General features: G+C 71.3%; 50 protein-coding genes (2 of these 50 only partly in view). 34 read left to right on the forward strand and 16 right to left on the reverse strand.

The genetic code is table 11. The annotated features are described in order from the left end of the window. Positions 1–710 carry the 3' portion of an SCO1664 family protein gene (locus ACZ4VK_RS20630; RefSeq protein WP_468353894.1) on the forward strand. Its footprint begins 97 nt before the window's first position, so 710 of the gene's 807 nt are visible here — the last part of the coding sequence; the start codon falls outside the window, past its left edge; the stop codon is at positions 708–710. A 150-nt stretch (positions 711–860) separates the two neighbouring features. Continuing rightward, positions 861–2,090, forward strand: a complete 1,230-nt coding sequence (gene mshC / locus ACZ4VK_RS20635) for a cysteine--1-D-myo-inosityl 2-amino-2-deoxy-alpha-D-glucopyranoside ligase (RefSeq protein ID WP_468353896.1) — start codon at positions 861–863, stop codon at positions 2,088–2,090. Positions 2,091–2,236: 146 nt separating this feature from the next. Here mshC and ACZ4VK_RS20640 read toward each other — a convergent pair whose 3' ends face one another. From ACZ4VK_RS20640 to ACZ4VK_RS20660, 5 genes are all read right to left on the reverse strand, one after another. After that, positions 2,237–3,424 (reverse strand): PAC2 family protein, encoded by a 1,188-nt coding sequence (locus ACZ4VK_RS20640; RefSeq protein ID WP_468353898.1) that lies wholly within the window; start codon positions 3,422–3,424, stop codon positions 2,237–2,239. Between the two features lie 264 nt (positions 3,425–3,688). After that, entirely contained in the window at positions 3,689–5,293 is a 1,605-nt protein-coding gene (locus ACZ4VK_RS20645) for a glycerol-3-phosphate dehydrogenase/oxidase (protein ID WP_468353900.1), read from the reverse strand. A 3-nt stretch (positions 5,294–5,296) separates the two neighbouring features. Beyond that, positions 5,297–6,829, reverse strand: coding sequence for a glycerol kinase GlpK (glpK, locus tag ACZ4VK_RS20650; RefSeq protein ID WP_468353902.1), 1,533 nt, complete (start codon positions 6,827–6,829; stop codon positions 5,297–5,299). Positions 6,830–6,864: 35 nt separating this feature from the next. Continuing rightward, complete coding sequence (locus ACZ4VK_RS20655) at positions 6,865–7,623, reverse strand: MIP/aquaporin family protein (RefSeq protein ID WP_468353904.1); 759 nt, start codon at positions 7,621–7,623, stop codon at positions 6,865–6,867. Positions 7,624–7,875: 252 nt separating this feature from the next. Next, complete coding sequence (locus tag ACZ4VK_RS20660) at positions 7,876–8,640, reverse strand: IclR family transcriptional regulator (protein ID WP_468353906.1); 765 nt, start codon at positions 8,638–8,640, stop codon at positions 7,876–7,878. A gap of 240 nt (positions 8,641–8,880) precedes the next feature. Between ACZ4VK_RS20660 and metH the strand changes: the two genes are divergently transcribed. From metH to ACZ4VK_RS20680, 4 genes are all read left to right on the forward strand, one after another. Further along, the gene (gene metH / locus ACZ4VK_RS20665; RefSeq protein WP_468353908.1) at positions 8,881–12,390 is read left to right on the forward strand and encodes a methionine synthase; all 3,510 of its coding nucleotides are present in this window, start codon (positions 8,881–8,883) and stop codon (positions 12,388–12,390) included. 128 nt (positions 12,391–12,518) lie between these two features. Next, positions 12,519–13,217: an HAD family hydrolase gene (locus tag ACZ4VK_RS20670; protein ID WP_468353910.1), complete on the forward strand. Its 699-nt coding sequence runs from the start codon at positions 12,519–12,521 to the stop codon at positions 13,215–13,217. 474 nt (positions 13,218–13,691) lie between these two features. Then, on the forward strand, positions 13,692–15,281 hold the full coding sequence (locus ACZ4VK_RS20675; RefSeq protein ID WP_468353912.1) for an ABC transporter substrate-binding protein: 1,590 nt from the start codon (positions 13,692–13,694) through the stop codon (positions 15,279–15,281). A gap of 98 nt (positions 15,282–15,379) precedes the next feature. Continuing rightward, positions 15,380–16,960: an ABC transporter substrate-binding protein gene (locus ACZ4VK_RS20680; RefSeq protein WP_468353914.1), complete on the forward strand. Its 1,581-nt coding sequence runs from the start codon at positions 15,380–15,382 to the stop codon at positions 16,958–16,960. A gap of 64 nt (positions 16,961–17,024) precedes the next feature. Here ACZ4VK_RS20680 and ACZ4VK_RS20685 read toward each other — a convergent pair whose 3' ends face one another. Beyond that, positions 17,025–17,702 carry a response regulator gene (locus tag ACZ4VK_RS20685; protein ID WP_468353916.1) on the reverse strand — a complete coding sequence of 226 codons (678 nt, stop codon included), beginning with the start codon at positions 17,700–17,702 and terminating at the stop codon, positions 17,025–17,027. 42 nt (positions 17,703–17,744) lie between these two features. After that, positions 17,745–18,647, reverse strand: a complete 903-nt coding sequence (locus ACZ4VK_RS20690) for a RecB family exonuclease (protein ID WP_468353918.1) — start codon at positions 18,645–18,647, stop codon at positions 17,745–17,747. Positions 18,648–18,827: 180 nt separating this feature from the next. Here ACZ4VK_RS20690 and ACZ4VK_RS20695 point away from each other — a divergent pair, with 180 nt between their 5' ends. From ACZ4VK_RS20695 to ACZ4VK_RS20705, 3 genes are all read left to right on the forward strand, one after another. Then, positions 18,828–19,961, forward strand: coding sequence for a site-2 protease family protein (locus ACZ4VK_RS20695; RefSeq protein ID WP_468354335.1), 1,134 nt, complete (start codon positions 18,828–18,830; stop codon positions 19,959–19,961). Between the two features lie 88 nt (positions 19,962–20,049). Then, positions 20,050–20,937: a tRNA (adenine-N1)-methyltransferase gene (locus ACZ4VK_RS20700; RefSeq protein WP_015032448.1), complete on the forward strand. Its 888-nt coding sequence runs from the start codon at positions 20,050–20,052 to the stop codon at positions 20,935–20,937. A gap of 183 nt (positions 20,938–21,120) precedes the next feature. Beyond that, entirely contained in the window at positions 21,121–21,696 is a 576-nt protein-coding gene (locus tag ACZ4VK_RS20705; protein WP_468353920.1) for a hypothetical protein, read from the forward strand. A 4-nt stretch (positions 21,697–21,700) separates the two neighbouring features. On the opposite strand, the gene ACZ4VK_RS20710 is transcribed toward ACZ4VK_RS20705, so the two are convergent. Further along, on the reverse strand, positions 21,701–22,012 hold the full coding sequence (locus ACZ4VK_RS20710; protein WP_468353922.1) for a ferredoxin: 312 nt from the start codon (positions 22,010–22,012) through the stop codon (positions 21,701–21,703). Between the two features lie 254 nt (positions 22,013–22,266). Here ACZ4VK_RS20710 and arc point away from each other — a divergent pair, with 254 nt between their 5' ends. The 5 genes from arc (at position 22,267) to prcA (ending at position 27,898) form a co-directional block, all read left to right on the forward strand. Then, on the forward strand, positions 22,267–24,033 hold the full coding sequence (arc, locus tag ACZ4VK_RS20715) for a proteasome ATPase (protein ID WP_468353924.1): 1,767 nt from the start codon (positions 22,267–22,269) through the stop codon (positions 24,031–24,033). A gap of 181 nt (positions 24,034–24,214) precedes the next feature. Beyond that, positions 24,215–25,726 carry a depupylase/deamidase Dop gene (gene dop / locus ACZ4VK_RS20720; RefSeq protein ID WP_468353926.1) on the forward strand — a complete coding sequence of 504 codons (1,512 nt, stop codon included), beginning with the start codon at positions 24,215–24,217 and terminating at the stop codon, positions 25,724–25,726. A 159-nt stretch (positions 25,727–25,885) separates the two neighbouring features. Further along, positions 25,886–26,098 (forward strand): ubiquitin-like protein Pup, encoded by a 213-nt coding sequence (locus ACZ4VK_RS20725; protein ID WP_030213091.1) that lies wholly within the window; start codon positions 25,886–25,888, stop codon positions 26,096–26,098. Between the two features lie 161 nt (positions 26,099–26,259). After that, positions 26,260–27,099, forward strand: a complete 840-nt coding sequence (prcB, locus tag ACZ4VK_RS20730) for a proteasome subunit beta (RefSeq protein ID WP_468353928.1) — start codon at positions 26,260–26,262, stop codon at positions 27,097–27,099. A 46-nt stretch (positions 27,100–27,145) separates the two neighbouring features. Further along, positions 27,146–27,898, forward strand: a complete 753-nt coding sequence (gene prcA / locus ACZ4VK_RS20735; RefSeq protein ID WP_468353930.1) for a proteasome subunit alpha — start codon at positions 27,146–27,148, stop codon at positions 27,896–27,898. Positions 27,899–27,993: 95 nt separating this feature from the next. Here prcA and ACZ4VK_RS20740 read toward each other — a convergent pair whose 3' ends face one another. Beyond that, the gene (locus tag ACZ4VK_RS20740) at positions 27,994–29,013 is read right to left on the reverse strand and encodes a LacI family DNA-binding transcriptional regulator (protein WP_468353932.1); all 1,020 of its coding nucleotides are present in this window, start codon (positions 29,011–29,013) and stop codon (positions 27,994–27,996) included. 148 nt (positions 29,014–29,161) lie between these two features. Between ACZ4VK_RS20740 and ACZ4VK_RS20745 the strand changes: the two genes are divergently transcribed. The 13 genes from ACZ4VK_RS20745 to ACZ4VK_RS20805 all read left to right on the forward strand — a co-directional run bounded on the left by ACZ4VK_RS20745 (position 29,162) and on the right by ACZ4VK_RS20805 (position 43,168). Beyond that, the gene (locus ACZ4VK_RS20745; protein WP_468353934.1) at positions 29,162–30,442 is read left to right on the forward strand and encodes an MFS transporter; all 1,281 of its coding nucleotides are present in this window, start codon (positions 29,162–29,164) and stop codon (positions 30,440–30,442) included. 69 nt (positions 30,443–30,511) lie between these two features. Next, positions 30,512–31,873 (forward strand): Pup--protein ligase, encoded by a 1,362-nt coding sequence (gene pafA, locus ACZ4VK_RS20750; RefSeq protein WP_362223596.1) that lies wholly within the window; start codon positions 30,512–30,514, stop codon positions 31,871–31,873. Between the two features lie 116 nt (positions 31,874–31,989). Continuing rightward, positions 31,990–32,928 carry an FKBP-type peptidyl-prolyl cis-trans isomerase gene (locus ACZ4VK_RS20755; RefSeq protein WP_468353937.1) on the forward strand — a complete coding sequence of 313 codons (939 nt, stop codon included), beginning with the start codon at positions 31,990–31,992 and terminating at the stop codon, positions 32,926–32,928. A gap of 43 nt (positions 32,929–32,971) precedes the next feature. Next, positions 32,972–33,352 (forward strand): FKBP-type peptidyl-prolyl cis-trans isomerase, encoded by a 381-nt coding sequence (locus ACZ4VK_RS20760; protein ID WP_468353939.1) that lies wholly within the window; start codon positions 32,972–32,974, stop codon positions 33,350–33,352. A gap of 142 nt (positions 33,353–33,494) precedes the next feature. Then, on the forward strand, positions 33,495–34,451 hold the full coding sequence (locus ACZ4VK_RS20765; protein ID WP_468353941.1) for a helix-turn-helix transcriptional regulator: 957 nt from the start codon (positions 33,495–33,497) through the stop codon (positions 34,449–34,451). Positions 34,452–34,467: 16 nt separating this feature from the next. Then, complete coding sequence (locus ACZ4VK_RS20770; RefSeq protein WP_468353943.1) at positions 34,468–35,433, forward strand: helix-turn-helix transcriptional regulator; 966 nt, start codon at positions 34,468–34,470, stop codon at positions 35,431–35,433. A gap of 217 nt (positions 35,434–35,650) precedes the next feature. Beyond that, complete coding sequence (locus tag ACZ4VK_RS20775) at positions 35,651–35,896, forward strand: hypothetical protein (protein WP_468354337.1); 246 nt, start codon at positions 35,651–35,653, stop codon at positions 35,894–35,896. A gap of 60 nt (positions 35,897–35,956) precedes the next feature. Further along, the gene (locus ACZ4VK_RS20780; RefSeq protein ID WP_468353945.1) at positions 35,957–36,154 is read left to right on the forward strand and encodes a hypothetical protein; all 198 of its coding nucleotides are present in this window, start codon (positions 35,957–35,959) and stop codon (positions 36,152–36,154) included. Between the two features lie 188 nt (positions 36,155–36,342). Further along, positions 36,343–36,630: a Sec-independent protein translocase subunit TatA gene (tatA, locus tag ACZ4VK_RS20785; protein ID WP_468353947.1), complete on the forward strand. Its 288-nt coding sequence runs from the start codon at positions 36,343–36,345 to the stop codon at positions 36,628–36,630. A 68-nt stretch (positions 36,631–36,698) separates the two neighbouring features. Beyond that, a complete protein-coding gene (gene tatC / locus ACZ4VK_RS20790; protein ID WP_468353949.1) occupies positions 36,699–37,658 on the forward strand; it encodes a twin-arginine translocase subunit TatC in 960 nt (319 codons plus the stop codon). A 41-nt stretch (positions 37,659–37,699) separates the two neighbouring features. After that, a complete protein-coding gene (locus tag ACZ4VK_RS20795) occupies positions 37,700–38,713 on the forward strand; it encodes a diacylglycerol kinase family protein (protein ID WP_468353951.1) in 1,014 nt (337 codons plus the stop codon). A gap of 44 nt (positions 38,714–38,757) precedes the next feature. After that, the gene (locus ACZ4VK_RS20800) at positions 38,758–41,586 is read left to right on the forward strand and encodes a DEAD/DEAH box helicase (RefSeq protein ID WP_468353953.1); all 2,829 of its coding nucleotides are present in this window, start codon (positions 38,758–38,760) and stop codon (positions 41,584–41,586) included. Between the two features lie 184 nt (positions 41,587–41,770). After that, on the forward strand, positions 41,771–43,168 hold the full coding sequence (locus ACZ4VK_RS20805; RefSeq protein WP_468353955.1) for a cytochrome P450: 1,398 nt from the start codon (positions 41,771–41,773) through the stop codon (positions 43,166–43,168). 87 nt (positions 43,169–43,255) lie between these two features. Here ACZ4VK_RS20805 and ACZ4VK_RS20810 read toward each other — a convergent pair whose 3' ends face one another. Further along, positions 43,256–44,194: an ADP-ribosylglycohydrolase family protein gene (locus ACZ4VK_RS20810; protein ID WP_468353957.1), complete on the reverse strand. Its 939-nt coding sequence runs from the start codon at positions 44,192–44,194 to the stop codon at positions 43,256–43,258. A gap of 4 nt (positions 44,195–44,198) precedes the next feature. Further along, positions 44,199–45,098 (reverse strand): hypothetical protein, encoded by a 900-nt coding sequence (locus tag ACZ4VK_RS20815; protein ID WP_468354339.1) that lies wholly within the window; start codon positions 45,096–45,098, stop codon positions 44,199–44,201. A 185-nt stretch (positions 45,099–45,283) separates the two neighbouring features. Between ACZ4VK_RS20815 and ACZ4VK_RS20820 the strand changes: the two genes are divergently transcribed. Beyond that, on the forward strand, positions 45,284–45,916 hold the full coding sequence (locus ACZ4VK_RS20820; protein ID WP_468353959.1) for a MerR family transcriptional regulator: 633 nt from the start codon (positions 45,284–45,286) through the stop codon (positions 45,914–45,916). A gap of 104 nt (positions 45,917–46,020) precedes the next feature. Here ACZ4VK_RS20820 and ACZ4VK_RS20825 read toward each other — a convergent pair whose 3' ends face one another. After that, positions 46,021–46,857 (reverse strand): siderophore-interacting protein, encoded by an 837-nt coding sequence (locus ACZ4VK_RS20825; protein WP_468353961.1) that lies wholly within the window; start codon positions 46,855–46,857, stop codon positions 46,021–46,023. A gap of 149 nt (positions 46,858–47,006) precedes the next feature. Continuing rightward, the gene (locus tag ACZ4VK_RS20830; RefSeq protein ID WP_468354341.1) at positions 47,007–47,912 is read right to left on the reverse strand and encodes a 5'-3' exonuclease; all 906 of its coding nucleotides are present in this window, start codon (positions 47,910–47,912) and stop codon (positions 47,007–47,009) included. Positions 47,913–48,186: 274 nt separating this feature from the next. Here ACZ4VK_RS20830 and ACZ4VK_RS20835 point away from each other — a divergent pair, with 274 nt between their 5' ends. The 4 genes from ACZ4VK_RS20835 (at position 48,187) to ACZ4VK_RS20850 (ending at position 52,614) form a co-directional block, all read left to right on the forward strand. After that, positions 48,187–49,239, forward strand: a complete 1,053-nt coding sequence (locus ACZ4VK_RS20835) for a quaternary amine ABC transporter ATP-binding protein (RefSeq protein ID WP_468353963.1) — start codon at positions 48,187–48,189, stop codon at positions 49,237–49,239. Further along, positions 49,232–51,043 carry an ABC transporter permease/substrate binding protein gene (locus ACZ4VK_RS20840; RefSeq protein WP_468353965.1) on the forward strand — a complete coding sequence of 604 codons (1,812 nt, stop codon included), beginning with the start codon at positions 49,232–49,234 and terminating at the stop codon, positions 51,041–51,043. The genes ACZ4VK_RS20835 and ACZ4VK_RS20840 overlap by 8 nt, the downstream gene beginning before the upstream one ends. A 163-nt stretch (positions 51,044–51,206) precedes the next feature. Further along, positions 51,207–51,758: a helix-turn-helix domain-containing protein gene (locus ACZ4VK_RS20845; RefSeq protein WP_468353967.1), complete on the forward strand. Its 552-nt coding sequence runs from the start codon at positions 51,207–51,209 to the stop codon at positions 51,756–51,758. 127 nt (positions 51,759–51,885) lie between these two features. Beyond that, a complete protein-coding gene (locus ACZ4VK_RS20850; protein WP_468353969.1) occupies positions 51,886–52,614 on the forward strand; it encodes a helical backbone metal receptor in 729 nt (242 codons plus the stop codon). On the opposite strand, the gene ACZ4VK_RS20855 is transcribed toward ACZ4VK_RS20850, so the two are convergent. Then, positions 52,541–53,713 (reverse strand): TDT family transporter, encoded by a 1,173-nt coding sequence (locus ACZ4VK_RS20855; RefSeq protein WP_468353971.1) that lies wholly within the window; start codon positions 53,711–53,713, stop codon positions 52,541–52,543. The genes ACZ4VK_RS20850 and ACZ4VK_RS20855 overlap by 74 nt on opposite strands. 70 nt (positions 53,714–53,783) lie before the next feature. On the opposite strand from ACZ4VK_RS20855, the gene ACZ4VK_RS20860 reads away from it, so the two are divergent. Continuing rightward, positions 53,784–54,761: a LysR family transcriptional regulator gene (locus ACZ4VK_RS20860; protein WP_468353973.1), complete on the forward strand. Its 978-nt coding sequence runs from the start codon at positions 53,784–53,786 to the stop codon at positions 54,759–54,761. Between the two features lie 99 nt (positions 54,762–54,860). Here ACZ4VK_RS20860 and ACZ4VK_RS20865 read toward each other — a convergent pair whose 3' ends face one another. Beyond that, positions 54,861–56,489, reverse strand: a complete 1,629-nt coding sequence (locus ACZ4VK_RS20865) for an amidohydrolase (RefSeq protein WP_468353975.1) — start codon at positions 56,487–56,489, stop codon at positions 54,861–54,863. 43 nt (positions 56,490–56,532) lie between these two features. Further along, the gene (locus ACZ4VK_RS20870; protein ID WP_468353977.1) at positions 56,533–57,279 is read right to left on the reverse strand and encodes a TetR/AcrR family transcriptional regulator; all 747 of its coding nucleotides are present in this window, start codon (positions 57,277–57,279) and stop codon (positions 56,533–56,535) included. Positions 57,280–57,348: 69 nt separating this feature from the next. Here ACZ4VK_RS20870 and ACZ4VK_RS20875 point away from each other — a divergent pair, with 69 nt between their 5' ends. Then, positions 57,349–57,671, forward strand: the 5' portion of a protein-coding gene (locus ACZ4VK_RS20875; protein ID WP_468353979.1) for a purine-cytosine permease family protein. It continues 1,132 nt past the right edge of the window; only the first 323 of its 1,455 coding nucleotides appear in the window; its start codon is at positions 57,349–57,351; its stop codon lies off the right edge, out of view.

The following is a 57,671-nucleotide window of genomic DNA, read 5'->3' on the forward strand; positions in this document are numbered from 1 at the left end:
TGTACTGCTCCGTCGCCTACGGCGGCCGTGAGGCCTTCTGCGTCTACAAGCCGGTCGCGGGTGAGCGGCCGCTGTGGGACTTCCCCGACGGCACCCTCGCCCAGCGCGAGGTCGCCGCCTACGAGATCTCCGAGGCCACCGGCTGGGGCCTGGTCCCGCCGACCGTGCTCCGCGACGGGCCGTACGGGGAGGGCATGGTCCAGCTGTGGATCGAGGCCGACCCGGAGGCCCGGCTCCTCGCCCTCACCGAGGACGAGGAGGCGGGCGAGGGCTGGAAGGCCGTCGGGCCCGCCCAGCTCGACGAGGAACGCACCGCGCTCCTCGTCCACGCCGACACCCCCGAGCTGCGGCGGCTCGCGGTCCTGGACGCCGTCATCAACAACGGCGACCGCAAGGGAGGCCATCTCCTGCCGGCGCCCGACGGACGCCTCTACGGCATCGACCACGGCGTCACCTTCCACGTCGAGGACAAGCTGCGCACCCTGCTGTGGGGCTGGGCGGGCGAGCGGCTGCCCGCGGAGGCGGCCGGGGTGCTCGACGCGCTCGACGGCTCCCTGGCGCCGGGAGGGCCCCTCGCCGCCCGTCTGGCGGAACTGCTCACTACCGCCGAGGTCGCGGCGGTACGCGCCCGCGTGGGGGCGCTGCGCACCACCGGACGGCACCCGGAGCCCTCCGGGCAGTGGCCCGCGATCCCCTGGCCGCCGGTCTGACCTTGGCCGAAAGGTTTCGGCCAAGGTCGCGGGCCGGCTCGCCACCCCTGGGGGGTATGCACGCAGGCCTCCGACCCGCAAGAGCGCCTAATCGGTCAAGATCCCGGATCCGGTTCGTATCCGGAACACCTGTCCGGTTACGCTCGGGGCATGCATGCCTGGCCCGCTTCTGAGGTCCCCGCCCTTCCTGGCAAGGGCCGCGACCTCCGGATCCACGACACCGCGACCGGTGGACGACTGACCCTCGCCCCCGGCCCCGTCGCCCGTCTCTACGTCTGCGGCATCACGCCGTACGACGCGACCCATATGGGTCACGCGGCGACCTACAACGCGTTCGACCTCGTTCAGCGCGTGTGGCTCGACACCAAGCGGCAGGTGCACTACGTCCAGAACGTCACGGACGTGGACGACCCGCTCCTGGAGCGCGCGATCCGCGACGGCATCGACTGGGTCGGCCTCGCCGAGCGCGAGACCGCCCTCTTCCGCGAGGACATGACCGCCCTGCGGATGCTGCCCCCGCAGCACTACATCGGCGCCGTCGAGGCCATACCCGGCATCGTCCCGCTCGTCGAACGCCTCCGGGACTCCGGCGCGGCCTACGAGCTCGACGGTGACATCTACTTCTCCGTCGACGCCGACCCGCACTTCGGGCAGGTGTCGAACTACAGCACCGAGCTGATGCGCCACCTCTCCGCCGAGCGCGGCGGCGACCCGGACCGCCCCGGCAAGAAGAACCCGCTCGACCCGATGCTCTGGATGGCCGCCCGCGAGGGCGAGCCGAGCTGGGACGGCGCCAGCCTCGGCGCCGGCCGCCCCGGCTGGCACATCGAGTGCGTCGCCATCGCCCTCGACCACCTCGGCATGGGCTTCGACGTGCAGGGCGGCGGCTCCGACCTGATCTTCCCGCACCACGAGATGGGCGCCTCCCACGCCCAGGCGCTCACCGGCGAGTTCCCCATGGCCAAGGCGTACGTCCACGCCGGCATGGTCGCCCTCGACGGCGAGAAGATGTCCAAGTCCCGCGGCAACCTGGTCTTCGTCTCCAAGCTCCGCCGCGACGGCGTCGACCCGGCCGCCATCCGGCTCGCGCTCCTCTCCCACCGCTACCGCGACGACTGGGAGTGGACCGACCAGGTCCTCGAGGACGCCCTTGAGCGGCTCGGCCGCTGGCGCGCCGCCGTGTCCCGTCCCGACGGCCCGTCCGCCGACGCGCTCGTCGAGGAGCTCCGCGAGGCCCTCTCCGACGACCTCGACACCCCCACCGCGCTCGCCGCGGTCGACCGCTGGGCCGCGCTCCAGACGGCCGGGGGCGGCACCGACGACTCCGCACCCGGTCTCGTCTCCCGCGCCGTCGACGCGCTCCTCGGCGTCGCCCTGTAACGAGGGGCCCTGCCGGCACGCGACCGCCCCCGGACTTCTCAGGAAGTCCGGGGGCGGTCCCGTTCCCGTCCCGCCGCGCGCCGCGGTGGACCACGCCGTACGAACGCCGTACGGGAGGGGCGGCCGCGCCACCCCTCCCGTACCGGTCACTTCTCGGCGTCGTCGCCGGGCGGCTCGGGCCCTTCACGGCCCTCAGGCCCGTCGGCCTCGCCCGAGGCGCCCTCCGCCGGCCCCGAGGCCTCGGCCTCCGGACCCGACGCCTCCGGACCCGACGCCTCCGGACCCGACACCTCCGGGCCCGACACCTCAGGACCCGACACCTCCGGGCCCGCTGTCTCCGGGCCCGCCGCCTCCGGTGACGCGGGCGTCTCGCCCGGTACCGCCTCCGGGCCCGGCTGCTCCGGCTTCGGCGGCCTCGTACGGCCGCTTCCGGCGTCCCGCAGGAACGGGGAGTCGCCGCCCTCCGTCGCCACGCCAGGACCGGGCCCCGTGCCCGGCTCACGCCGCCGCAGATACCGCTCGAACTCGCGGGCGATCGCCTCGCCCGAGGCCTCCGGCAGCTCCGCCGTGTCCCGGGCCTCCTCGAGCGTCTGCACGTACTCGGCCACCTCGCTGTCCTCGGCGGCCAGCTGGTCCACGCCCAGCTGCCAGGCCCGCGCGTCCTCGGGCAGCTCGCCCAGCGGGATGCGCAGGCCGATCAGGTCCTCCAGACGGTTGAGGAGCGCGAGCGTCGCCTTCGGGTTCGGCGGCTGCGACACGTAGTGCGGCACCGCCGCCCACAGGCTCACCGCCGGCACGCCCGCGTGCGTGCACGCCTCCTGGAGGATGCCCACGATGCCCGTCGGGCCCTCGTACCGCGTCTCCTCCAGGTCCATCGTGCGCGCCAGATCCGGATCGGACGTCACCCCGCTGACGGGGACCGGCCGGGTGTGCGGGGTGTCCCCGAGCAGCGCGCCCAGGATCACGACCATCTCCACGCCCAGCTCGTGCGCGAAGGCGAGGATCTCGTTGCAGAAGGAGCGCCAGCGCATCGACGGCTCGATCCCGCGCACGAGCACCAGGTCGCGGGGCTTCTCGCCGCCGACCCGGACCACGGAGAGCCGGGTCGTCGGCCAGGTGATCTTCCGTACGCCGTTGTCCAGGAAGACCGTGGGCCTGTTGACCTGGAAGTCGTAGTAGTCCTCGGCGTCGAGCGCCGCGAACACCTCGCCCTTCCATTCCCGGTCCAGGTGGGCGACCGCGGTGGAGGCGGCGTCGCCGGCGTCGTTCCAGCCCTCGAACGCGGCCACCATGACCGGGTCGATCAGCTCGGGTACCCCCTCGAGCTCGATCACCCAGCGCCTCCTTTTCGAAGTTCCTGTCGTACGGACCAACCTTACGGCTTTCTCCAGGCCCGTCCGCAGCCCCCGGACGTCCCCGAAAACCCGTGCGGCCTTGATCGACTACCCAGGAACGCGCCTCCGCACACGGTCGTCACGCCGAGCGTGACGTCCTGTTCCAACCGGTCGGCCGCGGACAGGAGTTCACCGGCGAGAGGCCGCGCGGGGCACACGTCAGGGGCGGCCCTCGACGAGGACCGCCCCCTGCGCGTACGGGAGTTACCTGCTCAGCATGGACTCGACCCCGGCGCGGATCTCGTCCGTCGCCAGACCGCGGATGGTCAGCGTCGTGCGGCGGCGCAGCACGTCGTCCGCCGTCTCGGCCCACTCGTGGTCACGGGCGTAGGCGACCTGGGCCCAGATCTCCGGCGCGTCCGGGTGGATGCGGCGGGCGAGCTCGGGGTTCTCGTTCGCCATGCGGGCGATGTCGAAGGAGAGCGAGCCGTAGTGCGTCGCCAGGTGCTTGGCGGTGTCGGCGGCCATCCGGGGGCCGGGCGCCGGACCGTCGACGAGCAGCCGGTGCGCGACCGCGTTCGGGTTGGCGATGCCGGGCAGCGGCAGCCGCTTGGGCAGCGTCGAAACCGACGCGTAGTCCTCGCCCAGCGGGTGGCCGGGAAGCTGCTCCAGCTTCCTCATCACCGTACGGCCGATGTGGCGGAAGGTCGTCCACTTGCCGCCGGCCACCGACAGCATGCCGCCGCGGCCCTCGGTGACGACCGTCTCGCGCTTGGCCTTGGAGGTGTCTCCGGGGCCGCCGGGGAGCACCCGGAGGCCGGCGAAGGAGTAGGTGATGAGGTCGCGTGACAACTGCTGGTCGCGGATGGAGAAAGCGGCCTCGTCCAGGATCTGGGCGGTGTCCTTCTCCGTGACCTCGACCTGGCCGGGGTCGCCCTCGTACTCCTCGTCGGTGGTGCCGAGCAGCAGCATGTCCTCCCAGGGGAGGGCGAAGGTGATGCGGTACTTGTCGATCGGGGTGGCCAGGGCGGCCTTCCACGGCGAGGTCCGCTTGAGGACCAGGTGCGCGCCCTTGGAGAGGCGGATGGAGGGGGCCGCGTTCGGGTCCTCCATCTTCCGCAGGTGGTCGACCCACGGGCCGGTCGCGTTGAGCACGAGACGGGCGCTGACCCCGAACTCGTCGCCGCTGGTGCGGTCCTTGAGCTCGGCGCCGGTGACCCGGCCGTGGGTGAAGCGAAGCCCGGTGACCTCGGCGTGGTTGAGGACGGTGGCACCGGCGTCGACCGCCGCGCGGACCGTCATCAGGGCCATGCGGGCGTCGTTCATCTGGTCGTCGCCGTAGACGGCCACGGCCTTCAGGTTGTCCGTACGGAGCTCCGGCACGTCCTGCGCCGCCTTGGCGGGGGAGAGCAGGTGTCCGACGCCGTCGCCGAACGCCGACAGGGCGCTGTAGGCGAAGACACCGGCGCCGAGCTTGGCCGCGCCATGCGGGCCGCCCTTGTAGACGGGCAGGTAGAAGGTGAGGGGGTTGGCGAGGTGCGGTGCCACCTGACGGGAGACCGCACGCCGCTCGAAGTGGTTCTCCGCCACCAGCTTCACCGCGCCGGTCTGCAGGTAGCGCAGACCGCCGTGGAGCAGCTTCGAGGAGGCGGAGGAGGTGGCGCCGGCGAAGTCGCCGGCGTCCACCAGGGCCACCCGCAGGCCCGACTGCGCGGCGTGCCAGGCGGTGGAGATGCCCAGGATGCCGCCGCCGATCACCAGGAGGTCGTACGTCGCCTTGGAAAGCTGGTCCCGGGTCTCGGCGCGGCTCGGGAGGGAGCCGGACGCCGGATGCGTCCCAAGGGCGGGGACGCTCTGCAGGGTGGTCATGTCTTACTCCTCGGATGCGTCATCGAGCCAGCCCATGGAGCGTTCCACGGCCTTGAGCCAGCTCTTGTACTCGCGGTCCCGCCTGTCGGCGTCCATGCGAGGGGTCCATTCCGCCGCGCGGCGCCAGTTGGCGCGCAGCGCGTCGGTGTCCGGCCAGAAGCCGACGGCCAGACCGGCGGCGTAGGCGGCGCCGAGGCAGGTGGTCTCGGCGACCATCGGACGCACGACGGGTGCGTCCAGGAAGTCCGAGAGGGTCTGCATCAGCAGGTTGTTGGAGGTCATGCCGCCGTCGACCTTGAGCGCGGTCAGCTCGACGCCGGAGTCCTTGGTCATGGCGTCGGTGATCTCGCGGGTCTGCCAGGCGGTGGCCTCGAGGACGGCGCGGGCGATGTGCGCCTTGGTGACGTACCGGGTGAGACCGGCGATGACACCGCGGGCGTCGGAGCGCCAGTAGGGGGCGAAGAGGCCGGAGAAGGCCGGCACGAAGTAGGCGCCGCCGTTGTCCTCGACCGAGGACGCGAGGGTCTCGATCTCGGCGGCGGACTTGATCAGGCCCATCTGGTCGCGCATCCACTGCACCAGCGAACCGGTGACGGCGATCGAGCCCTCCAGGGCGTAGACCGGCTTCTGCTCGCCGATCTGGTAGCCGACCGTGGTCAGCAGGCCGCTGTAGGAGTTGATGATCTTGTCACCGGTGTTCATCAGCATGAAGGTGCCGGTGCCGTACGTGGACTTCGCCTCGCCCTCGGCGAAACAGGTCTGGCCGAAGAGGGCTGCCTGCTGGTCGCCGAGCGCCGAGGCGACCGGGACGCCGGCGAGGGCGCCGTCCTTGACGTGGCCGTAGACCTCGGCGGAGGACCGGATCTCGGGGAGGACGTTGAGGGGGACCCCCATCGACTCCGCGATCTTCTCGTCCCAGGCCAGCGTGTGCAGGTTCATCAGCATGGTGCGGGAGGCGTTGGTGACGTCGGTGACGTGCACGCCGCCGTCGGTGCCGCCCGTGAGGTTCCAGATGACCCACGAGTCCATCGTGCCGAAGAGGATGTCGCCGGCCTCGGCGCGCTCACGCAGGCCCTCGACGTTGTCGAGCATCCAGCGGATCTTCGGGCCGGCGAAGTAGCTCGCGAGCGGCAGGCCGGTCTCGCGGCGGAAGCGGTCCTGGCCGACGTTGCGGCCGAGCTCCTTGCAGAGCGCGTCGGTGCGGGTGTCCTGCCAGACGAGGGCGTTGTGGACGGGCTCGCCGGTGTTCTTGTCCCAGAGGAGCGTGGTCTCGCGCTGGTTGGTGATGCCGATGGCCTTGACGTCGGCCGCGGCGATGCCGCCCTTCGTCAGGGCGCCGGCGACGACCTCCTGGACGTTGGTCCAGATCTCGGCGGCGTCGTGCTCGACCCAGCCCGGCTTCGGGAAGATCTGCTCGTGCTCCTTCTGGTCGACCGAGACGATCCGGCCGTCCTTGTCGAAGACGATGCAGCGGGAGGAGGTGGTGCCCTGGTCGATGGCCGCGATGAACGGGCCGGAGGTGTGTGCGTCGGTCACGGTGTGCTCCAAGGGAGGTCTGGGAGAAGGACGGCTCAGGCGAACGCGATGGTGTAGATACCCGCGGCGATGGCGCCACCGAACAGCGGTCCCACGACCGGGATCCAGGCGTAGCTCCAGTCGGAGCCGCCCTTGTTCGGCAGCGGCAGCAGGGCGTGCACGATGCGCGGGCCGAGGTCACGGGCCGGGTTGATCGCGTAGCCGGTCGGGCCGCCGAGCGAGAGGCCGATGGACACCACGACGAACGCGGTGATCAGGGCGCCTATGACGCCGAGGCCCTTGCCGCTGTCGTTGAGGCCCTGGGTGAGCACGGCCAGGACGAGCACGACGGTGCCGATGATCTCCGTGGCCAGGTTCTGCCAGGTGTTCCGGATCTCGGGGCCGGTGGAGAAGATGCCGAGCACCGGGCCGGGGCCCTCGATCGGCTCCTTCGCCGCGGCCTCCGGGTCGGTGAGGTGGGCCTGGAACTGGCCGTAGTAGGCCACCCAGACCAGTGCCGCACCGATCATCGCGCCGAGCATCTGACCCGCGATGTAGACGGGGACGTCACCCCACGCGCCGTCCTTGATCGCGATTCCGACCGTGACGGCGGGGTTCAGATGGGCGCCCGAGAGGGAAGCCGTCATGTAGACGGCCGTCATGACGGCGAAGCCCCACCCGAAGGTGATCGCGAGCCAGCCCGCGTTGCGGGCCTTGGAGCCCTTGAGCGTGACGGCGGCACACACACCGCCGCCGAGCAGAATGAGAACGGCGGTACCGATGGTCTCGCCGAGGAAGATGTCGGAGCTGGACACCCGCGACTCCTTTGTCCTTCGTCCAGGGGAAGGCGAACCCCGGGTCCCTCCGGTGGTCCGCGCCCTCGTGTGAGGGCGTCACCGGCCCTTGGCACTGCCACACTCTAACGTGTATTGCCGTTAAGTGTTCGGCAATGCCGACCGGTGAACGGAAGTTTTGCCCCCTGGTTAACAGCGCGTCAAGGGTCCGGGATGCGAAAAACCCGCCGATAACGGGATCGTTACCGGCGGGTCAGGTGGGACGGGGGAGGCTCAGAAGCGCCTGGCCCCGAGATCCCTCGACACGGCACGGGCGCAGTCCCGCACCGCCGCCACCAGTTCGGGCCGCAGCTCCCCCTCGGGGCAGAGCCGCTCCACGGCGCCCGTGACCGCCACCGCGCCCACCGGCATCCGGCGCCGGTCGTGGATCGGCGCCCCCACCGATGCCACGCCCTCCCAGGTCTCCTCCACGTCCGCCGCCCAGCCGCGCGCCCGGGTCATGTCGAGCAGGGACTCGAACGCGCTCAGCTCCGTGGTCGTACGGGGCGTGAACGCCTCCCGTTCGACCTCGAGGACCTCGCTGTGCGCCACCGGGTCGTACGCCGAGAGGACCTTGCCGAGCGCCGTGGAGTGCAGCGGCTGCATGGCGCCCACCTCGAGGACCTGGCGGCTGTCGTCCGGCCTGAAGACGTGGTGGACGATCAGCACCCCCTGCTGGTGCAGCACCCCCAGGTGCACGCTCTCGCCGCTGGACCGCGCCAGGTCGTCCGTCCAGACCAGGGCCCGGGCCCGCAGCTCGTGCACGTCCAGATAGCTGTTGCCGAGCCGCAGCAGCTCCGCGCCGAGCTGGTAGCGGCCCGAGGCGGCGTCCTGCTCCACGAAGCCCTCCGCCTGGAGGGTGCGCAGGATGCCGTGGGCGGTGCCCTTCGCGAGCCCGAGCGAGGACGCGATGTCCGACAGGCCGAGCCGGCGCTCGCCGCCCGCGAGCAGTCGCAGCATGGCCGCCGCCCGTTCAAGCGACTGGATGTTCTTCGCCATCGCCCGGCCTTCTCCTCTCACGTTGTTCGACAATGCTGAACAATATCGGTCGATGCCGACCTTGTGTCACACAAGACAGTGTCGGACAAGAACGGGCCGGACCGGGAGTCCCCGCACACAGGATGCCGTCCGGCCCGTGGGACGCCGTGTCCACCCCGGCCCCCTCGCGGTTACGCTGGCCCCGTGCACCCTCCACCGAGGTGCAAAGCCGACAGCCGTCGCATTCCAGGGAGCTCATCCATGGCCTCGTTGCCGACCCCTTCCGCAGACAGCCGGAACCGTGCCGCATCCCTCCGCGAGGCGCTCGCGAGCCGCGTCGTCGTCGCCGACGGAGCCATGGGCACCATGCTCCAGGCCCAGGACCCCACCCTCGAGGACTTCCAGAACCTCGAAGGCTGCAACGAGATCCTCAACATCACCCGGCCCGACATCGTGCGTTCCGTGCACCGGGAGTACTTCGAGGCCGGCGTCGACTGCGTCGAGACGAACACCTTCGGCTCCAACCACTCCGCCGCGGGCGAGTACGACATCGCGGACCGGATCTTCGAGCTCTCCGAGGCCGGCGCCCGGATCGCCCGCGAGGTCGCCGACGAGTTCGGCGCCCAGGACGGCCGCCAGCGCTGGGTGCTCGGCTCCATCGGCCCCGGCACCAAGCTGCCCTCGCTCGGCCACATCGCGTACGGCGTCCTGCGGGACGGCTACCAGCAGAACGCCGAGGGCCTGCTCGCCGGCGGCGCGGACGCCCTGATCGTGGAGACGACCCAGGACCTCCTCCAGACCAAGTCGAGCCTCATCGGCGCCCGCCGCGCCATGGACGCCCTGGGCGTCGACGTCCCGCTGATCTGTTCGCTCGCCTTCGAGACCACCGGCGTCATGCTGCTCGGCTCCGAGATCGGCGCCGCGCTGACCGCCCTCGAACCCCTCGGCATCGACATGATCGGCCTGAACTGCTCGACGGGCCCGGCCGAGATGAGCGAGCACCTGCGCTACCTCGCCCGCCACTCGCGGACGCCGCTCATGTGCATGCCCAACGCCGGCCTGCCCATCCTCACCAAGGACGGCGCGTACTTCCCCCTGACGCCGCCCGAGATGGCCGACGCGCAGGAGAACTTCGTCCGCGACTACGGCCTGTCCCTGGTCGGCGGCTGCTGCGGCTCCACGCCCGAGCACCTGCGCCAGGTCGTCGAGCGGGTCCAGGGCCTCACGCCCCCCGAGCGCACGCCCCAGCCCGAGCCCGGCGCCGCCTCGCTCTACCAGACCGTGCCGTTCCGGCAGGACACCGCGTACATGGCGATCGGCGAGCGCACGAACGCCAACGGTTCGAAGAAGTTCCGCGAGGCGATGCTGGAGGCCCGCTGGGACGACTGCGTCGAGATGGCCCGCGACCAGATCCGTGAGGGCGCGCACATGCTCGACCTCTGCGTGGACTACGTGGGCCGCGACGGTGTCGCCGACATGGAGGAGCTGGCCGGCCGCTTCGCGACCGCCTCCACCCTCCCCATCGTCCTCGACTCGACCGAGGTGGACGTCCTGCGGGCGGGTCTGGAGAAGCTCGGCGGCCGGGCTGTCATCAACTCGGTGAACTACGAGGACGGTGACGGGCCCGAGTCCCGTTTCGCGAAGGTCACCCGGCTGGCGCAGGAGCATGGTGCGGCGCTCATCGCGCTGACCATCGACGAGGAGGGTCAGGCGCGGACCGCCGGGCACAAGGTGGCGATCGCCGAGCGGCTGATCGACGACCTGACGGGCAACTGGGGCATTCACGAGTCGGACATCCTCATCGACACGCTGACCTTCACGATCTGCACGGGTCAGGAGGAGTCGCGGAAGGACGGCATCGCGACGATCGAGGCGATCCGTGAGCTGAAGCGCCGCCGCCCGGCCGTGCAGACGACGCTGGGTCTGTCCAACATCTCGTTCGGTCTGAACCCGGCCGCCCGTATCCTCCTCAACTCCGTCTTCCTCGACGAGTGCGTGAAGGCGGGTCTGGACTCGGCGATCGTCCACGCCTCGAAGATCCTGCCGATCGCCCGTTTCGACGACGAGCAGGTCACCACCGCCCTCGACCTGATCTACGACCGGCGCGCGGAGGGTTACGACCCGCTGCAGAAGCTGATGGCCCTCTTCGAGGGTGTCAACACCAAGTCGATGAAGGCCGGCAAGACCGAGGAGCTGCTCGCGCTTCCGCTCGACGAGCGGCTGAAGGCCCGGATCGTCGACGGCGAGAAGAACGGTCTGGAGGCCGACCTCGACGAGGCGCTGTCGATCCGGCCCGCCCTGGAGATCGTCAACGAGATCCTCCTGGACGGCATGAAGACGGTGGGCGAGCTGTTCGGCTCGGGCCAGATGCAGCTGCCGTTCGTGCTCCAGTCCGCCGAGGTCATGAAGACGGCCGTGGCGTACCTGGAACCGCACATGGAGAAGTCGGACGCGGACGGGAAGGGCACGATCGTGCTTGCCACCGTTCGCGGCGACGTGCATGACATCGGCAAGAACCTCGTCGACATCATCCTCTCCAACAACGGCTACAACGTCGTCAACATCGGCATCAAGCAGCCGGTCTCCGCGATCCTGGAGGCCGCCGAGGAACACCGGGCCGACGTCATCGGCATGTCGGGTCTCCTCGTGAAGTCGACCGTGATCATGAAGGAGAACCTTCAGGAGCTGAACCAGCGCGAGCTGGCGGCCAAGTACCCGGTGATCCTCGGTGGCGCGGCCCTGACCAGGGCGTACGTCGAGCAGGACCTGTACGAGATCTACCAGGGCGAGGTGCGGTACGCCCGCGACGCCTTCGAGGGCCTGCGGCTCATGGACGCCCTCATCTCCGTCAAGCGCGGCGTCCCCGGAGCCGTACTCCCGGAGCTGAAGCAGCGGCGGGTCGCCAAGGCGGCCGCGCCCCTTCAGGTCGACGAGCCGGAGCCCGGCGGCCGTTCCGACGTGGCCGTCGACAACCCGGTGCCGACCCCGCCGTTCTGGGGCACCCGTGTCGTCAAGGGCATCCCGCTGAAGGACTACGCCTCCTGGCTCGACGAGGGCGCCCTGTTCAAGGGCCAGTGGGGCCTCAAGCAGAACCGGGCCGGCGACGGACCCTCGTACGAGGAGCTCGTCGAGACCGAGGGCCGGCCCCGGCTGCGCGGCTGGCTGGACAAGCTGCACACCGGCAACCTCCTGGAGGCGGCCGTCGTCCACGGCTACTTCCCCTGCGTCTCCAAGGGCGACGACCTGATCATCCTGGACGAGGCCGGCAACGAGCGGACCCGCTTCACCTTCCCCCGCCAGCGCCGGGGCCGCCGCCTGTGCCTCGCGGACTTCTTCCGCCCGGAGGAGTCCGGCGAGACCGACGTCGTCGGCCTCCAGGTCGTCACCGTCGGCTCGAAGATCGGCGAGGCCACCGCCGAGCTCTTCGCCTCCGACTCCTACCGCGACTACCTCGAACTCCACGGCCTCTCCGTCCAGCTCGCCGAGGCACTCGCCGAGTACTGGCACGCCCGCGTCCGCGCCGAGCTCGGCTTCGCGGGCGAGGACCCCGCCCACGTCCAGGACATGTTCGACCTCAAGTACCGCGGCGCGCGCTTCTCGCTCGGCTACGGCGCCTGCCCCGACCTCGAGGACCGCGCCAAGATCGCGGAGCTGCTCGAGCCGGAGCGGATCGGCGTCCACCTGTCGGAGGAGTTCCAGCTCCACCCCGAGCAGTCCACCGACGCCATCGTGATCCATCACCCGGAGGCGAAGTACTTCAACGCCAGGTGACCGCCCAGGGGTAAATCCGCACGTTTCCGATGATCGGGACGTACACTTGTCGGTCCAGTGCAGGCCGGCCGCCCTCCCCGTACCGGGGAGGGGGCCGGCCTTCTCGTCCCTCCATGGAGGTGTGCCGGATGACCAGTACGGTCCCCGCGTCCCTGATCCGTACGAACGGAAGCTCCGCCCTCCAGGCGGTCTTCCTCGACATGGACGGGACCCTCGTCGACACGGAGGGCTTCTGGTGGGACGCGGAGGTGGAGGTCTTCGCCGACCTCGGTCACCGGCTCGACGAGGCCTGGCGGGACGTCGTCGTCGGCGGCCCGATGACCCGCAGCGCGGGCTACCTCATCGAGTCGACCGGCGCGGACATCACCCTCGCCGAGCTGACCGTCCTGCTCAACGAGAAGTTCGAGCGGCGCATCGACCGGGGCGTGCCGCTCATGCCGGGCGCCGAACGGCTCCTCGCCGAGCTGGCCCGGCACTCCATCCCGACCGCCCTGGTCTCCGCCTCGCACCGGCGGATCATCGACCGGGTCCTCGACTCGCTCGGCCGTGACCGCTTCGCCCTCACCGTCGCCGGGGACGAGGTCACCAGGACCAAGCCGCACCCCGAGCCGTATCTGACGGCCGCCCACGGCGTCGGGGCGGACCCCTCGCTGTGCGCCGTCGTCGAGGACACGGCGACCGGTGTCGCGGCCGCGGAGGCGGCGGGCTGCCGGGTCGTCGCGGTGCCCTCCGTCGCGCCGATCGCCCCTTCTCCCGGCCGGGTCGTCGTACGGTCCCTCGAAGAGGTCGACGTGCCCTTTCTCCGCACGCTGATCACCGGGATCTGAGCTTTCCCTGAGCTTTCCGCGGGCCGCGCCGGCGGAATGCCCTTTCGCCACGCGAAAACGATCAGGCCATTCACCGAAAGGGCCGCTGCGTGACCTTGGTCACCCAGCGTGCCTGACGGTGGGTGGCCTTCGTCGTGCCCACGCCCGAAAAGAGGATGTTTCGACGTCCCCATGTGTCCCGATTCGCTCGCCCCCGTCCGCATCATCCGCCGCATGACTATCGAGCGCCACGCATTCATGATCACTGTGCGATTACCCCCGCGCGGACCCGTGGTCGGGCAATAGGTGCGCCGCCCACTAATCTTTCGCGAGTACTTCGCCGCATAACCGCGTGCAACCGGCACACACCCAAGTCGCCGTGAACACAGGACCGATCGCAACACCCGGCCCGATCGCTCCCGCCCCGACCGGGCGGCCGGCGGCGGAGTTCCACTGACCGCTGTATCCCAGTGCCGGATGAGGAGATCGTCCCTGATGAACCGCAAGACCCTGGTGCTGCCGGCCGTGGCCGGACTGCTCGCCCCTCTGCTCGCCGCCTGCGGTGGCGCCGAGGACGGCGCAGCGATCGTCGTCGGCACCACGGACCAGTTCATCGCCACCGCGGACGCCCCCGCCCCGCTCGACCCGGCCTTCGCCTACGACACCGGCGCCTGGAACATCCTGCGGCAGACCGTCCAGACCCTGATGCACGTGCCCCGCGGCGGCGGCGAGCCCGTCCCCGAGGCCGCCCAGAGCTGCGGATTCTCCGACAAGGCCAGCGAGAGCTACCGCTGCAAGCTCCGCCCCGGCCTCACCTTCGCGGACGGCACCCCGATCACCGCCGAGGACGTCAAGTACTCCGTCGACCGCGTCCTGAAGATCAAGTCGGACAACGGCACGGCCGCCCTCCTCTCGAACGTCGACACCGTCGAGACCAAGGGCACCGACGAGGTCGTCTTCCACCTGAAGACCCCCGACGCCACCTTCCCGTACAAGCTCTCCACCCCGGTCGCCGGCATCCTCAGCAAGGACAAGTACGCCGCCGACAAGCTCCGTGACGGCTTCGACGTCGACGGCTCCGGCCCGTACACCATGAAGGTCGAGCGCTCGGGCGACAAGGCCACCCGCTTCGTCTTCACCAAGAACCCCGCCTACAAGGGCGACATCACCCTGCGCAACGACAAGGTCGAACTGCGCCCCTACGGCGACCCCGTCGCCATGGGCCGCGCCCTGGAGAGCGACGACATCGACATGATGGCCCGCTCCCTGTCGCAGCAGCAGGTCAAGGACCTCACCGAGACGCCCAAGGACGGCATCGAGATCATCGAGGTCCCCGGCCTCGAGATCCGCTACCTCGGCTTCAACACCAAGGCCCCCGCGGTCCAGGAGAAGGCCGTACGCCAGGCCATGGCCGCCGTCGTCGACCGCGGCGCCCTCGTCAACCGGGTCTACGGCCCCACCGCCGAGCCGCTGTACTCGCTCATCCCCTCCAGCATCACCGGCCACGCCACCCCCTTCTTCGACGAGTACGGCGAGCCCGACCGCGACCGCGCCGCCAAGCTCCTCAAGGACGCCGGCGTCGAGACCCCGGTCAAGGTCACCCTGAACTACACCACCGACCACTACGGCGCCGAGACCGCCGAGGAGTTCGAGGCGCTGAAGAAGCAGCTCACCGCCACCGAGCTCTTCGACGCCACCGTCCAGGGCACCGAGTGGTCGAAGTTCCGCACGGCCCAGAAGCGCGGCGACTACGCCGTCTACGGCCTCGGCTGGTTCCCGGACTTCCCGGACCCGGACAACTACATCGCGCCGTTCCTGGACAGCGACAACTTCCTCAACACCCCGTACGTGAACAAGGTCGTCCGCGACCAGCTCATCCCGCGCTCGCGCCGCCAGGCCGACCGCACCGCCGCAAGCCCCGTCTTCAACCAGATCCAGAAGATCGTCGCCCGCGACGTGCCCGTCCTGCCCCTCTGGCAGGGCAAGCAGTACGTCGCCGCCCGGGACGACCTCAACGGAGTCGAGTACGCGCTCAACACGTCCTCCGACCTGCTGCTCTGGGAACTGGGCCGAGGCACCGCCTAGGGCCTGTCCGACAGGCCCTCACCCCGTCGACTGGATCGGTTACACCGGCCGCGCACCCGCGCGCGGCCGGCCTGACAAGAGATCACGAGGCACGTTCTGTGAAGACGCACAACAAGTGGCTGACGGCGCCCCTCGCCGCGGGCCTGGCCGCCGCCCTCCTCAGCGGCTGTGGCACCGAGCAGGGTGGCGCGGGGGACTCCGGCAACGGCGTACGCGTCGGCATGTCCGACGAGATCCTCAGCGCCGACCCGGCGGCCGGCTACGACCCCGGCTCCTGGCTGCTGTTCAACAACGTCTTCCAGTCCCTCCTCGCCTTCCCCAAGGGCGGCTCCGAGCCCGAGCCCGACGCCGCCGACAGGTGCGGCTTCTCCGCCGGCAGCACCGTCTACACCTGCACCCTGCGGGACGGCCTCACCTTCTCCAACGGCAACGAGCTCACCTCGAAGGACGTCAAGTACTCCTTCGAGCGGGCCCTCAAGATCGCCGACCCGGCCGGCCCCGCGCCGCTGCTCTCCACCATCGACAGGATCGACACCCCCGACGAGCGGACCGTCGTCTTCCGTCTCAAGGTCCCCGACGCCACCTTCCCCAGCAAGATCGCCTCCGGCGCCGGCTCCATCGTCGACCACCGCGAGTACCCGGCCGACGCGCTCCGCACCGACGGCAAGGCCACCGGGTCCGGCCCGTACAAGCTGAACGCCCTCAGCGACTCCGAGGCCACCTTCTCCGCCAACTCCGCCTACCGGGGCACCGCACAGCTCAAGAACGACTCCGTCACCCTCAAGCTCTACCGCGGCGACCGCTCCGCCCTCTCCAAGGCCCTCACGGCCGGAGAGATAGACGTCGCCTACCGAGGCCTCTCCGCCGACGACATCGCCGCCCTCGAGAACTCCGCCACGACCGGCGAACGGGGCATCGAGGTCACCCAGGGCAGCAGCGCCGAGGTCCAGCACCTCGTCTTCAACATGAAGGACCCGGTCGTCGGCAAGCTCGGCGTCCGCCAGGCCATCGCCCACCTCGTCGACCGCGAGGCCCTCGTCGAAGGCGTCTACAAGTCGACGGCCACACCGCTCTACTCGATCGTCCCGGCCGGCATCGCCGGACACAACACCGCCTTCTACGACACCTACGGCGCCCCCGACAAGGCGAAGGCGAAGAAGGCCCTGCGCGCCGCCGGCATCACCGACAAGGTGAAGCTCACCCTCTGGTCCACCCCCAGCCGCTACGGCCCGGCCACCGACCAGGAGCTCCAGGCCATCGCGGGACAGCTCAACGCCAGCGGCCTCTTCGACGCCGACGTCAAGTCCATCCCCTACGACCAGTACGAGAAGGACATCGAGGCCGGCAAGTACGGCGTCTACGTCAAGGGCTGGGTCCCCGACTACCCCGACGCCGACAACTTCACCGCCCCCTTCTTCGGCGAGGGCAACGTCCTCGGCAACCACTACGAGAACACCACCATCACCGGCAGCCTCCTCCCGAAGACCGCCGCCGTCCCGGACCGCGCCGCCACCGCCGACGAGTACGGAAAGCTCCAGGACCTCGTCGCCGAGGAGCTCCCCCTGCTGCCGCTCTGGCAGGGCAAGCAGTACGCCGTCGCCCGCGACGACGTCACCGGCCTCGAATGGACCCTCGACGCCTCGACCGTCTTCCGCTTCTGGGAGATCCGCAAGGGCTGACCCCCCCCGCACACGACAGGAGGGCCCGGCGCGCACCGCGCACCGGGCCCTCCCGCCGTCCCCGCTACTGACCGCCGGCGCCCGGCCGCACCAGACCGCTCTCGTACGCGTACACCGCGGCCTGCACCCGGTCCCGCAGCCCCAGCTTCGTCAGCACATGACCCACATGCGTCTTCACCGTGGTCTCGCTGACGAACAGATCCGCCGCGATCTCCGCGTTCGACAGACCCCGCGCCACCAGCTTCAGGACCTCCACCTCACGGTCCGTCAGCCGGGTCAGCGTGTCCGGCATCTGCTCCTCACCCGTCGGCAGATGCGCCGAGTACTTGTCGAGCAGCCGCCGCGTGATCGACGGCGCCAGCATCGCCTCACCGGCCGCCACCACCCGGATCGCCTGCACCAGCTCGTTCGCCGGAGCGTCCTTCAGGAGGAAACCGCTCGCCCCCGCCCGCAGCGCCTCCACCACGTACTCGTCGAGGTCGAAGGTCGTCAGCACCAGCACCTTCGCCGGACCGTCCCGGCCGGGACCCGTGATCTGCCGGGTCGCCTCCACCCCGTCCATCCGCGGCATGCGGATGTCCATCAGCACCACGTCCGGCTGCAGCGCCCGCACCTGATCCTGCGCCTGGAGACCGTCCCCGGCCTCACCCACCACCGCGATGTCCTGCTCCGCCTCCAGAATCATCCGGAAGCCGGTGCGCAACAGCGGCTGATCGTCGACCAAGAGGACGCGGATCGTCACAAGGGCTCCTTCACGGGGCTGAGCTCACGAGGTGCGCCGGCACTACGGTGCCGACGGGGCCGGGTCCATTCTGCCCTGCCCCGATTCGCCCGACTCCGGCGGGCGCGCGGAGACGATCTTCAGCGGATAGACCGGGGGAGTCCCCCCGAACTCCGGACAGACCGCCTGGTGATCGCACCAGCCGCACAGCTTCGTCGGCCGCGGCCGCCAGTCACCCGACTCCGTCGCGAGCCGGATCGCCTCCCACAGCGCAAGGAGCTTCCGCTCCACCCGCAGCAGATCCGCCTCCACCGGGTCGTACGTCAGCACCTCACCGCTGCCCAGATAGACCAGCTGCAGCCGCCGCGGGATCACCTGCCTCAGCCGCCACACCACCAGCGCGTAGAACGTCATCTGGAACAGCGCGCCGTCGCGGTACTCCGGCCGCGGCGCCTTGCCCGTCTTGTAATCGACGATCCGCACGTCACCCGAAGGCGTCACGTCGATCCGGTCGATCACCCCGCGCAGCCGCAGCCCGGAATCCAGCTCCGTCTCCACGAACAGCTCACGCTCGGCCGGCTCAAGACGCGTCGGGTCCTCCAGCGTGAACCACCGCTCGACCAGCCGCTCCGCCTCACCCAGCCAGCCCGCGAGCCGCTCGCCGTCCGGATCCTCCGCGAACAGCTCACCCAGCTCCGGCTTCGACTCGAGCAGCCGGTCCCACTGCCCCGGAACCATCGCCCGCGCCCGCGGAGCCGTCCGCTCCACCGCCGGATCGTCGAAGAGCCGCTCGAGCACCGCGTGCACCAGCGTGCCCCGCGTCGCCGCCGCACTCGGCCGCTCCGGCAGCCGGTCGATCACCCGGAACCGGTACAGCAGCGGACACTGCATGAAATCGCTCGCCCGCGAAGGCGACAACGACATGGGCGCCCGGGGCTCCGCCGGCACCTGCTCGCTCGTACTCATGACGAAGACCCTACGACCCGCCACCGACAGCGAGCGGAATACCATCGACCCGGGACCCCGTCGCACTGCATGATCGAACCGTGACACAGCGACGTGGGTCACACCTCGCGACGAAAGGAACCCGTGAACCAGGACGAGCCCAAGCCGCAGCGGACCGAGGAGCCCGGCGGCGGCATCCTCATGGGCCGCCCCTTCGGCGTGCCCGTCTACGTCGCGCCCAGCTGGTTCCTCGTCGCCGCCCTCATCACCTGGGTCTTCGGCGACCAGATCGAACGCGTCCTGCCCGAACTCGGCGCCGCCCGCTACCTCGTCTCCCTCTTCTTCGCCGTCGCCTTCTACGCCTCCGTACTCGTCCACGAACTGGCCCACACCATCGCCGCGCTCCGCTTCAAACTCCCGGTGCGCCGCATCCAGCTCCAGTTCTTCGGCGGCGTCTCCGAGATCGAGAAGGAGACCGAGACCCCCGGCCGCGAATTCGTCCTCGCCTTCGTCGGCCCCCTCCTCTCCCTGGTCCTCGCCGGCGTGTTCTATCTCTCCCTCTACGCCGTCGAGCCCGGCACCGTCCCCGGCGTCCTCCTCGCCGGGCTGATGATCTCCAACCTCATCGTCGCCGCCTTCAACCTGCTCCCCGGCCTCCCCCTCGACGGCGGCCGCATGCTCCGCGCCGTCATCTGGAAGATCACCGGCAAGCCCATGAGCGGCACCGTCGCCGCCGCCTGGGTCGGCCGCGCCCTCGCCGTCCTCGTCCTCATCGGCCTCCCCCTCCTCACCCGCACCGGCGCCCTCGGCAACTCCACCGACGACATCAGCGGCCTCGACACCGTCACCGACGCCCTGCTCGCCGCCATCCTCGCCGCCATCATCTGGACCGGCGCCGGCAACAGCCTCCGCATGGCCCGGCTGCGCGAACACCTCCCCGAGCTCACCGCCCGCAGCCTCACCCGCCGCGCCATTCCCGTCGAGCCCGTCACCCCCCTCTCCGAGGCCCTCCGCCGCGCCAACGAGGCCGGAGCCCGCGCCCTCGTCGTCGTCGACGGCCAGGGCGGCCCCACCGGCATCGTCCGCGAGGCCGCCATCGCCGCCGTCCCCCAGCACCGCCGCCCCTGGGTCGCCGTCAGCACCCTCTCCCAGGACCTCACCGACGGCATGCGCGTCCCCGCCGAACTCACCGGCCAGCCCCTCCTCGACCACCTCCGCGCCAGCCCCGCCACCGAGTACCTCGTCATCGAGGACACCGGCGAGATCTACGGCGTCCTCGCCACCACCGACGTGGAACGCGCCTTCGTCAGGGCCATGGCACGACCCGGCTCGTGACCCCGGTTTCCGGCTTCCGGGCCGAAGGGCCGCGTCGGCGCCGACTCCGGCGGGCCGGAGGCGAGGAAGCCCTTGATAAGCTGCTCACATGTCCGAACCGACCGGTGCCGCCCGCCGACGCGGGCCCTTCAAGGTCGGGGACCAGGTTCAGCTGACCGACCCCAAGGGCCGTCACTACACGTTCACGCTCGAAGAGGGAAAGAACTTCCACACCCACAAGGGTTCTTTCCCGCACGACGAACTGATCGGCGCCCCCGAGGGCAGCGTTGTCCGCACCACCGGAAACGTCGCCTACCTCGCGCTGCGCCCCCTGCTCCCCGACTACGTCCTGTCCATGCCCCGCGGCGCCGCCGTGGTCTACCCCAAGGACGCGGGGCAGATCCTGGCCTTCGCCGACATTTTCCCCGGCGCCCGCGTCGTGGAGGCCGGGGTGGGCTCCGGATCGCTCAGCAGCTTCCTCCTGCGCGCCATCGGCGACAGCGGCATGCTGCACTCCTACGAGCGCCGCGAAGACTTCGCCGAGATCGCCAAGGGCAACGTCGAGCGCTACTTCGGCGGACCCCACCCCGCCTGGCAGCTCACCGTCGGCGACCTCCAGGACAACCTGTCCGACACCGACGTCGACCGCGTCATCCTGGACATGCTCGCCCCCTGGGAGTGCCTGGAGGCCGTCTCCAAGGCGCTCGTCCCCGGCGGCATCCTCTGCTGCTACGTGGCCACCACCACCCAGCTCGCCCGCACCGTGGAGTCCATCCGCGAGTTCGGCTGCTACGCCGAGCCGCAGCCCTGGGAATCCATGATCCGCAACTGGCACGTCGAGGGCCTCGCCGTCCGCCCCGATCACCGCATGATCGGCCACACCGGCTTCCTCGTCACCGCCCGCCGCCTCGCGGACGGCGTCGAACCCCCGATGCGCCGCCGTCGCCCCGCCAAGGGCGCCTACGGCGAGGACTACGAAGGCCCCAACAAGGGCTGACGTCCCGACACCCCCGGTACGCCGCCGTCCAGTTCCCCGCCCACGCGAGGGAACTCGACGGCGGCGTCCTCATGTTCACCCCACGACAGGGACCGGCCCACCCGTACGACCCCGCCTGTTCCGTCCCCCTGTGACGTGTGGCACGATGCCCCGAAACCCACCGCACCACAGGAGACGTCTCGCGTGCAGCCCTCCGCCACCCCGGACCTCGCGGAGCTCGCCCACACCCTCGCCCGGCCGGCCCACTGGCTCGCCACCGCCACCGCGACCGCCGCGGTCGTCGCCCTCGCGGGCCTGCTCCAGCCCGGCCCCGCCGGAGCCACCGCGGCCCCCGGCGCCCCGCGCCCCGTACCCGCCCCCGAGGCCGCCGGAGCCGCCTACCCACTGGACTGCGCCGGAGCACCCCGTACGGTCGCCAAGCGGGCGTCCGGGGACCTCGACGGCGACGGGAACCCCGAGACCGTTGCGGTCGTGCACTGCGAAGCCGGCTCCGGAACCCCGCCCAGCGGCGTCTACGTCCTCACCCACGACCGGACCACCGGCGCCCCCGCGCGCGTGGTCGCCACCCTCGTCGAACCCGGACTGCGCAAGAACGTCGGCGAGCTCGACGTACGCGACGGAACGGTCCTCGCCACCCTGCTCGGCTACTCGTCCCCCGACGTCCCCCGCTGCTGCCCCGACGAGAAGGAGCAGGTCAGCTGGCGCTGGCGGAGCGGCGCCTTCGTACGCACCGGCGAGACCGACGCGCGGAGCGCCTGACCCGTCACTCCGCGTCCGGGCCGTACACCTCCACCTTGTCCGCCGCCCGCCGCACATGGATGCAGTCGCCCGGGCACTCCTTCGCCGAGTCCACCACGTCCTGGAGCAGCGTCAGCGGAACCGGGGTCGTCGCCCCCACGTCCTGCAGAAGCTCGTCGTCGGCACTCTTCACATACGCGAGCCCGTCGATGTCCAGCTCGAAGACCTCGGGAGCGTACTGCGCGCAGATCCCGTCCCCGGTGCACAGGTCCTGGTCGATCCAGACCTCCAGGGCCTCGTCGGCGCCCGCGGTCGGGACCTCGTGCTGCACGGTCATATCTCCTGCCGTTCCTGCTTCTCGAATCGCTTCTCGCCGGTAAGTCGGGCCCCCTCCGAAGGGTGTTGGCCCATGACGACGATACAACCGCCCGCTTTCAAGCCGTGAAGGGTGGGTATTCCTCCTGGCGAGAGGGGAAGCGCAAGGGTGAAGATCGGACACACCTCGGAGTCTTTTTGATCTAGGGGTTTCAATCACCACCCACGCAGGTAGGGTCAGGAAGCGTCCAGCTCCCCTTGGAGGAGGTGAGGACCGTGGCAGCCCACGACGACGACATCAACCGCGGCATCCGGCCGGGGCGAGGGTCTGAGGACCCCGCCGGCCAGGTTGCCTATCTCGAGCAGGAAATCGCCGTCCTGCGCCGCAAGCTCGCCGACTCTCCGCGACACACGAGGATTCTCGAAGAGCGGATCGTCGAGCTGCAGACCAACCTGGCCGGCGTGTCCGCGCAGAACGAACGACTCGCGAACACGCTCCGTGAGGCCCGCGACCAGATCGTGGCCCTCAAGGAGGAGGTCGACCGGCTCGCACAGCCGCCGGCCGGCTTCGGTGTCTTCCTGCAGGCCAACGAGGACGGCACATGCGACATCTTCACCGGGGGCCGCAAGCTCCGGGTGAACGTCAGCCCGAGCATCGAGCTCGACGAGCTCAAGCGCGGCCAGGAAGTCATGCTCAACGAAGCGCTCAACGTGGTCGAGGCCATGGAGTTCGAGCGCGCCGGGGACATCGTCACCCTCAAGGAGATCCTCGAGGACGGCGAGCGCGCCCTGGTGGTCGGGCACACCGACGAGGAACGGGTGGTGAGGCTCGCCGAGCCTCTGCTGGACGTCACCATCCGCGCCGGCGACGCCCTGCTGCTCGACTCCAGGTCCGGCTACGTCTACGAGGTGGTCCCCAAGAGCGAGGTCGAAGAACTCGTCCTCGAAGAGGTCCCGGACGTCGACTACGACAAGATCGGCGGTCTGGGCGGCCAGATCGAGATGATCCGCGACGCGGTCGAGCTCCCCTACCTCCACCCGGACCTCTTCAAGGAGCACGAACTGCGGCCGCCCAAGGGCATCCTGCTCTACGGCCCGCCCGGCTGCGGCAAGACACTGATCGCCAAGGCCGTGGCCAACTCCCTGGCCAAGAAGGTCGCCGAGGTGACCGGGCAGCCCGCGGGGAAGTCCTACTTCCTCAACATCAAGGGCCCCGAGCTCCTCAACAAGTACGTCGGAGAGACCGAGCGGCACATCCGCCTCGTCTTCCAGCGCGCCCGGGAGAAGGCCAGCGAGGGCACCCCCGTCATCGTCTTCTTCGACGAGATGGAATCCCTCTTCCGCACCCGCGGCTCCGGTGTCAGCTCGGACGTGGAGAACACCATCGTCCCGCAGCTGCTCGCCGAGATCGACGGTGTGGAGGGCCTGGAGAACGTCATCGTCATCGGCGCCTCCAACCGCGAGGACATGATCGACCCCGCGATCCTGCGGCCCGGCCGGCTCGACGTCAAGATCAAGATCGAGCGTCCGGACGCGGAGGCCGCGAAGGACATCTTCGCGAAGTACCTCACGGCCACCCTGCCGCTGCACGCGGACGACCTCTCCGAGCACAGCGGCTCCAAGGCGGCCGCGGCCCACGCCATGATCCAGTCGGTCGTCGAGCAGATGTACGCCGAATCCGAGGAGAACCGCTTCCTCGAAGTCACGTACGCCAACGGCGACAAGGAAGTCCTCTACTTCAAGGACTTCAACTCCGGCGCGATGATCCAGAACATCGTCGACCGGGCCAAGAAGATGGCCATCAAGGCCTTCCTCGACCACAACCAGAAGGGCATCCGCGTCTCCCACCTCCTCCAGGCCTGCGTGGACGAGTTCAAGGAGAACGAGGACCTGCCCAACACCACCAACCCCGACGACTGGGCCCGTATCTCCGGAAAGAAGGGCGAGCGGATCGTGTTCATCCGCACCCTCGTCACCGGAAAGCAGGGCGCGGACACCGGACGCTCCATCGACACGGTGGCCAATACCGGTCAGTACCTGTAAAACGCCCACCGGCTGCGGATGTCCGGAAACCCGGCATCCGCAGCCGACGCATTCCATCCAGCATTTCCCCGGCATCACAGGGAAAACACGCAACTGATCTCCCCACAAGCGCGGAGCCGCTCTAGGCTCATCGGTACCGCCGAGTCGCGCACAGTGAGCGCCGCCGGGCAAGGAGGGCCGCATGACCGTACGGCGAGTAATGGGCATCGAGACGGAGTACGGGATCTCCGTCCCGGGACACCCGAACGCCAATGCCATGCTCACCTCGTCCCAGATCGTCAACGCCTACGCGGCGGCGATGCACCGGGCGCGCCGCGCCCGCTGGGACTTCGAGGAGGAGAACCCGCTGCGGGACGCCCGCGGCTTCGACCTCGCCCGCGAGGCCGCCGACTCCAGCCAGCTCACCGACGAGGACATCGGCCTCGCCAATGTCATCCTCACCAACGGGGCCCGGCTCTACGTCGACCACGCCCACCCCGAGTACAGCTCGCCCGAGGTCACCAACCCGCGCGACGCCGTCCTCTGGGACAAGGCCGGCGAGCGGATCATGGCGGAGGCCGCCGAGCGCGCCGCCCAGCTCCCCGGGGCCCAGCCCATCCACCTCTACAAGAACAACACGGACAACAAGGGCGCCTCCTACGGCACGCACGAGAACTACCTGATGAAGCGGGAGACCCCCTTCTCGGACATCGTGCGCCACCTCACCCCCTTCTTCGTCTCCCGCCAGGTCGTCACCGGCGCGGGACGGGTCGGCATCGGCCAGGACGGCCGGGAGGACGGCTTCCAGATCAGCCAGCGGGCCGACTACTTCGAGGTCGAGGTGGGCCTGGAGACGACCCTCAAGCGCCCCATCATCAACACCCGGGACGAGCCGCACGCCGACGCCGAGCGCTGGCGCCGGCTGCACGTGATCATCGGCGACGCGAACCTCTCCGAGATCTCCACCTACCTCAAACTGGGCACCACCGCGCTGGTCCTGTCGATGATCGAGGACGGGTTCATCACCGTGGACCTCGCCGTCGACCAGCCCGTGCGCACCCTCCACCACGTCTCCCACGACCCGAGCCTCCAGTACCTCGTCACGCTCCGCAGCGGCCGGACACTCACCGCGGTGCAGCTTCAGATGGAGTACTTCGAGCTGGCCAGGAAGTACGTGGAGGAGAGGTACGGGGCGGACGCCGACGAGCAGACCAAGGACGTCCTGATCCGCTGGGAGGACACCCTCAACCGGCTCGAGAACGACCCCATGAGCCTGGCCGGCGAGCTCGACTGGATCGCCAAGCGGGAGCTCATGGAGGGCTACCGGCGCCGGGACGACCTGGAGTGGGACGCCCCCCGCCTGCACCTGGTGGACCTCCAGTACGCGGACGTACGCCCCGAGAAGGGCCTCTACAACCGCCTGGCGGCCCGCGGGCGCATGAAGCGGCTCCTGGACGAGTCCGACGTGGAGCGGGCCGAGACGGCGCCTCCGGAGGACACCAGGGCCTATTTCCGGGGCCGGTGCCTGGAGCAGTACGCGGACGACGTCGCCGCGGCCTCCTGGGACTCGGTGATCTTCGACCTGCCCGGCCGTGACTCGCTCCAGCGGGTCCCGACCCTGGAGCCGCTGCGCGGCACCAAGGCCCATGTGAAGTCGCTCCTCGACCGCTGCCGGACGGCCGAGGAACTGGTCCGGGTACTCTCCGGCGGCTGATCGGAGGCCCGGCACGGGCCTGAAATACCCCGGCACTGGGAATCATGGAAACAGTGCCCGGGCGTTGTGGAAACCACGGGGCCGAAGTCGGACCCCACGTATAGGGTCTGATCTTGTACGGACTCAACCGAGCGGGCCGATTCGAGCGGGGTGAGGGATATGGCGACCAAGGACACCGGCGGCGGACAGCAGAAGGCGACGCGTTCCACGGAGGAGGTCGAGGAGACCACCACGGAGGCGAGCTCCGACCTCCAGGAGCGCCAGGAGAAGCTGAGCGAGGACGTGGACTCCGTCCTGGACGAGATCGACGACGTGCTCGAGGAGAACGCCGAGGACTTCGTCCGGTCGTTTGTGCAGAAGGGCGGCGAGTAGCCGCCTCACGCGCCTGTCGTCCTCCGTCCCCGGAGCCCCGGAGAAAGCCGTGGCTCCGGGGACGGATGACAAGCGGTGGCACGGGTAAGGTCCGTGCACAGCAACCAAGATCGGCCCGCGCGTCCCACGGCGGGCCGACTCTCCCACCCGGAAGGAATCGCGTGGAAGCCAACCCTCGTAGCACCGGGCGTCTGCCGGCGGCCTTCCTGACGCCGGGGTCGTCCTCGTTCTTCGACTTCCTGGGCAGCCACTCGCCGGAGATGCTCCCGGGCAACCGGACGCTCCCCGAGGGCGTCGTCCAGGCGCCGCACGGGACGACCATCGTGGCGGCCACGTTCCCCGGCGGGGTCGTCCTCGCCGGTGACCGGCGGGCCACCATGGGGAACATGATCGCGCAGCGCGACATCGAGAAGGTCTTCCCGGCCGACGAGTACTCGGCCGTCGGCATCGCCGGCACCGCCGGTCTCGCCGTGGAGATGGTCAAGCTGTTCCAGCTGGAGCTGGAGCACTTCGAGAAGGTGGAGGGCGTCACGCTCTCCCTCGAGGGCAAGGCGAACCGTCTCTCCACCATGATCCGCGGCAACCTCGGCATGGCCATGCAGGGACTCGCCGTCGTGCCGCTCTTCGCGGGCTGGGACGAGGCCAAGGAGAAGGGCCGGATCTTCTCCTACGACGTGACCGGCGGCCGCTCCGAGGAGCAGGGGTACGCCGCCACCGGCTCCGGTTCGATCTTCGCGCGCGGCTCGATGAAGAAGCTCTACCGCGCCGACCTGACCGAGCAGGAGGCCACCACCCTGGTCGTCCAGGCGCTCTACGACGCGGCGGACGACGACTCGGCGACCGGCGGTCCCGACATGGCGCGCCGGATCTTCCCGATCGTCTCGGTCATCACGGACGAGGGCTACCGCAGGCTCAGCGAGGCCGAGTCCTCCGGGCTCGCCCGGTCGGTCACCGAGCGGCGCCTCGAGCAGCCCGACGGGCCGCGCGCCGCCCTGCTCTGACCACTCGTCGCCCTGTAGAAGCCCAGAAGAAAGGGACGGACCGCCGGTGTCCACTCCGTTCTACGTCTCACCCCAGCAGGCCATGGCCGACCGGGCGGAGTACGCCCGCAAGGGCATCGCCCGAGGCCGCAGCCTGGTCGTCCTCCAGTACACCGACGGCATCGTCTTCGTCGGTGAGAACCCGTCCCGCGCACTGCACAAGTTCAGCGAGATCTACGACCGGATCGGCTTCGCCGCGGCCGGCAAGTACAACGAGTACGAGAACCTCCGCATCGGCGGTGTGCGCTACGCCGACCTGCGGGGCTACACCTACGACCGGGACGACGTCACCGCGCGCGGCCTGGCCAATGTCTACGCCCAGACGCTGGGCACGATCTTCTCCAGCGCCGGCGAGAAGCCGTACGAGGTGGAGCTGGTGGTCGCCGAGGTCGGCGACGACGCCTCGGGCGACCAGATCTACCGGCTGCCGCACGACGGTTCGATCGTGGACGAGCACGGCTCGGTCGCGGTCGGCGGCAACGCGGAGCAGATCAGCTCCTTCCTGGACCAGCGCCACCGGGACGGCATGTCCCTGGCCGAGGCCCTGAAGCTGGCCGTGCAGGCCCTTTCGCGGGACACCAACGGCAGCGAGCGGGAGATCCCCGCCGAGCGCCTCGAGGTGGCGGTCCTGGACCGTACGCGGCCGCAGCAGCGGAAGTTCAAGCGGATCGTCGGCCGTCAGCTGTCCCGCCTCCTGCAGGCGGACAACGCGGCGGTGGCGAAGACGGACGAGCCGTCGGACGAGGCTCCCGAGGAGTAGGCACCTCGATCGCTTCCGTCGAAGGGGCCCCGGCGCGCGTGAGCGGACCGGGGCCCCTTCGGTCTGTCCGACCCCCGGTGAGGTCGGGCCTGCCCTCAGGAGGCCGGTGCGGGGCCCGAGGAGCCCCGGGGGATCAGTTCCACGGGCAGGGAGTGCGGGCGGGGCGGTGCGCCCGCGAGGACGGCGAGGAGCGCCTCCATGCCGCGTCGGCCGAACTCCTCGGCGGGCAGCCGCACGGTGGTGAGCTCCGGCTCGACCACCGTCGCCAGAGCCATGTCGTCGAAGCCGGTGACCGACAGGTCCTCGGGGACGCGCAGCCCGAGCCGGCGCGCCGCCTTGCAGACGCCGGCGGCGAGGATGTCGTCGTCGCAGATCACCGCCGTGGGCCGGGGTCCGGGTGCGGCGAGGGCGAGGCCTGCCGCCTCCCAGGCGTCCGCGACGTTCAGCGGTGACCGTACGGTGCGGACGTCCGTCCCGCGCAGCGCGTGGGCGAGGGTCGCGGCCCGCACGTCGAAGGTCCAGGACGGGGCGGCGGACGCCAGGTGCAGGAAGCGGCGGTGGCCGAGGCCGAGCAGGTGGCCGGTGATGCGGCGCATCCCGTCGGCGACGTCGAGGTTCACATGGGCGGCGGCGCCGGGGTCGGCCGGGTCGCTGTCGAGCATGACGAGCGGGAGGTCGGTGCCGCGGAAGGCCTCCAGGGCGTGGGTGGCCATCGAGGAGGCGATCACGCCGTCGAGGGCCGCCTGCGCCGAGGCGAAGGGGTCGCGTGCGGGGCCGAGGCCGTCGGGGGAGGGGTAGAGGACGACGCCGAAGCCGTGTGCGGCCGCCGCGGTGGCGGCGCCGGTGTAGACGTGGGCGAAGAACTCGTTGGTGAGGGCGGGGACGACGAGGAGGGCGGTCCTGGTGCGGCCGAGCCGGAGGTTGCGGGCGGCGAGGTTGGGCCGGTAGCCGAGGTTCCGGGCGGCTTCCCGTACGGCGTCGGCGGTGCGTTCCGACACACGGCCGCGCCATTTGTCGCCGAGCACGAGGGAGACGGTCGCCTGGGAGACGCCCGCGGCCCGGGCGACGTCCCGGCTGGTGGGGCGGGTGCCGCCGTGCGGTTCCGGGGTCTGCACTCACGCCTCCGGGTCGGACGTTCGCGGGCGCGGGCGGGCGGGGGCCCGGCCCGGTCGCGGGGTGGACCCGCGTACAGGCGCCATGGTACGTATGACCACGGACGTTATACGTAAAACCTCGGGGTGATCCGGGGCGAGGGGAGACCACATGGCCACCGAGGCCCCGGCGCGAGGCGGCTATCTCGACATACTCCGGGCACCGCACGCCGCCCGGCTGCTCGCCGGCACCCTGGTCGGGCGCCTGCCCAACGGCACCGGCCCCATCGCCCTCACCCTCTTCGTCCGCGACCAGGGCGGCAGCTACACCCTCGCCGGCGGCCTCATCGCCGCCTACGGCGTCGCCACCGCCGTCGGTCAGCCCCTCCTCGGCCGCGCCGTCGACCTCAAGGGCCAGCCCCGGGTCCAGCTGCCCGCCGCGGTCCTCTCCGCCCTCGGCATGGCCCTCCTCGCCCTCACCGGCATCGGCCACCTCGCCCTCGCGTACGCGGCCGTCGTCCTCGCCGGCCTCTTCACCCCGCCCCTGGAGGGCGGACTGCGCGCCCTGTGGCCGAGCGTCCTGGGCCGTGAGGACCGGGTCCACCGGGCGTACGCCCTCGACGCGGTCGCGCAGGAGGTCATGTTCACCGCCGGCCCGCTGCTGCTGACCCTCCTCGTCTCCCTGTGGTCGCCCGCCGCCGCCCTCCTCGTCATCAACCTCCTCGGCGTCCTCGGCGCCCTCGCCGTCGTCCTCTCCGCGCCCTCCCGGGCCTGGCGCTCCGCGCCACGGGAGGCCCACTGGCTGGGCGCCCTGCGCTCGCCGGGACTCCTCGCCCTCCTCGGCTCGTTCTTCTTCGTCGGCCTCGCGCTCGGCTCCATCACCGTCGCCGCCGTCGCCTACGCCGACGACCGGGGCACCCCGTCCGTCTACGGCTGGCTGATGGCCGCCCTCGGTCTCGGCGCGCTCCTCGGCGGTGTCGCCTACGGCGCCCGGCAGTGGACCGGGGAGCCGGAGCGGCGCCTGCGCGTCCTCGTCCTGCTCCTCGCGGTCTGCTACCTGCCGCTCGCGCTCACGCCGGGCCCCGTGGCCATGACGGGTCTCTCGGTCCTCTCCGGCGTGTTCCTCGCGCCCGTCCTCGCCTGCGCCTTCATCGTCGTGGACCGGCACGCGCCGCGCGGCACCGTGACCGAGGCCTTCTCCTGGCTCGTCACCACCTTCGGCGTCGGCTCGGCCCTCGGCTCGGCCGTCGCGGGGCCCGCCGTCGAACTCGCGGGGACGGCCACCGGATTCGCCGTCGCCGGTGCGGGCGGTCTTGTCGCCCTCCTCGTCCTCCTCGCCACCGGCCGCGTCCTCGGTGCCCCGACGGCCTCCGGCACCGCCGAGGCCGACGCGCGACACGCCGTCGGTGCGGGCGCCCCCACCTCCGTACACAGCGAAAAGAACACGCACTGATCGGAAAATGATCGAAACGGGAACGTCCAACCCGGTTTCAGCACAGGCCGTCAGGCGTAATGTTCAGACATGGACCGCCGCATTTTCGGGCTGGAGAACGAGTACGGCGTCACGTGCACGTTCAGGGGACAGCGCCGACTGTCTCCTGACGAAGTGGCGCGCTACCTCTTCCGCCGTGTCGTGTCATGGGGCCGCAGCAGCAATGTCTTCCTGCGGAACGGCGCCCGCCTGTACCTGGACGTGGGATCGCATCCGGAATACGCCACACCGGAATGCGACGACGTGACCGAACTGGTCACCCATGACAAGGCAGGCGAGCGCATTCTCGAGGGCCTGCTCGTCGACGCCGAACGCCGCCTGCACGAGGAGGGAATCGCGGGCGACGTCTACCTCTTCAAGAACAACACCGACTCGGCCGGAAACTCGTACGGGTGCCACGAGAACTATCTCGTCGCCCGTCACGGAGAGTTCTCCCGGCTCGCGGACATCCTCATTCCGTTCCTCGTCACCCGGCAGCTCATCTGCGGCGCCGGAAAGGTACTCCAGACCCCGCGGGGCGCGGTCTTCTGCGTCTCCCAGCGCGCCGAGCACATCTGGGAGGGCGTCAGCTCCGCGACCACCCGCTCGCGGCCCATCATCAACACCCGGGACGAGCCGCACGCCGACGCCGAGCGCTACCGCCGGCTGCACGTCATCGTCGGCGACTCGAACATGTCCGAGACGACCATGCTGCTCAAGGTCGGCGCCACCGACCTGGTGCTCCGCATGATCGAGGCGGGCACGGTGATGCGCGACCTGACCCTGGAGAACCCGATCCGGGCGATCCGCGAGGTCAGCCACGACATCACCGGCCAGCGCAAGGTCCGGCTCGCCAGCGGCCGCGAGGCCTCGGCGCTCGAGGTCCAGCGCGAGTACTACGAGAAGGCCGTCGACTTCGTCGACCGCCGCGGGATCCGGTCCGGAACGGTCGCGCAGGTCCTGGAGCTGTGGGGCCGTACGCTCGACGCGATCGAGAGCGAGCAGCTCGACCGGATCGAGACCGAGATCGACTGGGTCATGAAGCACCGGCTCATCGAGCGCTACCGGGCCAAGCACAACATGACCATGTCCAACCCGAGGGTCGCGCAGATAGACCTCGCGTACCACGACATCCACCGCCGTCGTGGGCTCTACTACCTGCTCCAGAAGAACGGGCAGGCGGCGCGGATCTGCAACGACCTGAAGATCTTCGAGGGCAAGTCGGTGCCCCCGCAGACCACTCGGGCCAGGCTCCGCGGCGACTTCATCCGCCGCGCCCAGGAGCAGCGGCGGGACTTCACCGTCGACTGGGTCCACCTCAAGCTGAACGACCAGGCACAGCGCACGGTGTTGTGCAAGGACCCGTTCCGCTCCGTCGACGACCGTGTCGAAAAGCTGATCGCCGGAATGTAGGCAGGTCGTATCGGCCGCTGGGCCCCGCACGTTTGGCGTGCGGGGCCCTCGACGTGACAGGAGGGTCCCCTAGAGTGTCGGCACAACTACTGTGCCGTCTGAGATCTGAGGAACACGTGCGCCGACTTGCCGGCCTTCTCGTCGTCCCGCTGCTGCTGCTCTCGACAGCGGCGTGCGGCAGCGACGACAAGGGCTCCGATTCCGCCTCGATGAAGAACGGACTGCCCGCCATCACCGCGGGTGCCAAGTTCGGGGAGAAGCCGACCCTCGCCAAGGGCGAGGGCGCCCCGCCCAAGGAACTCAAGGTCAACGTCATCAGCGAGGGCAAAGGCGCGGTGACGAAGAAGGGTGACGCGATCCAGGTGAACTACCTGGGTCAGGCCTGGGACTCCGCCACCCCCTTCGACAACAGCTTCGACCGCGGTACGCCGTTCGATCTGACCCTCGGGGCCGGCAGCGTCATCAAGGGCTGGGACCAGGGCCTCGAAGGGCAGAAGGTCGGCAGCCGCGTCGAGATCGGCATCCCGCCGGAGCTCGGTTACGGCGCGCAGGGCCAGGGCGACATCAAGCCCAACGCCACCCTCGTCTTCGTCGTGGACATCCTGAAGTCCGTCACGATCCCCAAGTCCGCCACGGGCACCCCCGTCGCCCAGGAGAACAAGGACCTGCCGAAGGTCGGGACGAACACCGACGGCAAGGCGCCCACGCTGACGGTTCCGAAGACCGACCCGCCGGCCAAGCTCGTCGCGAACTACGTGTTGGAGGCCGACGGCGAGGCCGTCAAGGCCACCGACACGGTCGTCGTGAACTACGTCGCCGCCCTGTGGAAGGACGGCAAGGTCTTCGACTCGACGTACACCACCGGCAAGCCCGCGAACTTCCCGCTCGCGCAGCTCACGCTGAAGGGCCTCAAGGACGGTCTCGTCGGCAAGAAGATCGGCAGCCGCGTCCTCATCGTCGCCCCGCCGTCCGAGGCGTTCGGCGACAAGGAGCAGCAGGGCATTCCGAAGAACTCCACGCTGGTGTTCGCCGTGGACATCCTGACGAAGATGTAAGACTGTCCCGATCACGCAGTTCATCAGTATGAGGAGCAGTTCAGTGAGCATCGAGAAGCCCGAGATCGACTTCCCGGGTGGCGAGCCGCCGAAGGACCTGGAGATCAAGGACATCTGGGAGGGCGACGGCGAGCTCGCCGAAGCCGGTGACTTCGTGAAGGTCCACTACGTCGGTGTGTCCTTCGACTCCGGCGAGGAGTTCGACGCCTCCTGGAACCGTGGGGCCCCGCTCGACTTCCACCTCGGCCAGGGCCAGGTCATCAAGGGCTGGGACCAGGGCGTCCAGGGCATGAAGGTCGGCGGCCGCCGCCAGCTGGTCATCCCCGCGCACCTCGCCTACGGCGACCGCGGTGCCGGCGGCAAGATCGCCCCGGGCGAGACGCTGATCTTCGTCTGCGACCTCGTGGCCGTGAAGAAGCGCTGACCCGCGCACCCCGTGACCGTCCGGTCACTCCGAGGGCCCCCGCCGTCCATGGCGGGGGCCCTCGGCTTTGGCCCCGACACCCCGGGGGCGGTACGGTCGGACGTCCGACAAGTGGATCCGGCAGAAGAGGTGCGGGGCGTCGATGGCGATTGCCAAGTCCGAGCGGCTGATGAATCTCGCGCTGTGCCTGCTCGGGACGCGCCGCCCGCTGAGCAAGCGGGAACTCCGCGGCTCCATCGAGGCCTACCTCGAAGCGAGCGGGGACGACGCGTTCAACCGCATGTTCGAGCGCGACAAGGACGATCTGCGCGAGCTCGGCCTGGTCATCGAGACCGTCGAGAACCTGGAGGGCGAGACCGGCTACCTGGCCCGCCGCGACTCCAACCGGCTGCCGCCCATCACCCTCGACGCCGAGGAGGCCGCGGCACTCGGTCTCGCCGCGAAGGTCTGGCAGCAGGCCCGCCTCGCCGGGGCCGCCAGCGGCGCCCTGCAGAAGCTCCGCGCCGCCGGCATGCCGGAGGCGGAGGACTCGTACGAGACCCAGCCCAGCGCCCTCGAACCGCGCATCCCGGTCCACGAGGCCGCCTTCGAGCCGCTGATGCTGGCCTGCCGCGACCGCAGGCCCGTCGTCTTCGACTACCGCAAGGCCAACGCCGCCCGACCCGGGACCCGCCACGTCGAGCCCTGGACCCTCGAATGCTGGCGCGGCCACTGGTACCTGGCCGGCTGGGACCGTGACCGGGGCGCCGAGCGCGTCTTCCGGCTCTCCCGCATCACCGGCAAGGTCCGCTCCCGGGCCGGCGCCTTCACCGCGCCCGTCCCCGACGTCGTCACCGTCCGGGAGACCGTGGAGAGCTGGGCGGGGGAGACCGCCACCCGCTCCGCCCGGATCCGGCTGCGCACCGGCTGCGGCTACCCGCTGCGGGCCCGCGCCCAGTCCGTGAGCGAGGGCGCCGACGGCTGGGACGACCTCGAGATCCCGTACGGGCACGGGCTCGACGCCTGGCTCGTCGAGTTCGGCCCCGATGTCGTCGTACTGGAACCGGCCGATCTGCGGGCCGACGTGGTGGACCGGCTGCGCGCCGTGGCCAAGGGCTGAGGGGGAGACGTACCGCATGGCTGCCAACGCGATCGACCAGACGAGGCGGATGCTCTCGCTCGTCACCTATCTCCGGGAGCGCCCCGGCGCGCACGTCGCCGACGTCGCGCGCGCCTTCGGGATCACCGAGGACGAGCTGATCTCCGACCTGGACGTGCTGCCCATGTGCGGCACCAGCTTCCGCGGCGGGGACCTTCTCGACATCGACACCGACGGCGACCGGATCTGGTGGCGCAATCCGAGCGCACTCAGCGCGGAGGCCGCCGCGCCGCTGCGGCTCGCCGCCGACGAGGCGACGGCCCTCCTGGTCGCCGCCCGTGCCGTCGCCACCCTGCCGGGACTCCGCGAGGGTGACCGGGAGGCGCTGCTCCGCGCCACCGCCAAGCTGGAGGCCGCGGCCGGCGAGGCGGCCGGGGCCAGCTCCCGGCTCTCCGTGACCTTCGAGTCCGAGGGCGGGGTCTTCGCCGAGGTCGACCGCGCGATCTCCGAGCGCCGGCGCCTCTGGGTGCGCTACTACTCGCCCGCGCGCGACGAGCTCACCGAGCGCGAGGTCGACCCGATCAGGCTGTTCGCGGTCGGCCACACGTACATGGAGGCGTGGTGCCGGCTCTCCGAGGCGCGCCGCACCTTCCGGCTCGACCGGGTCGTCGAGATCCGCATCCTCGACGAGCACGCGGCGCCGCCGGAGCTGGAGCTGCGCGACCTCTCCGAGGGTCTCGTCCAGCCGTCCGCCGACGACCCGGAGGTCGTGGTCGAGGTCGGCCCCGGCGGACGCTGGGTAGCCGAGTACTACCCGCACGACCGGGCCGACGAGCTGCCCGACGGCGGCCTGCGGATCACGCTGCGCACCCCGGACCCGGCCTCGCTGCGCCGGCTCGCGCTGCGTCTCGGCAGCGACGGGCGGATCGTCGCGCCGCAGGAGCTCGCCGACAGCGCGAGGACGGTGGCCGCGGCGGCGCTCGCCGCGTACGACGGCGAGTGACGTTCTCCGCCCGGGGGACGCTGATACGGACGTAGCCTCTGACGCGGTGCGGAGGTACGCGGGCGCGGGTTCGGACGTACGCGGGCGGGTGCGGGTGCGGGTGTACGCGGGCCGGTTCGGGCGTACGCGGGCGCGATGCGGACGTACGTGACCGGTTCAGGCGTACGCGGGCGCGTGGGAGACGGGGAGACCGAGAGATGAGAGGGAAATGTCCGTGATGCATGGTTTTACGGCGACGATGGCCCCGGTCCTCTTCAAGGCCGCCTGCCCCGACTGCCGTTCCCGCTTCGAACTCTCCGCGAGCGCCCTGCGCCTCGCCATCGGGGCGAGCCGCCGCACCACCTTCTACTCCTTCACCTGCCCCGAGTGCGGCAGCTCCGTCCGCAAGCCCGCCGGCGAGCGCATCATCGAACTCCTCACCGGCGGCGGCGTCCGCACCCTGCGCCTCCACACCACCGTCTGAACGCCCCGCGCCCGGCCGCACACCGTCCGGGCGTCCCGGCCCAACGTCTAGGCTCGCTCCATGTTCTGGCCCATGCTCGCCATCGCCCTCGGCTTCCTCGGTCTCGCCGTTCTCGGCGTCCTCGCCGTCAAGGTCTTCCTCGAGGTCCAGCGCCTCGGCCGTCAAGTGGCCCGTACCACACAGCGGATCAGCCAGGCAGCCGAAGAGCTGGAGGACGCCGCCTCCGACCTGGCCCGAACTGGAGAGTCACTGCGCTGAGTCCGTGCCGTACGCTGCACGAAGCGGCTTCGGGCCGGGCCCGGGGGACGCAATCGCGAGTATGCACGGGCATTGCCCCGCGTTTACTCGTGCGGGTTACGATCGCAGGCAGCGCGGTGGCCGGACGCCTGTCCGACCCGCCGGGCACGCACTCCAATGCCGCCTCGGTGAGAAGGTAGACCACAGCCATGTTCCGTCAGATCGGTCCGCTCGAGATCAGCCTCATCCTCCTCGTCATCGTGCTCCTCTTCGGAGCCAAGAAGCTCCCGGAGATGGCGCGCTCCCTCGGCAAGTCCGCCCGCATCCTGAAGAGCGAAGCGAAGGCCATGAAGACGGAGGGAGCGGAGTCCGCCCCCGCCGGCCCGCCGGCCGACCAGCCGACCCCCGCCCCGGCCGCGCGCACCATCAAGGCCGCTCCCGGCGATGTCACCACGGCTCGGCCCGTCACCGAGACCACGGACACCACTCAGCGCTGATCCTGGTTCGACCTGCTCGCCCCCAAGGTCGCCGTACAGTGGCCTGCCGCATGAGATGAGGACGTGGGTTGCCGAAGTCTGCCCGCACACAGAAGGAGAAGGATCCCGAGGGGCGGATGCCGCTCGCGGATCATCTGCGTGAGCTGCGCAACCGTGTGGCCAAGGCGATGATGGCGATCGTCGTGGCCTCCGTCGTGGCAGCGTTCTTCAGCCAGCAGCTGATGGACCTTCTGTCCTCGCCCGTGCCGAAATGCCCGCCGGACACCTCGGTGTCCGAGAACACCGGCGGGCGCTGCGTCATCATCGCTTACCAGACCATGCTGTCGCCCTTCACCTCGACGGTGAAGGTGGTCATGCTGGCGGGTGTCATCGCCTCCACCCCGGTCTGGCTCTACCAGCTCTGGGCGTTCGTCGCGCCGGGCCTCCACAAGAGCGAGAAGAAGTACACGTACTACTTCGCCGCCGTCGCCGTACCCCTCTTCGCCGCCGGCACGTACACCGCGTACCTCATCATGCCGGTGAGCGTGAAGGTCCTCATCAGCATCACGCCCGACGTCGCGTCGAACTTCCTCTCACTCGACGATCTCCTGGACTTCACCACGCGGATGGTGCTCGTCTTCGGTCTCGCCTTCGAGCTGCCGCTGCTCCTGATGATGCTGAACTTCACGGGGGTCGTCACCGGGAAGCGCATGGCCGGCTGGTGGCGGGCCATGATCATGGGCACGTTCGTCTTCGGCGCCGTCGCCACACCGTCCACCGACCCCCTCGGCATGATCGCCCTCGCCGGTCCGATCATCGTCCTCTACTTCCTCGCGGTCGGTGTGGCACTCCTCAACGACCGGCGACGCGAGCGCAACAACCCCGACGCCGAACTCGACGACGACGAGGCCTCCGTGCTCGACCTCAGCCCCGCGCCCGTCGCGGCCGTCGAACCGGTCGCCGCCTCCCGTGCCCTGCCCGAGCAGGCGAGCGGAGAGCCCGGCGCGATCAGCCCGCACCGGGTCAACGGTTACGACGACATCACCTGATCTTGTAGGGTCCCCCCAGACTCCGTCCGGGGGGACCCCCAATGGCCAGCGACATCACCCTCTTCGTCAACCCCACCGCGGGCCGCGGCCGCGGCGCCCACGCCGCCCAGCCCGCCGCCCGCGCCCTCAGGGACGCGGGCTTCGCCGTCCGCACCGTCCTCGGACACGACGCCGCCGACGCCCTGCGACGCGCCCGTGAGGCCGTCGCATCCGGCACCGGAGCCCTCGTCGCCGTCGGCGGCGACGGCATGATCTCCCTCGCGCTCCAGGCCGTCGCCGGCACCCGTACCCCCCTCGGGATCATCGCCGCGGGCACAGGCAACGACTTCGCCCGCACCCTCGGCCTACCCGTACGCGACCCCGCCGCCGCGGCGCGCGTCACGGCCGAGGTCCTCAAGACGACGGGTGGCCGGGACGTCGACCTGGGACGCGTCGGCGGTGCCTCGACCGCTGACGGCGGTGCGACGGCTGCCGACGGCGGCGCCACCCCGGCCGCCGACGGTGGTGGCACGACTGCCGACGGCGACGCCCGCGCCCGCTGGTACGCCACCGTCCTCGCCTCCGGCTTCGACTCCCGCGTCAACGACCGGGGCAACCGCATGCGCATCCCCGCCGGACGCTTCACGTACGACCTCGCGATCCTCGCCGAGCTCGTCGGCTTCCGGCCCGTCCCGTACCGCCTCACCCTCGACGGCGACCACGTCGTGGAGGTCGACGCGACCCTCGTCGCCGTCGGCAACGGCAGCTCCTACGGCGGCGGCATGCGCATCTGTGCCGACGCCCGCACCGACGACGGACTCCTCGACGTCACCGTCGTCGGCGACTGCGACCGCACCACCCTGCTCAAGGTCTTCCCCCGCGTCTACAAGGGCACGCACCTCGGCCACCCCAAGGTCACCACGTACCGGGTCCGCTCCCTCGTTCTCGACGCCCCCGACACCACCGGCTACGCCGACGGAGAACCCCTCGGTCCGCTGCCCCTCACCGTGGAATGCGTCCCCGGCGCCCTGCGCGTTCTCGCCCCCGGAGCGGACCCCTCCGCTTCCCCTCGATAAAGATCGCGTCACTGTCACAGGGGGCGGGTAGGCTCGAGAACAAGATGACAGAGGACCTCACACCAGCCGAGGCGTACGCGGCAGCACTCGCCCGCAACGCCGAGCAGGCCACCGCGCTGGCCCCCTTCCGCGAGATGTACGAGTTCGGCCTCGACCCCTTCCAGATCGAGGCGTGCCAGGCGCTCGAGTCGGGGAAGGGCGTGCTCGTGGCCGCGCCCACGGGCTCCGGCAAGACCATCGTCGGCGAGTTCGCCGTCCACCTCGCCCTCGCCCAGGGCCGCAAGTGCTTCTACACGACGCCCATCAAGGCGCTGTCGAACCAGAAGTACGCCGACCTCGTCAGACGGTACGGCGCCGACAAGGTCGGCCTCCTCACCGGCGACAACAGCGTCAACGGCGACGCGCCGATCGTGGTCATGACCACCGAAGTCCTCCGCAACATGCTGTACGCGGGATCCCAGGCCCTCTCCGGCCTCGGCTACGTGGTGATGGACGAGGTCCACTACCTCTCCGACCGCTTCCGCGGCGCCGTCTGGGAGGAAGTGATCATCCACCTCCCCGAATCCGTCACCCTCGTCTCACTCTCCGCGACCGTGTCGAACGCCGAGGAGTTCGGCGACTGGCTCGACACCGTCCGCGGCGACACCGAGGTCATCGTCTCCGAGAGCCGCCCCGTCCCCCTCTGGCAGCACGTCCTCGCCGGACGCCGGATGTACGACCTCTTCGAGGAGGAGACGGACCACGGCGGCCGCGGCGCGTCCCGGCGCGAGCTCAACCCCGACCTCCTCCGCCTCGCCCGCACCGAGAACACGAACACGTACAACCCGCGCGACCGGCGGCGCGGCAAGATGGTCCGCGAGGCCGACCGCGAGCGCGAGCGCCGCCAGCGCACCCGCATCTGGACCCCCGGCCGCCCCGAGGTCATCGAGCGCCTCGACGCCGAGGGACTCCTGCCGGCCATCACCTTCATCTTCAGCCGCGCCGGCTGCGAGGCCGCCGTCCAGCAGTGCCTCTACGCGGGCCTCCGCCTCAACGACGACGAGGGACGCCGACGCGTCCGCGAGATCGTCGAGGCGCGCACCGCCTCCATCCCCGACGAAGACCTCCACGTCCTCGGCTACTACGAGTGGCTCGAAGCCCTGGAACGGGGCATCGCCGCCCACCACGCCGGCATGCTCCCGACCTTCAAGGAAGTCGTCGAGGAGCTCTTCGTCCGCGGCCTCGTCAAGGCGGTCTTCGCCACCGAGACCCTCGCGCTCGGCATCAACATGCCCGCGCGCACCGTCATCCTGGAAAAGCTCGTCAAGTGGAACGGCGAGCAGCACGCCGACATCACCCCCGGCGAGTACACCCAGCTCACCGGCCGCGCCGGACGCCGCGGCATCGACGTCGAGGGCCACGCCGTCGTCCTCTGGCAGCGCGGCCTCGACCCGGAGCACCTCGCCGGGCTCGCCGGCACGCGCACGTACCCCCTGCGCTCCAGCTTCAGACCCTCGTACAACATGGCGGTCAACCTCGTCGACCAGTTCGGCCGGCACCGCTCCCGCGAACTCCTCGAAACCTCCTTCGCCCAGTTCCAGGCCGACCGTTCCGTCGTCGGCATCTCCCGGCAGGTGCAGAGGAACGAAGAGGGACTCGAGGGCTACCGCGAGGGCATGACCTGCCACCTCGGCGACTTCGAGGAGTACGCGCGGCTCCGCCGCGAGCTCAAGGACCGCGAGACCGAACTGGCCAAGCAGGGAGCCGCCCAGCGCCGCGCCCAGGCCGCCGGATCCCTGGAGAAGCTCAAGCCCGGCGACGTCATCCACGTCCCCACGGGCAAGTTCGCCGGACTCGCCCTGGTCCTCGACCCCGGCATCCCGGCGGGCCGCACCAACGGCCACCGCGGCTTCGAGCACCACGACGGACCGCGCCCCCTCGTCCTCACCGCGGAACGGCAGGTCAAGAGGCTCGCCTCGATCGACTTCCCGGTCCCCGTCGAGGCACTGGAGCGGATGAGGATCCCCAAGTCCTTCAACCCGCGCTCCCCGCAGTCCCGCCGCGACCTCGCCTCCGCGCTGCGCAGCAAGGCCGGACACATCAATCCCGAGCGCCACCACAAGCAGCGCTCCGCCGCCGCCGACGACCGTCAGATCGCCCGGCTTCGCACCGAGATCCGCGCCCACCCCTGCCACGGCTGCGACGAGCGTGAGGACCACGCCCGCTGGGCCGAGCGCTACCACCGCCTCCAGCGCGACACCCAGCAGCTGGAGCGGCGCATCGAAGGCCGCACCAACACCATCGCCCGCACCTTCGACCGGATCGTCGCACTCCTCACCGAGCTCGACTACCTCCGCGGCGGAGAGGTCACCGACAACGGCAAGCGGCTCGCCCGGCTCTACGGCGAACTCGACCTGCTGGCCAGCGAATGCCTCCGCGACGGCGTCTGGGAAGGCCTCTCACCGGCCGAACTGGCCGCCTGCGTCTCCGCGTTGGTGTTCGAGGCGCGCCAGTCCGACGACGCCGTCGCACCCAAGCTGCCCGCCGGCAACGCCAAGGCGGCGCTCGGCGAGATGGTCAGGATCTGGGGCCGGCTGGACGCCCTCGAAGAGGAGTTCAAGATCAACCAGGCGGAGGGGGTCGGCCAGCGCGAGCCCGACCTCGGGTTCGCCTGGGCCGCCTACCAGTGGGCCTCCGACAAGAGCCTCGACGAGGTGCTGCGCGAGGCCGAGATGCCCGCCGGTGACTTCGTCCGCTGGTGCAAGCAGGTCATCGACGTCCTCGGACAGATCGCGGCGGCGGCGCCCAGGGAGAACAGCACCGTCGCCAAGAACGCCCGCAAGGCCGTGGACTCGCTGCTGCGGGGTGTCGTCGCGTACAGCTCGGTGGGCTGACGACGTCGCCCCTTCTCCCTTTCTCCGACGCGTGCCCGTGGCGATCAGGCCACGGGCACGCGGCGTTGTCAGGCAGCCGACCGGCGTTGTCCACAGGCGGTTGTCCACAGGGGTGGCGCGGGCCGGGCTCCGTCCGCTTGCATGGACTCACAAGCAGGGCAGGCACGTTGGGGAGGGGACTCGCATGACCACGCAAGCAGGTCATCCGCACGCCGGAACACGCGGTGGCACCGCACCGCCGTCACCGGCCATCGCGGAAGGCCCCCGGGGAGTACCCCTCCTCGGCAGCCTGCCCGCCTTCGGCAAGGACCCGCTCGGCTTCTTCGAACAGCTCCGGGACCGCGGCGACATCGTCCGCTGGCGCTTCGGCCGCAAGCCCTCCCTCTTCATCGCCCACCCCGACACCGTCGGCGAACTCCTCACCGAGGTCGAGCGCAGCTTCGACCAGCCCGACCTCGGCATCGCCTTCCGCACCCTCCTCGGCAACGGCGTCATCGTCTCCAAAGGAGCCGACTGGCGGCGCAAGCGATCCCTGGTGCAGCCCTCCGTGCGCCCCAAGCAGGTCCGCTCCTACGCGGCGACCATGACCGAATGCGCCGTCGCCCTCGCCGATCGGTGGGCCGACGGACAGCGGATCGACGTCAAGAAGGAGATGGCCGCCCTCACCCAACTCATCGCCGTCCGGACCATCTTCGGCGTCGACACCGCCGCGGACGCCGAAGCCATCGGGCGGGCCATGGATATCGCGCAGAAGGAGATCGGCGCCGAGTTCAGCGGCATCGGAGCCGTGCTGCCCGACTGGGTCCCGACCCCCGGCCGCGCCCGCATCAAGCGCGCCGCCGCCGTCATCGACGCGGAGGTCTCCCGCGTCGTCTCCCGCCACAGGGAAGGCGAGACCGAGCGCCCCGACCTCCTCAGCCGGCTCCTCGCCGCCCGGGACGAGACCGGCGCACCCCTGTCCGACGAGGAGATCCGCGACGAGACTGTCACCCTCTACATCGGCGGCCACGAGACCACCAGCTCCACCCTCGTCTGGGCCTGGTATCTGCTCTCCCGCAACCCCCGGGTCCGCGACGCGCTCGCCGAGGAACTCGACCGCGTCCTCGCCGGCCACGAACCGGGCTACGAGGACTACGCGTCCCTGACGTACGCCCAGGCCGTCATCAAGGAGACGCTGCGGCTCTATCCGACGGTCTGGCTCATCACCGGCCTCGCGAAGGAAGGCGCGACCCTCGGCGGTACGGCCGTCCCCGCCGGCACCCGCGTCTGGTCCAGCCAGTGGGCCACCCACCGCGACCCCCGCTGGTACGGCGACGCGGAAGCCTTCCGCCCGGAGCGCTGGCTCACCACCGAGGACGGCCGACCCGCCGAGGAGATACCCGAATACGCCTGGTTCCCGTTCGGCGGCGGCCCACGCGTCTGCCTCGGCACCCGCTTCGCCCTCGTCGAATCGGTCCTGGTCCTCGCGGTCCTCGCCCGCCGCTACCACCTGGACCTCACCACCACCGACATCCGCCCGGTCCCGAGCCTCACGCTCCAACCGGACAGGGATGTCCTGGCCACGGTACGGGCGCGGGGGTGAGGGGGCGGGGGCGATAGGGGGCGGGGACGGGACCCAGGATCGGGGCCGGGTACGGAAACTGGACCGCGAACGGGGCGGCGCAGCGGGTCAGGAAGGGTGGGGGGCCGTCGCCAGGGCCGTCGCCAGGTCCCGGAGGTCGTCGGCGCTCAGGACGCGGTCGCCGTAGCCGGGTAGGGGGACGTGCAGGATGGACGTCCAGCGGGCGGGGATCGCGGCGGCACCGTACACGGCGCCGGCGAGCATGCCGGTCACCGCCGCCACGGTGTCGGTGTCACCGCCCAGGTCGACCGCCGCGACGAGCGCCTCCTCGAAGGAGCCCGTCGTGCGCAGCGCCCACATCGCCGATCCAAGACAGGGCCAGACGGCGCCGTTGAACTCGGTGGCGTGATCCGGGTGCCAGCCGGGTGCGAGGACCGTCGCCCAGCGCTCCCGGTGCGCCGGGTCGGCCTCGGCGAGCGTGGCGGGCAGGGCGGCGACCGGGTCCTCGCCGAGGAGGGCGATGCGGATCAGCTCGTGGAGGATCGCGGTCCCCTCCCAGGCCGCTCCGTCACCGTGGGTCAGGGCGCTGATCCGGCGGCCGGCTTCCATCGTCTCGGTTCTTCCCTCCGCCGCGAAGTACACGGCGGAGGTCGAGGCCCGCATCAGCGAACCGTTCCCCGCGGCCCGTGAGTTGATCTGGAAATGCAGTGAGGCCGCGAGGTCCCAGGGGTCTCCGCCGAGGAGGACCTGTTCGGTCTGGAGGCCGATGTCCTTCGGGTCGGCCTCCGCCCAGCGACGGAACCGGTCGAACATGTCCGGAAGGTCGAGACCGCGCCGTTCGAGGAGTGATTCGCCGACGAGGACCGCCATCTGTGTGTCGTCCGTTGCCTCGCCGGGGTCCCAGCCGCCACCTCCGCACAACTCGCCCACGCCGTCGGGGAAGCGTTCCCGGAAGACGCCCTGAAGCCCGAACTCGAAGGGCGCCCCCAGGGCGTCACCCGCGGCGGAGCCGAGGACGGCGCCCACGGATCGGTCGATGTCTCGCATGCGGTCAGAGTAGAGCCGGTTCCCGTCGGCGCGGTCCCGACCGTCGGGACGGCGCCCTGAGGGACAGTGCTGTTGCCGCGCCGCCGAGGAGGACGATCGCCCCCGCCCCCGCCAGCGTCGCGCCGTCCGGGGCCCACAGTGCCTGGCCCCGTAGGGCCTGCCAGGTCAGCAGGGCGAACGTCGCCGCGTAGGCGGCTGAGGCCGTGAGGACGAGCCGGAGCCGGACCCGCTCGTCCGCGAGGCGGGCGAAGCGCGGTGCGAGCGCGGCCAGGACGAGGAGCAGTAGCGGCAGCAGCTGGAGCGCGTGCATGCCGAAGAAGTGCGCCACGCGCAGGTCGCCGCCGGTGGCGGCCCAGCCGGTCAGCGGCATCGACGGGCCGCCGTCCGGTACCCCCACGGCGTGCGCGCCGACGACCGGCGGGTCCTCGACCGCCAGCTGTTCGGGAGTCGGACGCACCATCAGGAAGCCCACGCCGGCGCCCGCCAGGGCGATCAGCGAGGACAGCCGGACGGCCCAGGCCATGGGCCGGTCGAGGATCCGGGCGCGCAGTAGCAGGACCGCGATGGCCAGGGCGCCGAGCCAGAGCACGACGACGGTGCCGCCCATGAGTTGGAAGACGGCGCCGTCGAAGGGCGTCGCCTGGTTGAAGTGGCTCTGTTCGCCCCGGATCACCTGGAGCGTGATGAGGACCATCTCGCCCGCGCTGGCGACGGCGACCACCGTCCCGGCCCACCAGCCCGCCCGGCGGCCCCGGGGCAGCAGCGACAGCATCCAGGCGAGGGAGAGGGCGTACGCGACGAACGACACCGAGAACTTGAACGGCTTGCTCCAGATCGGCACGCCGACCAGGACGCGGTCGTCGACGGCCATGCCGACGGCGGAGACCAGGGCGAGAACGCCCATGGAGGCGGCGAACCAGACCAGTGGCCGGTGGAGTCGAGTGAGTGGGCTGGCTGTCAGTGAGGACATACGGATCCCCCCGTGGGAAGTTATAGATAGTGGCACTTGCCGCTATCTGATAGCGCCACTATCTATGATGGGGGTGCCGGTCGGCAAGGCCGGGGCAAGGTCGAAGAGGTGAACGCGCAGTGCGCATCGGTGAGTTGAGTCGCAGGACCGGGGTGTCCGTGCCGACGATCAAGTTCTACGTACGGGAAGGGCTGTTGCCGGCCGGAGAGCTGACGAGCCCGAACCAGGCCTCGTACGCGGAGGCGCACGTGCAGCGCCTCCGCCTGATCCGGGCGCTGCTCGACGTGGGCGGTCTGTCGGTCGCCGCGATCCGGGAGGTCATCGTCGCGATCGACGACTCGGGGCGCCCGGTGCACGACGTGCTGGGTACTGTCGCCTCCCGGATGGTGCCGCGGTACGACCGCGAGCCCGGCGCGGGGATCGAGGAGATGCGGGAGCGGGTCGGCGCGCTGATCGCCGAGCGGGGCTGGCGCGTACAGCCGGGCGGCCCGGCTCCGGAGGCGCTCGCGGTGGCCCTCGACGCTCTCGAAGAGGTCGGCCACGGCGCGTTCATCGAGGCGCTGGGCGCGTACGCGGACGCGGCGGAGCGGGTGGCGCGGGCGGACCTCGAATACGTGGCGCACCAAGTGGTGCGCGAGGAGCTGGTGGAGAGCGTGGTCGTCGGCACGGTCGTCGGCGACGCGATCTTCTCAGCCCTGCGGCGCATGGCCCAGACGGACGCCTCGGACCGGTATTTCGGCCGCGCGACCTAGGGCCTGTCTTTCGGATCAGGCCGGATCTGAAACACAGGCCCTAGTCGGGCGAGGGGGAGGGCGAGGGGGAGGGGGCGCCGGGCGCCCCGACCGCCGCGCCCGGCTCAGCTCTCCTGCTCGCGCTCCACCTGGTCGTTCCAGTCGCGCTTGATCGCTCGCCACGCCTCGTCCGACTTGCCCTGGCGCCAGTAGCCCGAGATCGAGAGGCGTTCGCGCGGCACGCCCCTGTCGAGCCGCAGGTGTCGGCGGAGTTCCTTCACGAAGCCCGCTTCGCCGTGGACGAAGGCGTGCACGTCGCCCTCCGGGAAGTCCAGCGCCTGCACGGCCTCCACCAGGGCCTCGCCCGTCGGCCGGCCGCCGCGGTGGAGCCAGGTGACGTCGACACCCGCCGCCGTCGCGAACTTCTGCTCCTCGGTCGCGTCCGGGATCTCCACGAACGCGTGCACCCGCGTGCCGGCGGGCAGCGCCTCGAGGGCCACCGCGATCGCCGGCAGCGCGCTCTCGTCGCCCGCCAGCAGATGCCAGTCCGCCGCGGGGTCCGGCGTGTAGCCGCCGCCGGGGCCCAGGAAGCGCACCGTCTCGCCCGCCGTGGCCCGCGCCGCCCACGGGCCCGCGAGGCCCTCGTCGCCGTGGACCACGAAGTCGACGGTCAGCTCGCGGTGCACCGGGTCCCAGGCCCGTACCGTGTACGTCCGCGTCGTCGGCCACTGGTCGCGGGGGAACTCCGCCCGGATCCGCTCCATGTCGAACGGCTCCGGGTAGGCGACCCCCTCCGGGGCGAACAGCAGTTTCACGTAGTGGTCGGTGTACGCCCCGACCTCGAAGCCCTCAAGGCCGGGGCCGCCGAGGACGACCCGCACCATGTGCGGAGTGATGCGCTCGGTGCGCACCACGCGCGCTTCGGTGGCCTTCGGTGCCTTGCGGGCCGGCTGCTCTGCCACGAGGTGCTCTCCTGACTCGACGTACTTAGGTATGCCTAAGCTAGCATCTCGTGCGCCGTCGACCCAGTGCCGCCCGCCCCGCCCTCGTACCTCTCCCGCCCCGGCCCGTCCCTCAGCGGCCCCGGCCCTCAGTGGTCCAGGCCTGCCCCTCAGCGGTCCAGGACCGGCAGCAGTCGCCCGATCGCCCCGCCGAGGCCCCAGCGCTTCACCAGCGCGTCCAGGGCCTCCGGGTCACGGGGAGTCCTCGGGAGGGTCGCGTCGAACTCCGGCAGCGGTACGTCCCCGGCGACCCGCACCACCGTCGGAGCGACGTCCAGGTACGCGGCCGCCTCCACGATCCCGCGGCGCTTGGCCGGTGTCAGCTTCGACCACCGGTCCTCCGCCGCCGCCCGTACTCCCGCCAGGTCCCCGTACTCCGTGATCAGCTGCGCCGCCGTCTTCTCCCCGATGCCCTTCACCCCGGGCAGCCCGTCGCTGGCGTCCCCGCGCAGCGCCGCGAAGTCCGCGTACTGGTCGGGGCGCACGCCGTACTTCGTACGGATCAGCTCCGCGTCCACCAGGTCGCAGTCGCCGACGCCCTTGCGCGGGTACAGCACCCGTACGCCCCGCGCGTCGTCCACCAGCTGGAACAGGTCCCGGTCACCGGTGACGATGTCCACGGGCCCTTCGGCGCGGCCCGCCAGCGTCCCGATCACGTCGTCCGCCTCGTACCCCGCCGCTCCGATCCGGGCGATGCCGAGGGCCGCGAGGACCTCCTCGATCACCGGCACCTGCGGGGACAGCGTGTCCGGGATCTGCTCCTCGTCCGGGCCGGTCGCCGTCTCGACGGCGACCCGGTGGGCCTTGTACGAGGGGATCAGGTCCACCCGCCACTGCGGCCGCCAGTCCTCGTCCCAGCAGGCCACCAGGTCGTCGGGGCGGTGGTCCTGCACGAGCCGGGCGATGAAGTCGAGGAGCCCGCGCACGGCGTTCACGGGCGAGCCGTCGGGGGCCCGCACGGAGTCCGGGACGCCGAAGTAGGCGCGGAAGTAGAGGCTGGCGGTGTCGAGGAGCATCAGGCGTCGAGTCACCTCCCTCATTTTAGGGCTCGGCCCGCCTCGGGGCGCTGGAGCCGGCCCCTGCCCGCCCTGTATCCCCCACGTGACCCCCGTCACCTTTCCGTTTCCGCCCCCGGAAGGCGGGCAGGCGCGTGCCCGGAGCGGAACCCGGTACGGGATTCAACTAAGAAATCCCCGTACGCGACGGGCCCGCGGGCCGATCCCGCCCGCTCCACGGCCCGGCCGCGCGGGGGTGGCGGGGGCCGTTCTCGTTGCTACCCGTGAGGTATATGTGTCCAGGCTGCAGGCCGACCACCTGTTCAAGGTGTTCGGCAGACGACCCGACGAAGCCGTCCGCAGGCTCGCCGACGGTGCCGACCGCGAGGAGCTGCGCGCCGAGGGGACGACAGCAGCCGTCGTGGACGCCGGCTTCACCGTCGAACCCGGTCAGATCTTCGTCGTGATGGGGCTCTCGGGCTCCGGCAAGTCCACCCTCCTGCGCATGCTCAACGGCCTGCTGGAACCCACCGCGGGCCGGGTCCTCTTCGACGGCCGAGATCTCACCGCGCTCTCCCCCCGCGAGCTGCGGACCGTCCGTTCCACGAAGATCAGCATGGTCTTCCAGCACTTCGCGCTCTTCCCGCACCGGAACGTCCTGGAGAACGCCGGCTACGGCCTGGAGGTCCAGGGCGTGCCGCGCGCCGAGCGGGAGACCCGGGCCACCGAGGCCCTCGAACTGTGCGGTCTCGCCGGCTGGGAGAAGTCCTGGCCCGACGAGCTCTCCGGCGGGATGCAGCAGCGGGTCGGTCTGGCCCGCGCCCTCGCCACCGACGCCGACCTGCTCCTCATGGACGAGTCCTTCAGCGCGCTCGACCCGCTCATCCGCCGCGACATGCAGGACCAGCTCCTCGTCCTCCAGCAGCGGCTGAAGAAGACCATCGTCTTCATCACCCACGACCTCAACGAGGCCATGCGCCTCGGCGACCGCATCGCCGTCATGCGCGACGGCCGGATCGTGCAGCTCGGCACCGCCGAGGACATCCTCGTCCGGCCCGCCGACGACTACGTCGCCTCCTTCATCCAGGACGTCGACCGCTCCCGGGTGCTCACCGCCTCCGCCGTGATGACCGGCGGCGCCGTCCCGGAAGACTGTCCCGCCGACTGCCTCTGCCAGGCCGTCGGCCCCGACACGCTCGTCGCCGACCTGTGCGCCGTCGCGGCCCGCGCCGCGCACCCCGTGACCGTCGAGGACTCCGACGGCACCGTCCTCGGAGTCGTACCGCGGGAACGGCTGCTCGCCGCCATGGGCGGTCTCACTGGTGAGGAGGTGACCGCCCGTGCCTAGGCTTCCCCTCGGCGAGTGGGTCGACGGTTCCGTCGACTGGCTCCAGGCCCAGTTCTCCTGGCTCTTCGACGCCGTCAGCACCGGCGTCACCGGCCTCTACGACGGCATCGACGCCGTCCTGTCGGCGCCCCAGCCGCTGCTCTTCGCCGGCATCCTCGCCGTCGTCGCCTGGTGGCTGCGCGGTCTCGCCGCCGGTGTCCTCGCCTTCGGCGGGTTCGCGCTCGTCGACTCGGTCCAGCTGTGGGACGAGGCGATGGCGACGCTCTCGCTCGTCCTCGTCGCGACTCTGGTGACGCTGGTGATCGCCGTACCGCTCGGCATCTGGGCGGCCCGTTCGAACACCGTCAGCGCCGTGCTCCGTCCGGTCCTCGACTTCATGCAGACCATGCCGGCGATGGTCTACCTCATCCCCGGCATCATCTTCTTCGGCGTCGGCGTGGTCCCCGGCATCATCGCCACCATCGTCTTCGCGCTGCCCCCGGGCGTCCGCATGACCGAGCTCGGCATCCGGCAGGTCGACGGCGAACTCGTCGAGGCCGCCGAGGCCTTCGGCACCACCCCGCGCAACACGCTGCTGCGCGTCCAGCTGCCGCTCGCCCTGCCGACGATCATGGCCGGCGTCAACCAGGTCATCATGCTCGGCCTCTCCATGGTCGTCATCGCCGGCATGGTCGGCGGCGGCGGGCTCGGCGGCGCGGTCTACCGGGCCATCGGCAACGTCGACATCGGCCTCGGCTTCGAGGCGGGCGTCTCCATCGTCGTCCTCGCCATGTACCTGGACCGGATGACCGGCGCCCTCGGCCGCCAGGTCTCCCCGCTGGGCCGCCGCGCCGCCGCCAAGGCCCGCGCCGCGCTGAGCGCGAAGCGGCCCGGAGCGAAGCTCTGGGCGCACCGGCCGCAGCCCGTCACCGCTCTCGTCGGGGTCGTCGTCCTCGCCCTCGTCGCCGGCGGCACCGGCTTCCTCGGCGGCTCCGGCGCCACCTCCACGACGGCCTCGGGCCAGAACAGCGGCCACGGCAAGAAGATCAGCATCGGCTACATCCCCTGGGACGAGGGCATCGCCTCCACGTACCTCTGGAAGGAGCTCCTGGAGCGACGGGGGTACGAGGTCGAGACCAAGCAGCTGGAGGCAGGCGCCCTCTACACGGGCCTGGCCGGCGGGCAGCTCGACTTCCAGACCGACGCCTGGCTCCCCGTCACCCACGCCCAGTACTGGGAGAAGTACAAGAACAAGCTGGAGGACCTCGGCTCCTGGTACGGCCCCACGTCCCTGGAGCTCTCGGTCCCCTCGTACGTGAAGGGCGTCGACTCCCTCGACGACCTCAAGGGCAAGGCCGGACAGTTCAAGGGCCGGATCATCGGCATCGAGCCGAGCGCCGGAATGATGGGCATCCTCAAGGACAAGGTGCTCAAGGAGTACGGCCTCGGGGGCGAGTACGAGGTCGTCGACGGCTCCACGCCCGGCATGCTCGCCGAGCTGAAGCGGGCGTACGAGCGCAAGGAACCCGTCGTCGTCACCCTCTGGTCGCCGCACTGGGCCTACTCCGCCCACGACCTGAAGAAGCTCTCCGACCCCAAGGGCTCCTGGGGCAAGGGCGACGGTGTCCACACGCTCGCCCGTAAGGGATTCACCGGGGACAACCCCGAGGTCAGTGCCTGGCTGAAGAACTTCTCGCTGACCGAGAAGCAGCTCACCGGCCTGGAGGCCGTCATCCAGGAGACCGGCAAGGGCAAGGAGCAGCAGGCCGTCCGCGACTGGCTGGAGCGGAATCCCGGTCTCGCCGAGAAGCTCGCCCCGCAGTAACACCCGGGAGCGACAGCCGACTGCTGTCCGAAAAGGGGTGGTCGCCGAACGTGTTCGGCGACCACCCCTTTTCGGCACGACGCGAAACCCCGCCCCAAAGCTGCGTAAGGTTCAGGTAACCGCCCGGTACGGGTACGCACGAGGCACGAGGGAGGGAGCCGACATGGACGAGAAGGAATCAGCCCGTGTGGGCGCGGCCGTCAAGAGACGACGCAGAGCGCTCCAGCTCACCCTGGCCGTCGTCTCTTCCCGCAGCGGTCTCTCCGTGCCCTTCCTCAGCCAGGTCGAGAACGACCGGGCCCGCCCCAGCCACCGCTCCCTCGAGCTCGTCGCCGAGGCCCTGGAGACGACGGCCGGCGAGCTCCTCGCCGCCGCCGAGGCCTCCCGTACCGTCGACGTCGTACGGTCGGACGACACCTCCCCGGCCCTGCCGCCGGGCGTCCGGCGGCTCGTCCGCGGCCGCCACCAGCTGCACGCTCTGGAGTTCACCGGCGAGCAGGACGCGGGGCGCGAGTTCCAGCACCGGAACGACGAGCTGCTGTACGTGGCCGACGGCGCCGCCGAGGTCGAGGCCGAGGGCCGCGCGCACCGGCTCGGCCGCGGGGACACCCTCTACCTCTCCGGCGGTGTACGGCACCGCTGGCGCGCCACCGAACCCGGCACGCGCCTCCTCGTCGTCGCCGTCGCCGACCACGTCGAGGCCGAGGTGGAATGAGGGCTCGCCACGGTGAGGGCCTGGCCGCGGCGAGGCCTCGACCCATGGACGGCCTCACCACGCTTCGGGCCACGAGGGGAACCGCCACGATGACGGCCCCGCCCCCGGTGACGGCGGCCCCGCCGCGATGAGGGTCGTCTCCCTCGTGCCGTCGCTGACCGAGGCCGTCGCCGTCACCGCGCCCGGTCTTCTCGTCGGCGCCACCGACTGGTGCAGCCACCCCGCAGGACTCGACGTCGTCCGGATCGGCGGCACCAAGAACCCGGACGTCCCCGCGATCGTCGCCCTCCGCCCCGACCTCGTCCTCGCCAACGAGGAGGAGAACCGCGCCCCCGACCTCGCCGCCCTGCGGGCCGCGGGACTCGACGTCCTCGTCACCGAGATCCGTACCCTCGACGAGGGACTGCGGGAGCTGGAGCGGGTCCTCGGCGCCTGCGGCGCGCCCCGCCGGCCCCGGTGGCTCGACGAGACCGAGGCGGAATGGGACGCCGTCACCCCGGACACGGTCGGCGGGGAACCCCTGACCGCCGTCGTTCCCATCTGGCGCCGCCCCTGGATGGTCCTCGGCCGCGACACCTTCGCCGGCGATCTGCTCGCCCGCCTCGGGGTGCGCAATCTGTACGCCGGCCACCCGGAGCGCTATCCGCGCGTCCCGCTCGACGAGCTCCGCGCCGCCGCCCCCGACCTGGTCGTCCTGCCCGACGAGCCGTACCGCTTCACACGGGACGACGGCCCCGAGGCCTTCCCCGGGACCGCCGCCGCTCTCGTCGACGGACGTCTGCTCACCTGGTACGGGCCGTCCCTGGCCGAGGCGCCGAAGGCACTGGCGCGGGCCCTGCGAGCAGCGCGCCGCTGACCAGACCGCGCAGGGTGTGCCGCCCGGCCACCAGCCAGGCCGCGACGAGGAACACGTACAGGCCGACCGCCAGCCAGCGGAAGACGGCGAGTCCGGTGTGCTGGGCGAGGCCCTCGGCGCCGGTCACGCACGTGCCGACGGGGAAGGTGAACGCCCAGAAGGTCATCGCGAAGCCCATGCCCTGCCGGCGTGCCCGCAGCACCATCGCCCCGGCGAGCGCCAGCCACAGCAGGGCGAAGCCCATGACGGGCACCCCGTAGAGGACGGCGAAGGCGGCGAAGCCGTGCGCGTACGGGGCGGGCAGGACGCCCGGCGCCACGTCGGCGAACTTGTTCGCGGCGGTCGTCGACTGGCCCAGCGGGCCGAGGACGAGGAAGAGGGTGGGGGTGAGCGCGAGCGGCAGCGGAGCGCCGGTCACGAGCCGGCCGAACACCAGCGGCAGCATGACCAGGGTCGCGAGCAGGCTCACCCCGAACATCGCCCAGCAGGCGATGAGGAGCGTCTCCTGGGCCTGCCCGGCGGGCAGATGGGGCACGAGCAGCGGGCCGAGGGCGGCGGAGACCATGGGGGCGACGACCGGCAGCAGCCAGACCGGGGACGCGCTCTCGATCCGGTGGTGGACCACCATCAGGTACGGGACGGCCACCGCGGCCGCGAGGCCGATGACCGTGCCGGCGGTGAACAGGACGGTGTCGAGCGCCACGGCAGCCTGGAGTCCGATCCAGTCCCGGCCCACGATCATCGCCCCGCCGCCGACCGCGAGCAGGGCCATCGAGAGACAGCCGTAGAACGGTGCCACGGCGGGGTCCAGGAGGTGGGCGCGGGCCTGGTCGCGGTGGCGGAGCCAGTGCACCGCCCGGGCGGCGACCAGGACGAGCAGCATCGCGAGCGACAGCGCCCAGACCGCCGCGCAGAACGCACGGAGGCCGGGGACGTGCGGCGGGAGCCCGGCGCCGGCGTTGGCCACGATGGCCGTGCCCATCACGGAGGCGTACCAGTGGGGTCCGAGGTGACGGACGGAACGGGCCGGGAGAGCGGCCGACCGGGCGCCGGGGGTGGTGGCGCCGAGGGCCGGACGAGAAGGTGCGAGGCTTGCCATGGCTCCACCGTCGCCCTGTTTCCCGGCCCCCACCAGGGATCCTGCGGCTATGACGTCATAAGCTGGCTTTATGGGTGGACGGAAGCGGGGCGGCGACACGTACGGGGACGACCCTCGCGACGCCGAGGCGTACGGCGCTGCGGTCAGGGGGCAGCTCCACCACCGGGTCCCTGACCTGGGCGCGCTCGAACTGCTCCTCGCCGTCGCCCGGCACGGCAGCCTCGGCGCCGCCGCCCGCGAGGTCGGCATCACCCAGCCCGCGGCGAGCAGCCGCATCCGCTCGATGGAGCGGCAGCTCGGCGTGGCCCTCGTCGACCGCTCGCCGCGCGGCTCACGGCTCACCGACGCCGGCGCGCTCGTCACGGACTGGGCGCGGCGGATCGTGGAGGCGTCGGAGGCCTTCGACGCGGGCGCCCAGGCGCTGCGCGGGCGGCGGGACTCCCGGCTGCGGGTGGCCGCGTCCATGACCATCGCCGAGTACCTGCTGCCGGGCTGGCTGATCGCGCTGCGCGCCGACCGCCCCGACACGGCCGTGTCGCTCCAGGCGGGCAACTCGGCGGTGGTCGCGGAACGGCTCCTCGCGAACGAGGCGGACATCGGCTTCGTGGAGGGGCTCGCCGTGCCCGACGGCCTCGACGGCGTGGTCGTCGCGCACGACCGGCTCGCGGTCGTCGCCGCCCCCTCGCACCCGTGGGCCCGCCGCAGGGGCCCGCTCGATCCGGCGGAGCTGGCCGCGACCCCGCTGGTCCTGCGGGAACGCGGCTCCGGCACCCGGCAGGTCCTCGACTCGGCGCTCTCCGCCCACGGCGGCCTCGCGCAGCCGCTCCTCGAACTCGCCTCCACGACGGCGGTGAAGGCGGCCGCGGTGAGCGGCGCCGGCCCCGCGGTCCTCAGCGAGCTGGCGATCGCCGAGGAACTGGCCTCCCGCCGCCTGGTCGCCATTCCGGTGGCGGGAGTCCTCCTCCGCCGCGACCTCCGCGCGGTCTGGCCCACGGGCCACCGCCCTACGGGCCCGGCCCGCGACCTCTTGTCCCTGACACGCGGCTGAGGGCCTGTCCGCCTCGCATCCGGGTACGGGCCGGTGGCTGTCCGTACCCCCGTCCTCCCGGCAGAACGTACGCCCGCGAACCGGCGCCCGCCGCCTCCGTCAGAGATCCGACGCCCGGAACGTCACCCGCCCGTTCACCGCCGTCAGCCGGACCGGAACGTCCGCCAGCTCCGTCGCCGCCGTCGTCAGGGGATCGGCGCCCAGGACCGTCAGATCGCCCCGGAAGCCAAGCGCGAGACGCCCCGCCTCATGCTCCTCGCCCGCCGCGTACGCCGGCGCCGTCGTCATGCCCCGCAGCGCCTCCAGGGCCGTCAGCGCCTGCTCGGGCCCGTGCGGCGCCCGGCCGAGGTCACGGCTCGGGCGCCGGTGCCGGGCCCCGGCCATCACACCGAGCGGCGGGAACGGAGCGATCGGCCAGTCGGAGCCGAGCACCACCGTGGCCCCGGCGTCCACCAGGTCCCGGCAGCGCCACGCGCGCGAGGCACGCTCCTCGCCGAGCCGGCGCGACCAGTTGTCGGTGTGGTCGGCGCGGGTGAAGTCACAGCAGTGCGTGGGCTGCATCGACGCGAGGACACCCAGGTGGGCGAAGCGCCGCAGGGTGTCGTCCGGCACGGTCTCGATGTGCTCGACCCGGTGCCGCACCTCGGCCCCGCCGCCGGCCCGCGCCTTCTCGACGGAGTCGAGGACGTGCCGCACGGCCGCGTCGCCGATGGCGTGCGTCGCGGTCGGGACCCCCGCCCGGTGCAGCTCCCCGACGATGTGGGCGTACGCGGCCGGGTCCGGCCAGAACGCGTGCGTGGACTCACCGTGGCAGTCGGGGCGCTCCAGCCACGCGGTGCCGTTGTCGATGGTCCCGTCCATGAAGAGCTTCACCCCCGCGACCCGCCACAGCTCCCCGCCCGTGCCCTGCTGCGCGATCAGGGCCCGTACGCCGTCCGCGTCGGTACCGGGCTGACACCAGGGCGCGACCCGGAGCCGCAGCGGCAGTTCACCGGCCGCGTCGAGCTCCCCGTACAGCGCGAGGCTCTCGCCGTTGGCGTCCATCGCGTGACCACCGGTGAGCCCCGCCGCCGCCATGGATCGCAGCGCCGCCGCGAGCCGCTCCCGGCTCTCCTCGCGCGTCGGCCTCGGGGCGACCCGTTCGACCAGCTCGCAGGCCGCGTCCTCCTGGAGCAGCCCGGTCGGGCGTCCGTCGGCGTCGCAGACGACCTCGGCGGACGCCTGGTCGAAGGTGCGGGGCCCGTCGACCCCGGCGAGTTCGAGCGCGCGCCGGCTGGCGAGCGCCGAGTGGGCGTCGAAGAGCAGCAGGAACGCCGGTACTCCGTCGAGCACGGCGTCGAAGGGCGCGATCCCGACGGGCCGGTCGCCGAAGACGTTCGGGTCGAGCCCCCAGCCGAAGAGCCACGCGCCCCGGCCGAGGCTCCGCACCTCGCGGGCGAGGGCCTCCCGTACGTCGTCGAGGTCGGCGCAGTACGACAGGTCGAGGCCGTGGGTGAGTTCGGCGCCGGACACCGGGTGCACGTGGCCGTCGACGAGACCGGGGGTCACCACGGCGCCCTTGAGGTCGACGACGGTGGTGCCGGGTCCCGCGAGCGCGCGGACCTCCCGGTCGTCGCCGAGGGCGCCGATCCGGCCGTCGTCGGAGACGGCGAGCGCGGTCTCGGGCAGGGACGCCCCCGTGCCGGGGTCGAGCAGACGGGCGGAGAGCAGAACGAGTCGGGTGCTCACGGTGGCTCCAGGAAGGGGACGGGCGGGGGAGGGGGCGGTGGCGTCAGGCCGGGTCGGCGGGCGACGCCGGTACGTCGGCAGGCTGCGGAGCCGGTACGTCGGCAGGTTGTGGAGTGGGTAGGTCAGCAGCCTCAGCAGCCTCAGCGGGCTCCGCCGGTGCCGGTACGTCGGTGAGCGCCCCGTAGGGCAGCCCGAGTGCGCGTTCCGCCGTGGTGACGGCCATACGGGTCACCGCCTCCGGGCGGTTGCTCCGGTCGGTGTTGGCGTGGACGCCGAGCCCGTCGATCACCACCAGGATCTGGATGGCCGCGGCCCGCGGGTCGTCCGTCCGGAACTCACCCCGCTCGACGCCCTCGCGGATCAGCGTCTCCAGGCGGTCGTCGGAGGCGAGTTCCTGCTCGGCGACCCGGTCGCGCAAGGCGGGCCGGTAGCGGCTGAGGTGACGGGCGTTGATCCAGAGGCGGCTGATGTCGTCGTACGCCTCGCCCGCCGAGAGGGCGAAATAGCGCGCGAGGTACTGCGTCGGGGTGCCGTGGGGGCGGTCGGCGGGCAGCAGGGCGTCGAGCTCGCCAGTGGCGGCCACGGTGAACGCCTCGCCCACCAGATCCTCCGCCGAGGGGAAGTAGTGGCTGATCAGACCGGGGCGGACGGCGAGCTCCTCGGCGATCCGCCGCAGGGTGACGCACTCGAGCCCCTCGGTCAGGGCGACGCGTGCCGCTGTCTCCACGATCTCCGCCCGCCGGGCTTCCGGGGATTTCCGAACTCGCTTGCGCTGGACGCTTGACGACATACCCCGGATGCTATTGAGTGTGCGACCAATAAGCAACCAGGTGGGCACGACACGCATCCGGAGGGCCGCATGGCTTCCACGATCCCCGACCCGCACCCGGGCTCCCCGGGCACCCAGGTCACTCCGTCGGCCGCCGACCGGCCCGGCCGCGTCGAGGCCCACGGCATCGACCGCATCCCCGACGCCGAGCGCCACGGACACCCCCGTGAGCTCTTCTCCGTCTGGGCCGCGGCCAACGTCAACTACCTCAGCCTCGTCCTCGGCGGCGCCCTCGTCCTCATGGGCCTCAGCCTCTGGCAGGCCCTCGCCGTGATCGTCATAGGCAACCTGTTCTGGCTGCTCACCGGCCTCCTCGCCACCTCGGGGCCGGCCGCGGGAGCACCCAGCGAGGT

Source organism: Streptomyces sp. NPDC028711 (genome assembly GCF_055565415.1).

Coding starts and splice junctions, on each gene's coding strand:
- mshC (WP_468353896.1), top strand. CDS start 861: ATGCATGCCTGGCCCGCTTCTGAGGTCCCCGCCCTTCCTGGCAAGGGC.
- ACZ4VK_RS20645 (WP_468353900.1), bottom strand. CDS start 5,293: ATGACCACCCTGCAGAGCGTCCCCGCCCTTGGGACGCATCCGGCGTCC.
- ACZ4VK_RS20660 (WP_468353906.1), bottom strand. CDS start 8,640: ATGGCGAAGAACATCCAGTCGCTTGAACGGGCGGCGGCCATGCTGCGA.
- metH (WP_468353908.1), top strand. CDS start 8,881: ATGGCCTCGTTGCCGACCCCTTCCGCAGACAGCCGGAACCGTGCCGCA.
- ACZ4VK_RS20670 (WP_468353910.1), top strand. CDS start 12,519: ATGACCAGTACGGTCCCCGCGTCCCTGATCCGTACGAACGGAAGCTCC.
- ACZ4VK_RS20675 (WP_468353912.1), top strand. CDS start 13,692: ATGAACCGCAAGACCCTGGTGCTGCCGGCCGTGGCCGGACTGCTCGCC.
- ACZ4VK_RS20690 (WP_468353918.1), bottom strand. CDS start 18,647: ATGAGTACGAGCGAGCAGGTGCCGGCGGAGCCCCGGGCGCCCATGTCG.
- ACZ4VK_RS20695 (WP_468354335.1), top strand. CDS start 18,828: ATGGGCCGCCCCTTCGGCGTGCCCGTCTACGTCGCGCCCAGCTGGTTC.
- ACZ4VK_RS20700 (WP_015032448.1), top strand. CDS start 20,050: ATGTCCGAACCGACCGGTGCCGCCCGCCGACGCGGGCCCTTCAAGGTC.
- ACZ4VK_RS20710 (WP_468353922.1), bottom strand. CDS start 22,012: ATGACCGTGCAGCACGAGGTCCCGACCGCGGGCGCCGACGAGGCCCTG.
- dop (WP_468353926.1), top strand. CDS start 24,215: ATGACCGTACGGCGAGTAATGGGCATCGAGACGGAGTACGGGATCTCC.
- ACZ4VK_RS20725 (WP_030213091.1), top strand. CDS start 25,886: ATGGCGACCAAGGACACCGGCGGCGGACAGCAGAAGGCGACGCGTTCC.
- ACZ4VK_RS20745 (WP_468353934.1), top strand. CDS start 29,162: ATGGCCACCGAGGCCCCGGCGCGAGGCGGCTATCTCGACATACTCCGG.
- pafA (WP_362223596.1), top strand. CDS start 30,512: ATGGACCGCCGCATTTTCGGGCTGGAGAACGAGTACGGCGTCACGTGC.
- ACZ4VK_RS20765 (WP_468353941.1), top strand. CDS start 33,495: ATGGCGATTGCCAAGTCCGAGCGGCTGATGAATCTCGCGCTGTGCCTG.
- ACZ4VK_RS20770 (WP_468353943.1), top strand. CDS start 34,468: ATGGCTGCCAACGCGATCGACCAGACGAGGCGGATGCTCTCGCTCGTC.
- ACZ4VK_RS20775 (WP_468354337.1), top strand. CDS start 35,651: ATGCATGGTTTTACGGCGACGATGGCCCCGGTCCTCTTCAAGGCCGCC.
- ACZ4VK_RS20780 (WP_468353945.1), top strand. CDS start 35,957: ATGTTCTGGCCCATGCTCGCCATCGCCCTCGGCTTCCTCGGTCTCGCC.
- tatA (WP_468353947.1), top strand. CDS start 36,343: ATGTTCCGTCAGATCGGTCCGCTCGAGATCAGCCTCATCCTCCTCGTC.
- ACZ4VK_RS20795 (WP_468353951.1), top strand. CDS start 37,700: ATGGCCAGCGACATCACCCTCTTCGTCAACCCCACCGCGGGCCGCGGC.
- ACZ4VK_RS20800 (WP_468353953.1), top strand. CDS start 38,758: ATGACAGAGGACCTCACACCAGCCGAGGCGTACGCGGCAGCACTCGCC.
- ACZ4VK_RS20805 (WP_468353955.1), top strand. CDS start 41,771: ATGACCACGCAAGCAGGTCATCCGCACGCCGGAACACGCGGTGGCACC.
- ACZ4VK_RS20810 (WP_468353957.1), bottom strand. CDS start 44,194: ATGCGAGACATCGACCGATCCGTGGGCGCCGTCCTCGGCTCCGCCGCG.
- ACZ4VK_RS20815 (WP_468354339.1), bottom strand. CDS start 45,098: ATGGGCGTTCTCGCCCTGGTCTCCGCCGTCGGCATGGCCGTCGACGAC.
- ACZ4VK_RS20830 (WP_468354341.1), bottom strand. CDS start 47,912: ATGCTCCTCGACACCGCCAGCCTCTACTTCCGCGCCTACTTCGGCGTC.
- ACZ4VK_RS20845 (WP_468353967.1), top strand. CDS start 51,207: ATGGACGAGAAGGAATCAGCCCGTGTGGGCGCGGCCGTCAAGAGACGA.
- ACZ4VK_RS20850 (WP_468353969.1), top strand. CDS start 51,886: ATGAGGGTCGTCTCCCTCGTGCCGTCGCTGACCGAGGCCGTCGCCGTC.
- ACZ4VK_RS20855 (WP_468353971.1), bottom strand. CDS start 53,713: ATGGCAAGCCTCGCACCTTCTCGTCCGGCCCTCGGCGCCACCACCCCC.
- ACZ4VK_RS20860 (WP_468353973.1), top strand. CDS start 53,784: ATGGGTGGACGGAAGCGGGGCGGCGACACGTACGGGGACGACCCTCGC.
- ACZ4VK_RS20870 (WP_468353977.1), bottom strand. CDS start 57,279: ATGTCGTCAAGCGTCCAGCGCAAGCGAGTTCGGAAATCCCCGGAAGCC.